A 54,388-nucleotide genomic window follows, 5' to 3' on the forward strand; every position below is an offset into this window, starting at 1 on the left:
CCGCCCGAGTACGTCCAGTACGCGGGCGGCCCTCCGCCTTGCGATGCACGGCACCAGACGCCGCAGGGCCCGCCCTTCGGGCGGCCGGCGCTACTTTGCGGACACCCCCTAGAAGTTCTCCGTCTCCTCCACCAGGAAGCGCAGTACGTCCGACAGGTCCGCGCGGCGGGCGAACGCCGCACGCTGCCGGGCGGCCCCCGATCCGTCGCGCAGCAGCCCGCCCAGGGTCTTCGCCGCGTGGTCCAGGTCGCCGGCGGCGGCCAGGTCCGGGGCGACCAGGTCGAGCAGCGCCTCCGCCAGGTCGGCCGCCGGAATCTCCGCGCCCGTGTACGGGTCCAGGCCGAAGCCCTCCAGCCCGTCGTGCGCCGCCCGCCAGCGCGCGAGACGCAGTACGTCGTCCCGTACGGGCGGATCCGGCTGCTGCTCGGCGATCGCCCGGAGCGCCGAGGCCACCAGCGCGCGCCCCAGCTCCGCCTGGAGCACGGCCGTGTCGATGTCCGGGGACATGTCGGGCGCCCGGATCTCGAGCGTCGGCCAGTTCCCGGAAGGCCGGAGGTCCCAGTAGACCATCTTGGTGTCCAGGGCCGCCCCGGAGCCGAGCAGGGTCTGCACCGCGCGCCGGAAGTGGGCCGTGGACGGGAAGTGCGGGGGCGGCCCCGCCGAGGGCCAGCCCGACCAGGCCATCGCCCGCCAGCTGGAGTGCCCGGTGTCCCGGCCGCCCCAGAAGGGGGAATTGGCCGCCAGCGCGATCAGCGTGGGCAGCCATGGTCTGACCCGGTTGGACACGGCCACCGCCGTGTCCACGTCGAGGGTGCCGATGTGGATGTGGCGGCCGCAGCTCACCAGGGTGTCCGTCAGCGCGCCGAACCGCCGGTGCTGCTCGCGCTGGCGCGGCTCGTCGTCGGTCAGGTGCAGGGGACCCTCCACCGCCACCACGGGCGAGGGGGCGGCCAGCAGCCGGCAGCCGTGTTCCCGCGCCGCCGCGGAGAGGGTGCGCCGCAGGACGGCGAGCTCCTCGCGCAGGGTCACCGCCGAATGCGCGACCGGAGTGGAGATCTCCACCTGGTACCGGGTCCCCTCGGGGTGCAGCTGCTGCGGGAGCCCCGCGGCGGTGGCGAGGACGAGCGGTGCGGCCGGTACCACCCGCAAGGTGGTGGCGTCGACGAGCAGGAACTCCTCCTCGACGCCGACCGTGAGCGGGGTGGGGACGCCGCTCACGGTGGTGCTCGTTGTGCTGTTGCCAGGTTCGATCACTACGCCTCCCTGGACATACGAGTCTTTTCATCATGAGCGGAACAGGAGGCCCGGAGGGTACGTCGATCCGGTCAAATGTCGGGTATCAGTGGCGGGTTAGCGGCAAGCCCGGCCCCGCCCTGGGGCGCCGGGTCCGGGTGGTGAGGGCGGTGCGCGTGGGTGCACGCGTCCCGTGCTCCAGGGCGGCCCCAGCCGGGTCCGGTTACCATCCCGTGTGACCGGTACCGCCTCCCCTCCCCGACCGAAACGGCGCATATTCGCCGACCTCACCCCCCTGCGCACCTCCGCCGACTATCGGCGGCTGTGGGTGGGCGGCACCATCTCCTGGATGGGCCAGGCCATGACGGCCCTGGCGATCTCGCTCCAGGTCTACGAGATCACCGGCTCCAGCTTCTCCGTCGGACTGGTCGGGCTCTTCTCGCTCGTCCCGCTCGTCGCCTTCGGCCTGTACGGCGGCGCCATCGCCGACACCGTCGACCGGCGCAAGCTCGGCCTCTACAGCCAGACCGGGCTCACCGTCCTGTCCGCCGGCCTGGCCGCCGCGGCCCTGCTCGGCTACCACCGGGTCTGGCTGCTCTACACCGTCGTCGCCCTCCAGGCCGTCTGCGGTGCCCTGAACGGGCCCGCCCGCTCCGCCATGATCCCCAAGCTGCTGCCGCCCGAGCAGCTGCCCGCCGCCAACGCGCTGGGCTCCGTCACCATGACCTCCGGGACGATGCTGGGCCCGGTGCTGGGCGGCCTGATCGTCGGCTGGTGGGGGTACCAGGCGGCGTACCTGATCGACGCGGTGACCTTCATCGCCGCCCTGTACGCGATGTGGCGCCTGCCCGCGATGCTGCCGGAGGGCCGCAAGGGGCGGGCCTCGGTCATGGACGGCCTCCGCTTCCTCGGGACCCGCCCCAACATCCGGATGACCTTCTTCTCCGACATGGCGGCCATGGTGCTGGCCCACCCGAGGGCCCTGTTCCCGGCCATCGCCGTGCTCTGGTACGGCGGCGACGCCAAGACCGTCGGCCTGCTGGTGGCCGCCCCCGCGGTGGGCGCGCTGCTGGGCGGGCTGTTCTCCGGCTGGCAGGGCCGGATCCGGCGGCACGGGCTGGCGATCCTGCTGTCGGTCGGGGCGTGGGGGGTGGCCATCGCCGTCTTCGGCCTGACGCGCAACCTCTGGCTGGGGCTGGTCTTCCTGGCGCTGGCCGGGTGCGCCGACACCATCTCGATGGTGTTCCGCAGCACGATGCTCCAGGCGGCGACGCCGGACGCGATGCGGGGGCGCCTGCAGGGCGTGTTCATCGTGGTCGTCGCGGGCGGCCCCCGGCTCGGGGACTTCCTCGCCGGGTCGGTCGCCGACCTGGTCTCGCCGGGGGCGGCGGTCACGGGGGGCGGGGTGGCATGCGTGCTGGTGCTCGCGCTGCTCGCACTGCGGTGGCGGGGCTTCGCCCGCTACGACGCCCGCTCACCACAGGCGTAGCCCGGACTCTTTCCGGGCGTCGCCCGGTGCGGCCGGGGCAGCGCGGCTACGCCTCGACCGGGGGGCGGGTGCGGGGGCCGGGCCGGGCGCCCGTGTTCGCGGTGCCCGCCGGTTCGAAGAGCAGGATCGCCGCCTCCTCCGCCGCCTCCGGGCAGTGTTCGACCCCGCGCGGGACCACGTACAGCTCGCCGGGGCCGAGCACCACGTCCCCGTCCCGCAGGTGGATCGTCAGCGTGCCGCTCACCACCAGGAACAGCTCGTCGGTCTCGTCGTGCGCGTGCCAGACGAACTCCCCCTGGACCTTGGCCACCTTCACCTCGTAGTCGTTGACCCGGGCGATCGTGCGCTGGGCCCACTGCTCGGTGAACCCGGCCAGCTTCTCCGCGATGTCGACCTTGGCTGTCTGTGTCATGGGGACAGCGTCACGCGTGCCCCGCCGGCCGGTCTTGTACGTTTCTGACATGTCCGCCGACCCCCGCCCGCGCAGCACCGTCTCCGCCTGGCGGCCGCCGGTCACCGGCATCGCCGAGGTCTTCCACGCCCGCTTCACGGACCACGCGTACCCCGTCCACGTGCACGACACCTGGGCCCTGATGATCCTGGACGGCGGGCGGGTGGACTTCGCCCTCGAACGCGAGCGGTACGGGGCCGGGGTCTCGGACAGCGTCGTCCTGCTTCCGCCCGGCGTGGCCCACGACGGCCGGACCGTGACCGAGACGGGCTTCCGCAAGCGGGTGCTGTACCTCGACACCTCGGTGCTGCCCGAGCACCTCACCGGCTCCGCCGTCGACGCCCCGCTGCTGGCCGACCCCGCGCTGCGCGGCCGCGTACACGGCCTGCACCGGGCCCTGCGGGATCCCGACCCCCTGGAGGCGCAGTCGCGGCTGGCCTTCGTGGGGGAGCGGCTGCGCTGGTGGCTGGGGGGAAGGAAGCCGATGCCGTACGAGGCGCCGCGCGCGCGGACCGCCGTACGGCTGCGCGAGCTGCTGGACGCGCGGGCCGCCGAGGGGGTCACCCTGGAAGAGGCCTCTGCGGCGCTGGGCGGCACGCACCCCACCCACCTCATCCGCAGCTTCCGCCAGGCCTACGGGCTGCCCCCGCACGCCTACCTGACGGGCCGCCGGGTGGAACGGGCCCGGGAGCTGCTGCTCGCGGGGATGCCGGCGGCCCGGGCGGCGACGGAGGCGGGCTTCTACGACCAGGCCCACCTGACGCGGCACTTCGCGCGCCACGTCGGGACCACCCCGGCGCGATTCGCCCGCCCGGCGGCCGGCAACCGCCTCGTGTGAACGGGAGTTGGCGAGTTCGTTGCCACCGCGCCGCCCGGCCTTCCCTTTTGTTCCGGTCAGGCATATGACAGTTCGGCAGGGTCCCCGTCCGGTCCCGGTGCCGTTCCCGATCCGAACCCCCGACCCGTCCAGGAGGAAGGCCGTCATGCGCCTTCGTACGCTCGTCACCACCGCGGTGGCCACGGCCGCACTCACCGGGGTCCTGCCCCCGACGGCCGCCGCCGCTCACGGGAACTGCTCCCCTTACATGTCCGTCGCCGGCTTCTCCGACTCGCTCGACAAGAGCCTGCTCGACGGGAAGCCCGTCGGCGGCATCTCCGGCCTCGCCCTCGACCGGGACGGCAGCGTCGCCGCCGTGTCCGACAAGTCGGCGCTCTACCGGCTCGAGGTGACCCGCGGGAACACCCCGGCCGCCCGGGCCACCGCGCGGCTCCCGCTCACGGACGGCGCCGGGAAGGTCACCGACTCCGAGGGCGTGGTCGTCGACCGGGACGGCACCTACCTGGTCACCGACGAGACCGCGCCGGCCGTCCGCCGCTACAGCCGGACCGGCCTGGTGCTGGCCACCCTGCCGATCCCGCCCGCCTTCGCCCTCGGGCCCCAGGGCCGGGCCACGGTGAACCAGACCTTCGAGTCGCTCACGCTCCTGCCCGGCGGGCACACCCTCGTCGCCGGCGTGGAGGGCCCGCTCGCGGGCGACGGCAAGGACTCCCGGGGCCGCACCCTCCAGCGGATCCAGACCTGGGAGCGGCGCGCGAACGGCGAGTTCGCCCTCGGCAGGCAGTACGCCTACCCCGTCGACCCGGGCCACGGCCTGGCCGAGCTCGCGCCGACCCGCGACGGGCGGCTGATCGTCCTGGAGCGCGGCTTCACCCGGGAGTTCGCGATCACGGCCAGGCTGTACCTCGCCGACCCGCTCGGGGCGAGCGACACCTCGACGACGCAAGCGCTGGCCGAGGGACCGGGGCTGCGGGCCGCCCGCAAGACGCCGCTCGGAGACTTCGACGACTGCCCGACGCTGGGCGCCCCCTCGAAGCTGCCGCAGAACCATCCGCTGGTGGACAACATCGAGGGCATGGTCGCCACCGGCCACGACGGCCACGGCCGTGTACGGCTGCTGCTGGCCAGCGACGACAACGAGTTCCCGCAGCAGATCACCCGGCTGTACACGGTCGACCTGCGGCTGCCGGCCCGCCGCTCCCGCTGAAGCGTCCGGCGGCGCGAAGCCGCGTTCGGTGGGTGAGGCCGGCGGGCGGGATCAGCGGGCGGGATCAGCGGGCGGGATCAGCGGGCGGGATCAGTGCGCCGGAGGAACGATTCCCCGGGCCACACCCAGGGCCACCAGGTCCTGCGGCCGGATGCGCAGCTGGTCCGCCGTGGCGGGGGCCTCCTCGGCGGGGCGCTTCAGGATGGCCGCCGCCAGTTCCGGGGCGATCACCGAGAAGTAGCTGTCCGGAGTGACCCAGGTGTTTCCCGGCGCGGCCAGCGCGAGCGCCCCGCCGGAGCCGCCCTCGCCGATCAGCAGGGTGGTCACCGGTACGGAGGCCTCCGCGAGCGCCGCGAAGGTGTCGGCGATGGCCGGGCCGGCGCCGGCGTGTTCGGCGGCGGCGTCGTTGGCCGCGCCGGGGGTGTCCACCAGGGTCAGCACCGGGATCCCGAGCCGGTCCGCCAGGCGGATGACCCGGGCCGCCGTACGGTAGCCCGCCGGGCGGGTCGCGGTGCCGCACTGGGCCGCGTACGCGACCGCCCGCCCCTCGCGGAGGCCGAACCCGCACAGCATCCCCGGGTCGGCCGCCCCGGCCCGGTCACCGCGCAGCGGCAGGCGCAGCTCGAAGTAGGCCTCCAGGTACGCCTCCGCACGCGGGCGGTCGGGGTGCCGGGCCTGCCGGACGGCGTCCCACCCGGTCTCCGGGGGCGATACGGCGGCCAGCGCGGCCGGGGGCTCGACGGCGGTGGCGGCGCGGGGCGCGGCCAGCACCCGCAGCCAGTCCGCGACGGCCGCCGGAAGCTCCGCGGCCGGAACGACGGCGTCGACGTGCCCGGCGGCGTACTGCCCCTCGGCGGTGTACGCCGCCGGATCCGCGTCCGCCGGCCGCACCCGGGACCCGGCGAAGCCGACCTGCGCCCCGGGCAGCGCCAGCACGACATCGGCCCCCGCCCCGAGGGTGGCCCAGCCGCCGCCGGTGGTGGGGTCGCGCAGCACCGCGATCTGCGGGAGCCCGGCGGCCCGGGTGAGCACGCACTGCCGCGCCACGCGCTGGAGCTGGGTCAGCGCCAGCATCCCCTCCTGCATCCGGGACCCGCCGGTGGCGATCAGGGAGACCAGCGGCAGGCGCTGCTCGCGGGCGTGACGGTACGCGGCCTCGAGCCGGTCCCCGGTGCGCCGGCCGAGGGATCCGCCGAGGAAGCCGAACTCGAAGCAGATCACGGTGGCCGGGCGGCCGCCGATGAGGGCGGTGCCCGTGACGACGGACTCCTGCTCGCCGGTCCGCGCGGTGGCGCGGGCGCGGGAGGCGTCGTAGCCGGTCCAGCCGATGGGACCGTCGTCGGGGTACTCCGCGCGGGGCGCGGGGAGTTCGGCGAAGGAGCCGGGGTCGGTGAGGGCGGCGATGGCGGCACGGGCCGAGATACGGGTCGTCACCGGGCCACCCTAGGTCGTCTCTTCCGGATCTTGCCGGTTAAGCCCGCGTTGTCCGGTGCCGTGCATCGCAAGGCGGAGAGGCTCCCGATTACTGGACGTCCTCGGGTGCCTCGACAACGCGGCGAGGTGCGGTGCCGGGCGACGCGGGTCTGGGGGCACCTCCCAGCGGTAGCTGGGGGAGCAGGATCCGGAAGAGACGGCCTAGGCGGTGGGTGCCCGGGGTGCGCTGCCGATGCCGTCCGGGAACGGCTCCTGCGGCGACTGGTGGGGATCGGGTCTCCGCGCGCCCACTACAGCGCCGACTCCCACACCACCGTCGTGCCCCGGGTGCCGGCCTCCGTGCGGCCGTCGTCGGCGACCGTCAGACGGACGCGGGAGGGGGTGGCGTCGACCTCCACCTCGATCGACGTGACCTCGCTGCGGCGGTGCGCCGCCGCCAGCGCGCCGCGCAGCGTCGACAGCAGTGCCGTCGTCACCGGGTCCGGGAGCAGCGCGTCCACCGCCCCCGCGAAGTGCACCGACGGCTGGAAGCCGAGGAGGACGGCGGCTCCGCCGGTTTCGCGCAGCACCCGCCCCCGGAAGGTCGTCGGGGCGTCGCTCGGCGGCTGCTGGAGGGCGAAGATGGCGGTGCGGACCTCCTGGATGGTGGAGTCCAGCTCGTCCACGGCCCGGCTCAGTTCCTCGCCGACGGTGTCCCCGGCCGCCGCGTTGGACGACCGCCGCCGTGTGCTCTCCAGCATCATCTCGGTGGCGAACAGCCGCTGGACCACCAGGTCGTGCAGGTCGCGCGCGATCCGGTCGCGGTCCTCGTAGACGGCCAGCTGCTCCCGGTCGTGCTGGGCGTCCGCGAGGACCAGGGCCAGCGCGGCCTGGGAGGCGAACTGGGAGGCCAGCAGCCGGTCCACCGCGTCGTACGGTAGCCCGCCCCGGGCCCGCGGCAGGGCGAGGGTGCCGATCAGCTGGCCGCCGCTCTGCAACGGGAGCATCATGCTCGGGCCGAAGCGCTCCCGCACGTGCGTGGTCATCCGGGGATCGGTGGCGGAGTCCTCTATGAAGACCGGTTCGCCGCCCAGCAGTTGCTCCAGTACCGGGGAGCCGGGGGCGATGGCGGTGCCGACGAGGTCGCCGGGGTCCCCGTGCGTGGAGGCGGCCACGATCTCCATGCCGCCCTCCGGCGTGGGCTGGAGCACCACGCCCGCCGCGGCGTCCGCGAGCAGCCGGGCGCGTTCGGCCACGCACATCAGGGCGTCCGCGGCCGGGCGTCCCGCCAGCAGGGTGGTGGTCACGGCGGCGGCGCCCTCGATCCAGCGCTCGCGGCGGCGCGCGGTCTCGTACAGGCGGGCGTTGCCGATCGCTATGCCGGCCTGCGAGGCCAGGACGCGCATCAGCGCGAGGTCCTCGTCCGTGAAGGGGCCGCCGCCGCGCTTCTCGGTGAGGTAGAGGTTCCCGAAGACTTCGGTGTGGACGCGGATGGGCACGCCCAGGAAGCTGCGCATGGCCGGGTGGCCGGGCGGGAAGCCCGCCGAGCGGGGGTCCTTCGTCAGGTCGTCCAGCAGCAGCGGCCGGGGGTCGCTGATCAGGGCGCCGAGCAGGCCGGTGCGGCCGTCCGGCAGCCGGGGGATCGCGCCCCGTTCGGCCCCGGTCATCCCGGCGGTGAACAGCTGGGTCAGGCGGGCGCGCTCGGGGTCGACGACCCCGAGCGCTCCGTACCGGGCCCCGCACAGTTCGGTGGCGGAGTCCACGACGTGCTGGAGGGTGGTGTGCAGTTCCAGTTCGGAGCCGACGCTGAGGACCGCCTCCAGCAGCACCGGGAGGCTCGAGGGCGCGCCGGCGCCGCCGGGTTCGTCCAGGGTCATCCGGCCAGCGGGTTGAGGACCATGGGGGCGATCTTCCCTTCCAGCATCGCGCCGAGTCCCAGCACGGCGCAGACGTCGGGCCGTTCGGCGATGGCGACGGGCATTCCGGTGGAGTCCCGCAGCATCTGGTCGAGGCCGGGCAGCCGGGCGCTGCCACCCACCATCATGATCCCCCGGTCCGTGAGGTCCGCGACCAGGTCGGGCGGGCAGTCCCGCAGCACCTTGCCGATGCCGTCGAGGACGGCCGTCAGCGGGGTGTGGATGGCGTCCCGTACGGCCGCGGTGTCCACGTGGACGGAGCGGGCGAGTCCGGTGGCCACGTCGCGGCCGTGGATCAGGGTGGAGGCCGGGCCGTCGGGGGTGATGCCGTTGCCGTGGAGGGCCAGCTGGAGGGGGCGTACGGCCTGGCTCGGCAGCATCAGTTCGTGCGCGTGCCGCAGGTGCTGGACCACGGCGTGGTCGATGGCCTCGCCGCCGACGGGGATCCGTTCGGCGGTGACGATCGAGCCGAGGGATAGCACCGCGATCTGGGTGGCCGCCGCCCCGCACACCATGATCATCGTCGCGGTCGGCTGCTCCACGGGCAGGCCGCAGCCGACGGCCGCCGCGATCAGGGTGTCGACCAGTTCGACGCGCCGGGCGCCGAGCCCGACCATGGTCTCCACGGCCGCCCGCTGGGCGAGCGGGTCGGCGTCGTGCGGGGTGCAGGCGGCGGCGCGCAGCCGGGGCTTGCGGCGCAGGGCACGGCGCAGCTTCTCGCCGAGCAGGTGGCGCAGCATGCGCTGGGCCATCTCGATGTCCACGACGGTGCCGCCGGAGACGGGGCGCACGACGCGGATGTAGTCGGGTGTGCGGCCGGTCATGCGTTCGGCGAAGGTGCCGACGGCGATGAGGGCGCCGGTGCGGGTGTTGACCGCGGCGGCGCTGGGCTCGTCGACGACGAGTCCGGCCCCCTTGACGTAGACGCGGGTCCTGGCGGCTCCCAGGTCGACGGCGACGTGGCAGCGACGCAACTGCTCCAGACTGACGGTCACGGCAGATCCTCCCGAGAGCGCTGACGCAGGATGAGACCGGCGGCCGCCGATCGCTTTTCACATCTTGTCGGATAAATGGGTCGTATCGCCCGTTGGAATGCTCCGGCCGTGGTGTGTCGTACGGGTGAGGCGTGCTGCACGGGGGTGGATTTCTGTACCGACAGGCAGCAGCATGCGCGCACCACCCGCGCTACCCGTGCGTAACAAGGTAAAGGGGACCCGATGCTGACGCCCCGCCAGAAACTCCTGGCGCTCCTGACCCTCTGCCTCACCCTCCTGGCACCCCTGCCGGCCCAGGCCGCCGACCGGGCGGCGCCCGAGGCCCCCCACCGGGCGGCCGCCGCCCACAATCCGGTGGTCTTCGTGCACGGCTACAACGCGGACCCGGGGGTCTGGGGATCCCTGCGCGAGGACCTGAGGGCGGACGGGTACACGGACGCGGAGCTGTTCTCCTGGGGCTACGACACCCACCAGTCCGTCAACGAGGTGCTCTCCGGCAGGCTCGCCGGCTACGTCGACCAGGTCCTGCGGGAGACCGGCGCCGCCCGCGTGGACCTCGTGGGGCACTCATTCGGCTCGCTCGTCGGCCGCTGGTACGTCAAGTTCGGCGGCGGCACCGCGACGGTGGACCACTGGGTCTCCCTGGCGGGCCCCAACCACGGCACGTCCACCGCCTGGGCCTGCGCCCTGTGGGACCAGGCGTGCCGGGACATGACCCCGGGCTCGTACGTGGCGAAGAACCTGGCCTCGGGCGACGAGACCCCGGGCGCCGTGAAGTACGCGACCTTCTGGTCGGAGTGCGACGAGGTGGTCAACCCCGACAGCAGCGTCCCGCTCTCCGGCGCCCTCAACACCCCGGCCGGCTGCCTGAAGCACAACGACCTCCTCGGCGACGACGCCACCTCGGCCGGCGTCCGCGCCTTCCTGCGCAGCTAGACCGGGTCGTCACACTCCCTCCTGGCCGGTGGGGCCCGGCACGCACGCTGCTCATCCCGGGCCCTCCTGGCCGGTGGGGCCCGGCACGCACGCTGCTCATCCCGGGCCCTCCTGCACCCGCTGGAGCAGCCCGTACGTGAACTCCGCCACCAGGGGCCGGTCCGACGCGGTGAACGCCAGCCGCCAGCGCGTCGGGGCCGTGCCCTCCATCGGCCGGGCCGGCGCGAAGGCCCGGGCCACCTCGTCCACCGTCGCCGACCAGGGCCGCAGGTCCCCGGCCGTCTCCAGTACGGGGCCCCGCACGCCCGGGGCCCGCACCAGCCACTCGTTCCACACCGCCCCGTCCGGCGCGGCCAGCACCTCGAACCGCAGCTCCGGCCACAGCGGCACCGGCCACAGCAGGGCCTCGCACTCCAGGTCGCCGATGCTGCGCCGCTCCGCGGACTCCGGCGGCCCGAGCACCGACCGGTAGCGCGCGAGGGCCCCGCGGGACCGGGGCGAGCGGACCATCGCCTGCCAGCGCCGGTTGGCCTCCCGCTGCTCGGCGAGCGTGGCGCCCAGCCGCAGCCGGGCCTCTTCGGCGAGGCCGGGCTGGAAGTCCGCCATCCTGCGCAGCAGCACCAGCTGGAAGGCGGCCGGCCCGAAGGCCCCCGGACGCCCCGGATTCCGCGTCGCTGTCATGGACGTAACGATTCCACACAGGATCCTTACGTTCCCGGAATGCTTATGTTGCCGGGGACCGCATAGCCTGCGGGCGCCATGAACTACTGCCCCGCCTGTCAGAGGCATCTCAACGGAGCACTCGCGTGCGCCGGCTGCGGCACCCCGGCCCAGTACCTGGCCGCGGCCGGACCGGCCGCCGCGACGCCCGCCCACGAGCCGCAGCCCGCGCTGGCCGAGGTGTTCGCGGATTCACTCGTCGTGCTGTCCGGCCCCCACGAGGGTCGCGCGGGCAGCCGCAAGCGCGCGGCCAGCCGCCGCAGACGCGGCCGGGGCGTGCTCGCGCTCGGGCTGGGGCTGGTGCTGGCGACCGGGGGCTCGATAGCCGTGGCCCGGATCGTGACGGACGACGAGGGCGCCGACCGGGCCGACAAGGTGGTGCTGACCGACTCCGGTCCGGAGCAGCCGGACGCGCTGCCCAGCGGGCCCGCCGCGCCGGCGGCACTGCCGTCCGGCAAGGGATCCGGGGGCGCGGGGAAGTCGGCCCGGCCCAGCGGTAGCCCGAGCGGGACCGCGCAGCCCTCGGCGAGCGGGAGCGCCTCCGCCTCCGGGTCGGGGGAGCCGTCGCAGGGCGGTACCGGCGGCGGGACATCCGTAAAGCCGACGAAGCCGGCGCAGCCCGCGCCGGGCCCCACCGGCACGGCGCAGCCCCCTCAGCCGTCCCCGACGAAGCCGAAGCCGACGAAGCCGAAGCCGACGCCCACCGAGACCTGCGTGCTCTGGGTCTTCTGCTGACGACGGGCCCGCTCAGGCCAGCATGCGCCTGAGCAGGTCCCGCAGCGCCGTGCGCTCCTCCGCGGAGAGGCCGGCCAGCGGCTCGCGCGCGAAGTCCAGCGTCTCGCGCAGCCGCTCCGCGGTCTCGACGCCCCCCTCGGTCGGCGCGGCCAGCTTGACCCGGCGGTCGGCCGGGTCCGGGCGGCGTTCGACCAGGCCGCGGGTCTCCAGCCGGTCGATGATGCCGGTCACGTTCGAGGGCTCGCAGCGCAGCTTCTGCGCGATGCGCCGCATGGGCAGCGGCTCCAGGGACAGCATGTTCAGCACCTTGGCCTGGGCGCCGGTGAGCTGGTGGCGGGCGGCCGCTTCCTCGTACTCCATGTGGTAGCGGGCCACGACATCGCCGATGAGCTCGACGACCTCGAGGGTGACTGGGTCTGCGCGACGACTGGGCATGGCTCCAGGGTACCCGTTTACTTGACAACATGAAATATCCAGGCGCATGGTTGTTTCACGTCCTGAAGTAATCTTCGTTCTCCCAGGAGTCCCTCATGTCTCAGATCCCCGCCGTCAGCCGCGAGTGGCACCTCGTCCGCCGCCCGCAGGGCTGGCCCGTGGCCGAGGACTTCGCCCTGCGCGAGGTACCCGTCTCCGCCGAGCCCGCCGCCGGCCGGATCCTGGTCCGCAACCTCCACATGTCCGTGGACCCCTACATGCGCGGCCGGATGAACGACACCAAGTCCTACATCCCGCCCTTCCAGCTGGACGAGCCGATGCAGGGCGGCGCGGTCGGCGAGGTCGTCGCCTCCAACGCCGAGGGCTTCGAGGTCGGCGACCACGTCCTGCACCACCTGGGCTGGCGCGAGTACGCCGAGGTGGACGCGCAGCACGCCGCCAAGGTCGACGCCTCCCTCGCCCCGCTCTCCGCCTACCTCGGCGTGCTCGGCATGCCGGGTCTGACCGCCTACGCGGGCCTCTTCGAGGTCGCCTCCTTCAAGGAGGGCGACTCCGTCTTCGTCTCCGGCGCGGCCGGTGCGGTCGGCAGCCTCGTCGGCCAGTTCGCGCGGATCAAGGGCGCTTCCCGGGTGATCGGCTCCGCCGGCTCGGACGAGAAGGTGACGCTGCTCACGGAGAAGTACGGCTTCGACGCCGCCTTCAACTACAAGAACGCCCCGGTCGCCGAGCAGCTGCCCGCGGCCGCTCCCGAGGGCGTCGACGTCTACTTCGACAACGTCGGCGGCGACCACCTCGAGGCCGCCATCACCAGCATGAACGTCCACGGCCGCGCCACCCTCTGCGGTGCCATCGCCGGCTACAACGACACCGAGGCCGCCCCCGGCCCGCGCAACCTCATGATGGTCATCGGCAAGCGCCTGCGCCTCCAGGGCATCCTCGTCGGCGACCACTACGGAATGCAGCAGCAGTTCGTCAAGGACGTGGCCGGCTGGCTGGCCTCCGGCGAGCTCCGCTACGACGAGACGGTCGTCGAGGGCGTCGAGAACGCCACCGACGCCTTCCTCGGAATGCTGCGCGGAGAGAACACCGGAAAGATGATCGTTTCCTTCACGGGTTAGGCTCACTCCACGACCGTCGCGATCGTGGGCGCGCATCGCGGCGATTCATCTGGAGGAAGTTCTTCATGTCCATCACGCAGACCGACGTCGCGTACACGGCCGTCGCCACCGCCGAGAACGGCCGTGACGGCCGCGTCGCCACCAACGACGGCCAGCTCGACGTCGTCGTGAACCCGCCGAAGGAGCTCGGCGGCAGCGGCGCCGGCACCAACCCGGAGCAGCTGTTCGCCGCCGGCTACAGCGCCTGCTTCCAGGGTGCCCTCAGCGTCGCCGCCCGCAACGAGAACGTCGACGTCACCGGCTCCACGGTGACGGCCGAGGTCGGCATCGGCAAGAACGACGACGGCTTCGGCATCATCGTCAAGCTCACGGCCTCGATCCCGACCGTGGACGCCGCCACGGCCAAGGACCTGGTCGAGAAGGCCGACCAGATCTGCCCGTACTCCAAGGCCACCCGCGGCAACATCACGGTCGAGCTGAACGTCGCCTGACCGCGTCGCACGCCTCGCGAAGGCCGCACCCCCCCAGGGGGTGCGGCCTCCGCCGTTCCCGGCCCATAAACTGGCCCCATGCGTGATCTTGCGGGGGGCTTCCGGTACTTGCTGGCCGGTCAGAGATGGGTGCTGCGGAACGGCCGCTGGCTGGGCTTCGGCCTGCTGCCGGGCCTGGTGTCGCTGGTGCTGTACGCCGCCGCGCTGGTCGGCCTCTTCTACGGTGCCGACGACCTCGTCGACTGGGCCACGCCCTTCGCCTCCGACTGGTCCTCGCCCTGGATCGGGCTCTTCCGCGGCTTCCTGACCGCCGTGGTCGCCTCCCTCGGGCTCTTCCTCTCGGTGATCACCTTCACCGCCGTGACCCTGCTGGTCGGCCAGCCCTTCTACGAGTCCCTCTCGGAGCAGGTCGACCGCACCGAGGGCGGCGAGGTCCCCGAGTCCGGGCGCTCGTTCTGGGAGGACCTGTGGATCTCCGGCCGGGACAGCGTGCGGCTGCTAGGCCGGGTGGTGCTGTACGGGATCCTGCTGTTCGCCCTCGGGTTCATCCCGGTGATCGGGCAGACCGTGGTGCCGGCGATCGGCTTCTGCGTCTCCGGCTTCTTCCTCACCCAGGAGCTCACCTCCGTCGCCCTCCAGCGGCGCCGGGTGGACCTGGCCGAGCAGCTGGTCCTGCTGCGCGGGCGGCGGGCGCAGGCGCTGGGCTTCGGCGTGCCGCTGGTGCTGGCGTTCCTGGTCCCGCTGGTCGCGGTGTTCCTGATGCCGGGGGCGGTGGCGGGGGCGACCCTGATGGCGCGGGACCTGGTGGGCGCCGACTCCGCCGACGGGGACGGGGACGCGGACGGGGACGCGGGGGACGGCGACCCGCGGCAGCCCGGTTCCGAGCCCGGCGCGCAGGGCCCGTACGGGCATCAGTACGGCCAGGGCCCCTACGGCCAGGGCCCCGGCCAGGGCGGTGCGGGCCCCCACGGCCGCACCCCCAACCCCTACAGCCAGGGCTGACCCCGGCCGGGCCGCGGACCGGGGCTCCTGGTCAGCGAGTGGTGGTGACGTCCGCGTGACGGGCCACGGTGAACCGCAGTTCCGGCCGCGCCCACGTCACCTTGGGCGGGGAGGCGGGAACCGTTCCCACCGGTTCGGCTCCCATGCGCCGGTAGAACTGCTCGGCGGGCGGGTTCGACACCACTCGGACATGGGTCAAGCCCGCCCTTCCGGCTTGGTCGAGCATGTGCTCCATGAGGAGGCGGCCGATGCCCGTCCCCTGCGCCTCGTCCGACACGAAGGCCAGGTCCAGCTCGGCGGGGTCGAGCACCAGCGTGTAGAAGCCCAGCGGTCGGCCCGTCGAGCCCCTCGTGCCTCTTACCTTCAGCCGGGGAGTCCGGCTTTCGCAGGCAGCCCCTGGCGCCGCAGCAGGGTGAGCGCCCCGACGGTGTCCTCGCCCGCGTGGGCCGCCGGGTCGGCCTCCAGCCGCTCGCGCATCAGGTCCAGGTACGGCTTGATCAGCTCGGGGCTGACCCCCTGGCCCGCGGCGGTGCGCAGCAGCGTGCCGCTGGAGGCGACCTGCATCGCCAGGTTGGACACCACCCCGCCGGTGAAGTCCCGCGAGCTCAGCCGCTCGGCGGCGTTGCCGACGAAGAAGCCCATCGCGCCGAGCCACTCGGACAGCAGCGGCGCCAGGTCTCCGGGGGCGATGCCCTCGCCCTCGATCAGCGCGTAGGCGTGCGAGACGCCCGCGAACATCCCGTACATCGCGCTGAGCAGCGCCACGTCGTGCAGCGCCGCGTGGCCCGGGTCCTCCCCGACGAAGCGGGCGCCGGCCGGGACCTCCAGGGCGGCGCGGTGGGTGTCGAAGAGGGCGCGCGAGCCGCTGTAGAAGACGTACGCCCCGGAACCGGGGGCGCCGATCATGTCCGGCGTCGCCATGATCCCGGCGTCCACGAACCGGGCTCCGCGCTCCTCGGCCCACGCGGCCCGCGCCCGGCCCTCGGCGGGGGTGCCGGTGGTGAGGTTGACGATGTCCTTGCCGGTCAGGTCGATACCCTCCAGGGCGGCTCCGATGCTGGCGTCGTCCAGCAGGCAGAGCACGACGAGGGTGTGCGCGGCGACGGCCTCGGCCGGGCCCGCGGCGACGGCCGCGCCCTCGGGGGCCAGGGCGGCGGCCTTGGCGGCGGTACGGTTCCAGACGGTCAGGGGGTGCCCGGCGGCGAGCCAGGTGCGGGCGAGGGCGGTGCCCATGTCACCGGTGCCGAGGAGGGTGAGCGGACGCTTCGTCACGTGTGTGTCGGTCATGCCGTTTAGCCTGGTGGCGGGCGTTGCGGCGTTCAAGTACGCACTTCGGGGTGGGTGGTTACCCCGAAGTGAGCGAGCAGGTGGGAGGGGAGTGCGCGATGGCGGTCACAGGACGACCGGGGGCGGACCACTGCGGGATCGCCGCGGCGATGGCGGTGATCGAGGGCAAGTGGAAGGTCTCGCTGCTGTGGGAGCTGGAGCGCTGTCCGCGCATCCGCTTCGGCGAGCTGCGCCGACTCGTCCCGGGCGTGTCGGAGAAGGTCCTCGCGGCCCAGCTGCGCGAGCTGGAGAACGACGGCATAGTCCACCGCGAGGTCTACGACGAGGTCCCGCCGCGCGTGGAGTACTCCCTGACCCCGCTCGGCGAGGAGCTGAACGGGGTCCTGGAGCCCCTGGGGGAGTGGGGAACCAAGCACCTGCTGCCGGACTCCGCCTGAACGGTGCCGGGCCCGGCCCTCAGGCGGGGATCTCCACCGTGACGACGTCCGGCCCGAGGTCGTCGGCCTCGGCCAGCAGCGTGCCGTCCGGGGCCCACACGGCCGCGCCGCCGCAGCCCGTCCACGGGCCCGCCGGGCCGACGTGGTTGGCGAGGACCACGTACAGGCCGTGCTCCTTCGCGATCCCGGGGTGGACGCCCGCCCGCTCGGCCCGCCCGCCGCCCGTGCCGTAGAGGGAGCTGGCCAGGTGCACCGTGCAGCCGTCGGCCGCGCTGCGGGCGGCCAGCTCCGGGAAGTGGTTGTCGAAGCAGACGCCCAGCGAGAAGCGCAGGCCGCCCAGTGCGAAGCGGCCGTCGGTGCGGCCCGCGGCGAAGGCACCCTGCTCGTGCCGGTAGAGGTGCTGTTTGGCGTACGTCGTCACGTGCGCCCCGTCCGCGTCGTACACCAGCGTCGCGATGGCGGGCAGCGGCCCGCCGGTGCGCAGGGCGGCGTTGACGGCCACAGCGGTGCCGGCGGAGCGCAGCCCGTCCAGGCGGGGGTCCTCGGCGTCGGCCAGCCACAGGCCGGGGTCCCCGGCGAGGGCCTCCAGCTCGTACCCGGTGAGCGTGAACTCGGGGAACACCACGAGCTCCGCGCCCTGCCCCCGGGCCCGGGCGGCGAGGGCGGCGGCGGACGCGGCGTTGGCGGTGACGTCGGCGGGGACGCAGGTCAGCTGGGCGGCGGCGATCTTCACGGCCTCAGGATGCCAGCCCTTCCCGGAGCTGCGGCTCCCGGGCGCGGCTACGCGCCGGGGCCCCTCAGCAGGGTGAGGAAGGAGCGGAACGCGGCGGGCATGTCCACCGATTCCGGGGCGAGCAGCCACTGGTACTGGAGGCCGTCCATCACCGCCGTCAGCAGCGGAGCGGCCTGCTCCGGGGTGAGGCCGGAGGGGAGGCGCTCGCCGAACTCGGCGCGCAGCAGCGTGGCCATCTCCGCGCGCACCTGCGCGTACCGGTCGGTGAAGAACGCGCGGGCGGGGTGGCCGTCGGTGACGCTCTCGCCGAGCAGCGCCGAGAAGGTCTGCACGATGCCCGGGCGCATGGCGTTGTACTCCACCAGCGACTCCAGCAGGTCCAGGCGCCAGGCGTCGGCGGCGGTGCGCGAGCCGCCGCCGGTGTCCCAGCGGTCGCGCTCCTCCAGGACCGCGACCAGCAGGGCCTCCTTGGTCGGGAAGTAGTGCAGGAGCCCCTGCTGGGTCAGCCCCACGCGTTCGGCGACGGAGCCCAGGGAGGCACCCCGGTAGCCGCGCTCGGCGATCACCTCGACCGCCGCGCGGACGATCTCGCCGCGCCGCTCCTCGCTCTTCGCCCTGGCCATCGCCGGACCACCCCTTCCGCTCACACCTGCCAGCAGGACCGTACGGCATGCTCACATCACGAGATGATAACAACACCTACCGCTCTACAGGTATCGGGGCCACGATGGGGCCGTTCGCACCGCACCGCACCGCACTCGACGAGGAGGCACGGCCGTGACCGATGCCGATCAGGTACACGACGAGGACCAGGACCGCGACGACCGGGCCCGCGAGGACGCCGTCGAAGCGGCACTGGGCAAGCTGGACCTCGACACCAAGGCCCGCCTGCTGGCCGGTCGGGACATGTGGTCCCTGCCCGCCCTGCCCGGGATCGGGCTCGGCTCCCTGGTGATGTCCGACGGGCCGATCGGCGTCCGGGGGGTGCGCTGGACCGCCGACGACCCCTCCATCGCGCTGCCCTCCCCGACCGCGCTGGCCGCCGCCTGGGACCCCGCCCTCGCCCGCCGCGCGGGCCGGCTGCTCGCCCAGGAAGCCCGCCGCAAGGGCGTGCACGTCCTCCTCGCCCCCACCGTCAACCTGCACCGCTCCCCGCTGGGCGGCCGCCACTTCGAGTGCTACTCCGAGGACCCCTGCCTCACCGGCGCCATCGGCACCGGCTACGTCAGGGGCGTGCAGGACGGCGGGGTCGCCACCACCGTCAAGCACTTCGTCGGCAACGACGCCGAGACCGAGCGCTTCACCGTCGACAACGTCATCGCCGAGCGCACGCTGCGCGAGCTGTACCTCGCCCCCTTCGAGGCGATCGTCACGGGCGCCCGCCCCTGGGGCGTCATGACCGCCTACAACCGGGTCAACGGCACGACCATGACCGAGCACCGGCACCTGGTGAACGAGGTGCTGCGCGGCGAGTGGGGCTTCGACGGCTGCAACGTCTCCGACTGGATGGCCGCCCGCTCCACCACCGGGGGCATCCTCGGGGGCCTCGACGTGGCCATGCCCGGCCCGCAGACCGTGTACGGGCCCGCGCTGGCCGAAGCCGTGCGCGCCGGGGAGGTCCCCGAGTCCGCCGTCGACGGGGCCGTGCGCAACGTCCTGCGGCTCGCCGCGCGCGTGGGCCTGCTGGAGGGCGCCCCCGCCGTCGTCGCCGAACCGCCCGCGCCGGTCGACGGGCAGGCGCTGGCCCGCGAGCTGGCCGCCCGCGGGTGCGTCCTCGTACGCAACGACGCCGGCGCCCTGCCGCTGGACGCGGGCCCCGGCCGCACCGTCGCCCTGATCGGGGCGGCCGCCCGCGACGCCCGCGTCCTCGGCGGCGGGTCGGCGACCGTCTTCCCCGAGCGGGTGGTGTCACCGCTGGAGGGACTCGCCGCCGCGCTCCCCGAAGGCGCGCTGACCTACGCGGTCGGCGCCGACCCGAGCGGGGAACTCGTGCCCGCCGGCCAGGGCTTCGACCTGCGCGCCGTCTGCCGGGACGCCTCCGGAGCCGTCATCGGCGAGGGCAGCCTGCCGAGCGGGCAGGTGCAGTGGATCGGCGACGACCTGCCCGCGGGGGCCGCGTACGAGACGATGGCCACCATCGAGGTCACCGGTACGTACGTGCCGCGCGAGAGCGGCGAGCACGCCTTCGGCACCCGCGGCCTCGGCGCGTTCACCCTCGCCGTCGGCGGCCGCACCCTCTGGGAGGGCGTCCAGGAGACGGGGGACGAGGCCGACCCCTTCGAGGCGTTCTTCGGAGCGCCCAGCGAGCGCGCCCGGACCGTCCTCACCGAGGGCGAGCCGGTCGGGGTGTCGCTCACGTACCGGGTCCCCGACATGAGCGCGCTGCCGCTGCGGGCGGTGATGTTCTCCCTGCTCCACCTCGGGCCGCGGCGCGACGCCGACGAGCTGATCGCCGAAGCGGTCGGGGCCGCCCGCGCCGCCGACACGGCCGTCGTGGTGGTCGCCACCACCGAGCGGGTGGAGTCCGAGGGCTTCGACCGGCGGGACCTCGCACTGCCCGGCCGCCAGGACGACCTGGTGCGCGCCGTCGCCGCCGCCAACCCGAACACCGTGGTCGTCGTCAACGCGGGCTCCCCGGTGGAACTCTCCTGGCGCGAGGACGTCGCCGCCGTGCTGCTGACCTGGTTCCCCGGACAGGAGGGCGGGGCCGCGCTGGCCGACGTACTCCTCGGGAAGGCGGAGCCCGGCGGGCGGCTGCCCACCACCTGGCCCGCCTCCCTCGCCGACGCACCCGTCACCGAGGTCGTCCCCGCCGACGGGCGGCTGGAGTACCGCGAGGGGCTCTTCATCGGCTACCGGGCGTACGAGGCGCGGGGCGTGGCCCCCGCCTACCCCTTCGGGCACGGCCTCGGCTACACGGACTGGGCGTACGAGTCCCTGGAGGCGGGCCCCGACACGGTCCGGGTCCGCCTCACCAACACCGGGAGCCGGCCCGGCCGGGAGGTGGTCCAGGTCTACCTGGCGCCCGTGGCGGACCGGGCCGGGCGCCCGGCGAGCTGGCTGGCCGGGTTCGCGGGCGCCGAGGCCGGCCCCGGCGAGAGCGTGGAGGTGGAGATCGCGCTGCCCGCCCGGGCCTTCGAGGTCTGGGACGAGGAGGAGCGCGGCTGGCGGCGGATCGGCGGCACCTACGAGGTCCGCGCGAGCCGCTCGCACGCCGACACCCGGCTGACGGCGACCCTCGACCTGTGACGGCCGGGCGGCGCGACACGCCGTAGCGTGAAATTGGCCGGAATCAACCCGTGTACCGGGCCGGGAGCGGACCCTGACACCGCTCCCGGCCCCCCGCGCGTCAACCAGGCGGCGCGGCCGCCGTCACCTGTCGGTGCGCCAGTTCCGCGAGCCGCGCCTGGCCGTCCCGGCCCGGGTGGAACCAGTCCCAGCGGCTCAGCTGTTCCTCGCCGAAGGGGTACTGGAAGACGGCGCCGCCGTCGTAGCGGCACAGCGCGTCGGCCGCGCAGACCTCGCGCAGCACCTCGTTGTACTCGACCACCCGCGCCCGTACCTTCTCGCGGCGCGCGGTCGCCACGGCCTCCGCCGACAGCGGGTCGGCCAGCATGGACTGACAGATCCCCAGCTTCCAGACCTGCCGCACGACCGGGATGTCCTTGCCCTGCTCCCACAGCCGCTGGAGGTCGGGCACGGAGGACACGTACACCTGCGACGCGGGCGACGCTGTCCGCAGGTCCTTCAGGGCCCGGACGAAGTCGGCGCGGAACTGCTCCACCGGCGTCATCGACGAAGCCGTCGGCCGGCAGGCGTCGTTGGAGCCCACCATGACCGTGACCAGGCCGGGCTTGTGCTGGGCCGCCGAGGCCATCTGCCCCGGGAGGTCCGCCATGCGCGAGCCGGTGACCGCGTAGTTCCAGCTGCGCGCCGGCACCTCGGCCTCGCCGAGCAGCCGGGCGGCCAGGGAGCGCACGGCGGGATCGCTGCCGGTCGCCCAGGAGACCTCCGGGCAGTCGGCCAGCACCGAACAGGCGTCGAAGCCGCGGGTGATGGAGTCGCCCACCGCGGCGACCGACGCGGGCGAGGTGTTCCAGCGGGGCGCGGAGTGGCCTCCCCGCTCGTTCCCGGCCGACGGCCCGGCGGAGTCACACCCCGTGACCGTCGCGGCGAGGAGGGCCGCCGCCACGCCCGCGCCCGCGGACGTCCGGCGCGCGAGACGGCGGGCGGCGGTGGTGCGCATGGGGTGGTCCTCCCTCGTCGCCCCGCGTCCTTCCGGGGGCGTCCTGCTGAGTGAATGCTCGGTGTTTACGGGCCTCGGAGCGACCGTACGTCACACCATGCCCCCTGGCGCACGGTAGCTTTTTCCCGTGGCGTTTCGGCCGCCGGTGCCGCAACGCAATGTCAAATAATTTCCGTTACATTACATCACGTCACATACTGTCCGTTTTCTGGAGTTTATTCCCGACCTCGTCCCACACTGGAGGTCCCGGTGACGACACGTGGAGTTCTGTACGTGCATTCCGCACCGCGCGCGCTCTGCCCGCACGTGGAATGGGCTGTTGCGGGGGTGCTCGGGGTGCGGGTGAACCTCGACTGGATCAGACAGCCCGCCTCCCCCGGCACCTGGAGAGCCGAGTTCTCCTGGCAGGCAGAGGCGGGAACCGCCTCGAAACTCGCCTCCGCCCTGCGCGGATGGCACCTGCTGCGCTTCGAGGTGACCGCCGAACCCTGCCCGACCGCCGAGGGCGAGCGCTACAGCTCCACCCCGGAGCTCGGCATCTTCCACGCCGTCACCGGCATGCACGGGGACATCCTGATCCCCGAGGACCGGCTGCGCGCCGCGCTGGCCCGCTCCGCGCGCGGCGAGACCGACCTGGAGGCGGAGATCGCCAAGCTGCTGGGCAAGCCCTGGGACGACGAGCTGGAGCCCTTCCGCTACGCCGGCGAGGGCGCCCCGGTCCGCTGGCTCCACCAGGTGGTCTGAAACCCGTAAGAGGATGGCCCCCCCGGCACTGCCGGGCGGGGGCCATCCTCTTACGGTCTCTGCCTTCAGACGGTGCGGAAGGCGAGGGAGACGTTGTGGCCGCCGAAGCCGAAGGAGTTGTTGATCGCGGAGATCGGGCCGTCGACCGGCAGCTTGCGGGGCTCGCCGCGCACGATGTCCGCGTCGATGTCCTCGTCCAGCTCGTCGACGTTGATGGTCGGCGGGGCGATCCGGTGGTACAGCGCCAGCACGGTCGCGACGGTCTCGATACCGCCCGCGCCGCCCAGCAGGTGGCCGGTCATCGACTTCGTCGCGGAGATCGCGATGTGGTCCAGGTCGTCGCCCAGGACCTTGCGCAGGGCCTTCAGCTCCGCCGTGTCACCCTGCGGGGTGGACGTGGCGTGCGCGTTCACGTGGACCAGCTCGGACGGGTCCAGCTGCGTGTTGTCGAGCAGGTTCTGCACGGCGGCCGCGACACCGCGGCCCGTCGGCTCCGGCTGCGCGATGTGGTGGCTGTCCGCCGACAGGCCCTGGCCCAGCACCTCGCAGTAGACCCGGGCACCGCGCGCGGCGGCGTGCTCGGCGGACTCCAGCACCACGACACCGGCGCCCTCGCCGAGGACGAAGCCGTCGCGGGCCTTGTCGTACGGGCGGGAGGCCGTGGTGGGGCTCTCGTTGTTCTTGGACATCGCCATCATGTTGGCGAACGCCGCGATGGGCAGCGGGTGGATCGCCGCCTCGGTACCACCGGCGACGACCACGTCGGCGCGGCCGGTACGGATCATCTCGACCGCGTACCCGATGGCCTCGGCGCCCGACGCGCACGCGCTGACCGGGGTGTGCACACCGGCGCGGGCGTTGACCTCGAGACCGACGTTGGCCGAGGGGCCGTTCGGCATGAGCATGGGAACGGTGTGCGGGGAGACCCGGCGCACACCCTTCTCCTTCAGTACGTCGTACTGGTCGAGCAGGGTGGTGACACCGCCGATGCCGGAGGCGATCACGGTGCCCAGACGCTCGGGGACGACGGTCGGGCCCTCGCTGTCCGCGGCACCGGCCGGGGCGGTGTAACCCGCGTCGGCCCAGGCCTCGCGGGCCGCGATGAGGGCGAACTGCGCCGAGCGGTCGAGCTTGCGGGCCAGCGGGCGGGGCAGTACCTCGCCCGGGTCCACGGCGGCCTGGGCGGCGATGCGGACCGGCAGTTCGGCGAAGCGCTCGCCCTCCAGGGGCGAGACGCCGGACCGGCCGGCGAGCAGACCTTCCCAGGTCGAAGCGCTGTCGCCACCCAGCGGAGTGGTTGCGCCGATACCGGTGACGACCACGGTGCGATTGGTCGGGCTCACAGGAATTCTTTCTCCACGTCTCAGGGGGTGCTGAATTGTCACGGCGCCACCGCCGGGTGGCGACAAACGCTCGTCAGGCTCAGGCGGCCTGGTGCTTCAGGATGTAGTCAGCGGCGTCGCCGACCGTCTTGAGGTTCTTGACGTCCTCGTCCGGGATCTTGACGTCGAAGCGCTCTTCGGCGGCGACGACGACCTCGACCATGGAGAGCGAGTCGACGTCCAGGTCGTCGGTGAAGGACTTGCCGATCTCGACGTCCTCGACCGGGATGCCCGCGATCTCGTTGACGATCTCCGCGAGACCCTCGACGATTTCGTCCTGCGTGGCGGCCATGTGGCGCTCCTTCTGTAGCTAACTGGTGGATCAGGGCGGGAAGTGATCCCGGCCCTAGGGGAGGGTAACGACCGTCGCGGCGTAGACGAGCCCCGCCCCGAAGCCGATGACGAGCGCGGTGTCGCCGCTCTTCGCCGCTCCGGTCGCCAGGAGCCGCTCCATGGCGAGCGGGATCGAGGCGGCCGACGTGTTGCCGGTGGTTTCCACGTCACGGGCGACCGTGACGTGCTCCGGCAGCTTGAGAGTCTTCACCATCGAGTCGATGATCCGCATGTTGGCCTGGTGCGGAATGAAGACGTCCAGGTCATCCGGGGTGATCCCGGCGGCGTCGAGCGCCTGCTGGGCCACCTTGGCCATCTCGAAGACGGCCCAGCGGAAGACCGCCTGGCCCTCCTGCGTGATGGCCGGGAACTTCTCGCCGCCGTCCTTGCCGAGGTACTCGTCCCACGGCACGGTCTGCTTGATGGTCTCGGACTTGTCGCCCTCCGAGCCCCACACCGTGGGGCCGATGGCCGGCTCGTCCGAGGGGCCGACGACCACGGCGCCGGCGCCGTCGCCGAACAGGAAGGCCGTCGCGCGGTCCTCCAGGTCGGTCAGGTCCGAGAGCCGCTCGACGCCGATGACGAGCACGTACTCGGCGGAACCTTCCACCACCATGCCCTTGGCGAGCGTCAGGCCGTAGCCGAAGCCGGCACAGCCCGCGGAGATGTCGAAGGCCGCGGGCTTGCCCGCGCCGATCCGGTGCGCGATGTCGGTCGCGACGGCCGGGGTCTGCTTGAAGTGCGAGACCGTCGAGACGATCACCGCGCCGATCTGCTCGGGGGAGACCCCGGCGTCGGCGAGCGCCTTGCCGGAAGCCTCCACCGACATCGCGGAGACCGTCTCCTCGGGCGAGGCCCAGTGCCGGGACGCGATGCCGGAGCGGGAGCGGATCCACTCGTCGGACGAGTCGATCGTCTCGAGGATGACCTCGTTGGGCACCACACGGGTCGGACGGTAGCCGCCGACTCCGAGGATGCGGGCGTACGGGGAGCCCTTGGCCGGCTTGATCTTGGACATGCTGTGTGGGCTCCTTCTCTCAGGCCGACTGCTCGGCGATGAGCGCCGCGGCCTTGTCGAGATCGTCCGGCGTCTTCAGTGCCACGCTCGGCACGCCCTTGAGCGCGCGCTTGGCCAGACCGGTGAGGGTCCCGCCCGGGGACAGTTCGACGATCCCGGTGACGCCGAGCTCGGCGAACGTCTCCATGCACAGGTCCCAGCGGACCGGGTTGGCGACCTGGCCGACCAGGCGGGCGACGACGTCGGCGCCCGAGGTGACGACGAGGCCGTCCTTGTTCGAAACGTACGCCATCGCCGGGTCGGCCGGGGAGAGGGCCTCGGCGGCCTTCTCCAGCGTGGTGACCGCGGGGGCCATGTGGTGCGTGTGGAAGGCGCCCGCGACCTGGAGGGTCACGACCTTCATGGAGCCCTCGGGCTTCTCGGCGACCAGGGCCTCGATCTGCTCCTTGGTGCCGGCGGCCACGATCTGGCCCGCGCCGTTGATGTTGGCCGGGGTCAGGCCCAGCTTCTCCAGGTGCGCGACGACCACGTCGCGGTCGCCGCCGAGCACCGCGGCCATGCCCGTCTCGGTGACCGCGGCGGCCTCGGCCATGCCGAGACCGCGGGTGCGTACGAAGGACAGCGCGTCGCCCTCGCTCAGCACACCGGCGACGGCGGCAGCGGTGATCTCACCGACGCTGTGGCCGGCGACGGCACCGAAGGCCGCCGGCGAACCGAGCGCGGAGGCGGACAGCAGGCCGGCCGCGACCAGCAGCGGCTGGGCCACGGCCGTGTCGCGGATCTCGTCCGCGTCGGCGTTCGTGCCGTAGTGGGCGAGGTCGAGCCCGATGGCGTCGGACCACCCCGCCACGCGCTCGGCGGCGCCGGGGAGTTCGAGCCAGGGAGTCAGGAAGCCGGGCGTCTGAGCGCCTTGGCCTGGAGCGACGAGTACGAGCACCCTCACACTCTCTCTTGTGGATGGTCTCCGCCGCCCGTGGGGACAGGGACGAAGAACGGTCGGGGTAATTGTCGATGTCCGACAAAAGTCTAGGACTGAGGATCTCCGTCGGCCAGACGCCCCAGGATCAGGGCGATCCGCAGCGTGAACGCCGACCGGACATCCGACGGTGACCAGCCGGTGACGTCGGTCACACGTCGGAGCCGGTAGCGCACCGTGTTGGGGTGCACGAAGAGCATCCGCGCCGCCCCCTCCAGACTGCTGGCCTGCTCCAGATAGACGCTCAGCGTCTCCAGCAGCGCCGAGCCCGCTTCCTCCAGCGGTCTGTAGATCTCCTCCACCAGCTGTTCCCTGGCCGAGGGATCCGAGGCGATCGCGCGCTCCGGCAGCAGATCGTCCGCCAGCACGGGACGCGGCGCGTCCTGCCAGGCCGTGCAGGCCTTCAGGCCCGCCGCCGCGGCCTGCGCGGACTTCGTCGCGTTCAACAGGTCGGGGACCACCGGCCCCGCCACCACCGGACCCGCCGCGAACGGCCCGATCAGGGACTTCGCCACCTGCATCGGGTTGTCGCTGCCGCCCGCGATCACCACCAGGCGGTCGCCGAGCACCCCGGTGAGCACCTGGAGCTTGTGGTGGCGGGCCGCACGGCGGATCGCCTCCACCGTCAGCTCGCTGTCCCCCTCCGGGGCGGTGCCCAGGACCACGCACACGTGCTCCGGCGAGTTCCAGCCGAGCGCCGCCGCCCGCGACAGCGCGCCCTCGTCGGCCTCGCCCGACAGCACCGCGTTCACGACCAGGGACTCCAGCCGGGCGTCCCACGCGCCGCGTGCCTCGGCGGCCTGGGCGTAGACCTGGGCGGTCGCGAAGGCGATCTCCCGGGCGTACACCAGCAGTGCCTCGCGCAGGATCGACTCGTCGCCGGGGGCCGCCACCTCGTCGATCGCGGCCTCCATGACCTCGATCGTCGTACGGACCATCTCGACGGTCTGGCGCAGCGTGATCGCCCGGGTCAGCTCGCGCGGGGCCGTCCCGAAGACATCGGTGGAGATGGCCTGCGGGGTCTCCGGGTGCCGGAACCACTCCGTGAAGGCCGCGATGCCGGCCTGCGCGACCAGGCCGATCCACGACCGGTTCTCCGGAGGCATCGCCCGGTACCAGGGCAGGTTCTCGTCCATCCGCGCGATGGCGTTGGCGGCGAGCCGCCCGGCGGACTTCTCCAGCCGGCGCAGCGTCGCGGTGTGCGGGTGGACCGGATGCACGGGACGGCTGTCGGGGGACTGCTCACGTTCGGGTTGGGGCACGGGACAAGACTGCCTTATCGGCGCACCGGCGCGGACTCGGGTCCGCGTGCCGGGCTCCCGGCTGCGGATACGGTGGCCCCCATGATCGATGTACGCCGCGCCGCCGACCGGTACGCGGGAGGGGATCCGGCCGCCGGGATCACCACCCGCCACGCGTTCTCCTTCGGGTCCTTCTACGACCCCGACAACATCCGCTTCGGTCCGGTGCTGGCCTGCAACGAGGAGAGCCTGGCCCCGGGCGCCGGCTTCGACGAGCACCCGCACAGCCACACCGAGATCGTCACCTGGGTGGTGGAGGGCGAGCTCACCCACGAGGACAGCACCGGCGCGCACACCGGTACCGTCCGGCCCGGCGACGTCCAGCGGCTGGGCGCCGGATCCGGGGCGCGGCACGTGGAGCGCAACGACGCCGGGGTGCCGCTGCGGTTCGTGCAGACGTGGCTCGCACCGCTGACGGCCGGAGGGGAGCCCGCGTACGAGGTCGTACGCGACCTCGCGGACGGCACCCCGTACGAGGTCCCGGCGGCGGGCGCCGTGCTGCACGTCCGGCGGCCGGGCGCGGGCGAGCGGGTCCCCGTACCGCCGGCGGAACGGGTCTACCTGCACGTGGTGCGCGGGGACCTGCGGCTCGACGGGCAGGAACTGGGCCCGGGGGACTCGGCGCGGATCACCGGCGAGAAGGACCTGGAGATCACCGCCGGGTCCCCGGGCGAGCTGCTGATCTGGGAGCTGCCGGCCTAGCTAGGCTGCGCGCAGTTCGGCGAGGACCGCGTCGGTGAACGGGGTCCAGGCCTCGACGGCCCAGGGGCCGAAGGCGCGGTCGGTCAGCGCCACGCAGGCGGCGCGGACGTCGGGGTCCACCCACAGGAAGGTGCCGGACTGGCCGAAGTGGCCGAAGGTGCGCGGGGAGGACGTCAGGCCCGTCCAGTGCGGGGACTTGCCGTCACGGATCTCCAGGCCCAGGCCCCAGTCGTTGGGCGACTGGTGCCCGTAGCCCGGCAGGACGCCCTTGAGGCCGGGGTGGACCACGGAGGTGGCCTCGGCGACGGTACGGACGTCGAGCAGCCGTGGCGCCTGGAGTTCGGCGGCGAAGCGGGCGAGGTCGGCGACGGTGGAGACGCCGTCCTTGGCGGGGGAGCCCTCCAGGCTGGAGGAGGCCATGCCGAGCGGCTCGAAGACGGCCTGGTGCAGGTACTCCGCGAAGGGGATGCCGGTGGCCTTCGCGAGGTGGTCGCCGAGCACCTCGAAACCGGCGTTCGAGTACAGCCGGCGCTGCCCGGGCGGGGCCGCGGCACGGTGCTCGTCGAAGGCCAGGCCGCTGGTGTGCGCGAGGAGGTGACGGACCGTCGACCCCTCCGGTCCGGCCGGCTCGTCCAGTTCGAGCGCCCCCTCCTCGTACGCGACGAGGACGGCGTACGCGGCGAGCGGCTTGGTGACCGAGGCCAGCGGGAAGCGGCGGGCCGTGTCACCGTGGGAGCCGGCCAGGCTCCCGTCGGCGCGTACGACGGCCGCCGCGGCGGACGGTACCGGCCAGGTGTCGATGGCCCGCAGGCTCTCCATGCTCTCCATGCGGCCGAGCCTACTTGCTTGGAGTGCACTCCAGGGTTTTAGCGTAGGGCCATGAGCCTGACGCAGACGCGGTACACGATCAGCGAGGTCGAGGCCCGGACCGGTCTGACCCAGCACACCCTGCGCTGGTACGAGCGGATCGGCCTGATGCCGCACGTGGACCGCTCCCATTCGGGACAGCGGCGGTTCAGCGACAAGGACCTCGGCTGGCTGGCGTTCGTGGGCAAGCTGCGCGCCACCGGGATGTCGGTGGCGGACATGGTGCGCTACGCCGAACTCGTCCGCGAGGGGGAGCACACCGTGGACGAGCGCCGGGAGCTGCTGGAGCGCACGCGCCGCGAGGTCCGGGCGCGGCTCGCGGAGCTGACGGACGCGCTCGGCGTCCTCGACCTGAAGATCAGCATGTACGCGCTGAACGGGACGTGCACGGACACGGCGGGCCGGCGCTCGGGGGACGCGGCCGCGCGGACGGCCCAGGCGTGACGGAGCGCCGTCCGCGCCCCCGGTAGGCGCTCAGGCTCCCGCGGCGAAGCGGTCGCGCAGCGCCGCGTACTCGGCGTCCGTCAGCAGCCCCGTGCTGTGCAGCTCGCTCAGGTGGGTCAGCCGGTCGTCGGACGTCCGGGCGCGCGGCACCGCGCCCACCGGCGCCCGCTCCCGCAGCGCGGCGAGGACGGCGGCCGCGAACGGCAGGGACTCGTGCACCGCCCCGTACCCGGCCCCGAACACCGCGGCCGTCAGGTCGTGGTCCGGCGGCGCGGGGTCCCCGGCGGCGTCGCGGGGCCGCAGCCGCAGGTAGCCGCCGCCCGGGCGGTCCGGGGAGGCCCACTCGACGCCGGACAGGCCGGCCAGCGCGAACCGCTGGTCGCCCGCCCGCCACTTGGCGCTGCTGGCCCCGGTACGGGACCACTGGAAGGTGACCGCGGAGCCGTCGAAGCCCACCCGGGCGTCGTACGCCTTCAGCTGGAGCGGCGGCCGCGCCACCCCGACGAGGAAGCGGTCGGCGGGCTCGGCGGCACGGGGCCCCAGCCGCCCGCGCACCGCGTCGGCGAAGGCCGCGGCCTGCGGCGCCCGGTCCGCGGGCAGCACCAGCCGGTACGGATCGCAGCCCTCCTTCAGCTGCCCGGCGGCAGCCTCCATCAGCGGATCGGCGCCCGCGCGCGGTACGGCGCGCAGCACGACCGTGTCCCGCCGGCCCATCGCCCCGGCGGCGGCGCTCACATCGATCCCGGACAGCGCTTCCAGGGGGATCCGGCGCTCGCCCAGTGCGTGCCAGAGGCGTGGAGTTCGCATCCCCCGTGCGAAGCGGATGAGCACCGAGTCCGAGTCGAACTCCCAGACGGCATGATTTCCGGCCAGTACGTCACCCATGCGGCACATCGTAAAGGGACACGCCCCCGCGCGTCCCCCTCGTCATCCGGCCCGGTTTTTTCGGCTTGCTACGGGTGCGGGGCGGGGGGTGTCCCCGTCAGTCACCCTGCGTGCCGGAAATTCCGAGCCGGCAGTCGTCGGTTCCGTTCGCGCACGCGACGGAACCGAAGGCGCCGGTTCCGATCTTGGCGAAGTTGCCCAGGGAGGCCGTACCTGGCTCGAAATAGCCGGTGTGGCTCCGGGCGCCCTCGGAGGACAGCAGCCGCGCGCCGAAGGCGGGGGACACCGGGTCCGCGCCGTGGCCCACCCCGCCGACCTCCAGGTGCGGCACGCCGGAGATCCAGTCGCCCTCGTCGCGCATCGCCCAGACGCGCGCGGTGGTGTGCAGGCCGGCGGCGTTGTCGGTCCGCATGCCGGGGCTGCCCGCGACCACCAGGTCGGTCACCCGGGCCGGCAGCCGGTGCGCGGCCACCCCGCACACGACCGACCCGTAGCTGTGGCAGAACAGGGCCACGCTCGCGTCCCCGGGCAGGGCCGCGGCCAGGGATTCCAGCCGTACGGCGCCCTGGACGGCGAGCCGGCCGGTGGCGGCGTCCACGCCGACCCCGGTGGGGGCGGTGTAGCCGGCCCAGGCGATGACGGCGGTGCGGCCGGCCGGCGCGGCCGCGCGCTCGGCCTCGTACAGGGACCGCCCCATGCCGGCGGGGGCGGTGAGGCGGCGCTGGCTGCGCTCGAAGGTGACGGCGTCGGTGTCGACGCCGGGGACGACCACCGAGACCCGGCGGGCGGACGCGAGGTCGCCGAAGACCTCGGCCACGAGGCCGCCGCCGGTGGGGTCGAAGACGAGGATCTGCCGGCCGGGCTCGGCGAGGGACTCGAAGCGGTGGGCGCGCCGGACGGCCGTGGCGCGGTCGGCGGGGGTCAGGGCGACGTCCCGGCCGCGGGACTCCTCCGCCCGCGCGGCCCGCGCCAGGGAGTGGCGGTTGGCCCGGTAGCGGGTCTCGGCGGGGGCCCCGTCGAGGTTGCCGACCACGAGCGGGTAGCCGTCGGCGAGGCGGGCGCGCTGGGCGCCGTCGAGCCCGGCGAAGAAGCGGGCCACCGTCCGTACGGGGGCGTCGGCGGGCGGCACGGCCCGGCCGTCGATCCGGGCCGCGGCCCACGCGGTGAGCTCGGCGGCCCGCGCCTGGATCCCGGTGTCGGGGCGGTGCACGGCGGTCCAGCCGGTCGTCGCCAGCATCAGGAACACGACCGCGAGCGCGAGCAGGGCGCGCAGGGCGGCGGGACGCGCGGGGGCGTCCGGGAAAGTGGGGGCGGGGCGGCCGGGCAGTTTCACTGGAGCCAGACTAAAAGACCGCTGGAGGCCGTGGCGTGCCGGGTGACCGGGCTCACGGCCGGTCGTGGGACACATCTCCCGGCCGGTCACGCTCCGTTGCGCCGGACGGCCTCCGGGCCGGATGGGCGCGGGCGCCGCGACGGCCGTCGGCGCCACTCCTAGGCCGTGTCCTTCGGCTCGTTCCGGACGGCGACCGGCGGGCGGCGCCAGTCCGCCGCGAGGGCCGGGCCGATCTGGTCGAGGTAGGCCTCGGTCATCCGCCGGATCGCGGCCACGCTGGTGTCCTCGCCCTGGCCCCAGAGCCGGCCGGTGACCCGCATGACCCCGCAGAACGCGGCGACCGCCACCCGGGGCCGCGGGTCGGTGTCCAGGTCGGCCCCCTCGCGGGCGGCGATCAGCCGGGCGATCTCCTCCTCCAGCTCGGTCGAGCGCCGCAGGTGGACGGCGAGCAGGGCCGGGGTGGACTCGATCAGCTGGTAGCCCCGCATGTAGAGGTCGATGGGCACGACGTCGGAGATGGCCTCCTCGACGGTGTCCCAGGCGGCCAGCACCGCGTTGCGCATGGCCTCCAGCGGGGCCTCGTCCGCCGGCCGGGCCCGCAGGGCGGCCAGGAAGTGGGACTCGACCAGGTCCTGGACGGCGAACGCGACCTCCTCCTTGTTGGCGAAGTAGCGGAAGAAGGTGCGCTGGGACACCTCCACGGTGTCGGTGATCTCGTCGACCGTGGTCCGTTCGTAGCCCTGCGAGATGAACAGGAGCAGCGCGGCGCGCAGCAGCGCGTCCCGGGTGCGCCGTTTCTTGCGCTCGCGCAGTCCGGCCACCGGCACGGGCCGCTCGTCGGTCATCACCGCGGGGGTCCTCTCTGATCCCGAGCGCACGGGCTCGATCTGACGCTGAGTAAGCGGTCAGGGTACCTGTGACGGACCTGACAGCCGCTGCCGCGTTGAGCCGTCTGTGAAGTGTCAGTCGCTGTCATTAGCCTGTTCGTATGACTGATCAGATCACCCTCGCCAAGGACTCAGGCCCTGCCCCGGCGCGCGCCGGACTGCGCGGCCACCCGTGGTTGACGCTGTTCGCCGTGGCGATCGGGGTCATGATGGTCACCCTCGACGGCACGATCGTCGCCGTCGCCAACCCCGCGATCCAGAAGGACCTCGGCGCCAGCCTCGCCGAAGTGCAGTGGATCACCAATGGCTACCTGCTGGCCCTCGCGGTCTCCCTGATCACCGCCGGCAAGCTCGGCGACCGCTTCGGGCACCGCCAGACCTTCCTCATCGGCATCGCCGGCTTCGCGCTCTCCTCGGCCGCGATCGGCCTGTCCACCGGGGTCGGGCTCGTCATCGGCTTTCGCGTCGCCCAAGGCCTCTTCGGCGCCCTGCTGATGCCGGCCGCCCTCGGCCTGCTGCGCGCCACGTTCCCCGCCGAGAAGCTCAACATGGCCATCGGCATCTGGGGCATGGTCATCGGCGCCTCGACCGCCGCCGGGCCCATCGTCGGCGGCCTGCTCGTCGAGCACGTCAGCTGGCAGTCCGTCTTCTTCATCAACGTGCCGGTCGGTGTGATCGCGCTGCTGTTCGGCCTGTTCATCCTGCTCGACCACCGCGCCGAGAACGCCCCGCGCTCCTTCGACCTGCCGGGCATCGCGCTCCTGTCGGCCGCGATGTTCTCCCTGATCTGGGCGCTCATAAAGGCCGCCGAGTGGGGCTGGGGCGACACCAGGACCCTGCTCTTCCTCGGCGGGTCCGTGGTGTGCTTCGTGCTCTTCGCGCTCTGGGAGACCAAGGTCTCCGAGCCGCTGATCCCGCTCGGCATGTTCCGCTCGCTGCCGCTGTCCGCCGGCACCGTGCTGATGGTCCTGATGGCCTTCGCCTTCATGGGCGGCCTGTTCTTCGTCACCTTCTACCTGCAGAACGTGCACGGCATGAGCCCGGTCGACAGCGGCCTGCACCTGCTGCCGCTCACCGGCATGATGATCATCGGCTCGCCGCTGGCCGGCGCCGCCATCACCAAGGTCGGCCCGCGCGTGCCGCTCGTCGCCGGCATGGCCGCCACCGCCGCCGCCTGCTTCGGGATGGCCCGGCTCACCCCGGACACCGGCACCCTCACCATGTCGCTCTGGTTCGCCCTGCTCGGCCTCGGCCTCGCCCCCGTCATGGTCGGCGCCACCGAGGTCATCGTCGGCAACGCCCCGCTCGAACTGTCCGGCGTGGCCGGCGGCCTCCAGCAGGCCGCCATGCAGGTCGGCGGCAGCCTCGGCACCGCCGTCCTCGGCGCGGTCATGGCCGCCGAGGTCAGTGACACTTTCGGGGACAACTGGCAGCGGGCGAACCTGCCCCCGCTCACCCCGGAGCAGCTCGAACTCGCCGAGAAGGGAGTCCAGGTCGGCATCGCCCCCGTCCCGCCCGGCCTCCCCGAGCCGGTCGCCCAGGCCATCTCCACCGTCGCCCACGACACCTTCGTGTCCGGCATGAGCACGGCCTTCACGTGCGCCGGAGCCGTCGCCGTCCTCGCCGCGATCGTCGCCTGCTTCACCAAGCGCGGGCAGAACGCCGAGGCCGGCGCGGGCGGTGCGGCCCACATCTGAGCAGCTCCGACCGGCGTTACGGGCCCGTCAACCCCGCGCCCGCCACAGCCCCGCCGGACGGTTCCGGCGGGGCTGTCGCCTATCAGGATGGACCCGTCCCGAGCCCCTTCCGCCCGGCCGTCGACGCAGGTCAGCGTGGTGTCGACGGAGCGCCGGAAACGGTCCGGGGCCCGTCCGTCAAGGAGGAGCTGACCCCGTCATGCGTACGTGGAGCACCGCACGCGTCATCACCGTCGCCGCCGCCCTGCTGGCCGCCGCCACCCTGATCCCGGGCACGGCCGCCGACGCCCACGCCGCCGGCCCGCCCTGCGCCACCGGGCAGCTGTGCCTGTGGCTGAAACCGGACTTCAAGGGCACCAAGCAGACCTACGACCTGAGCACCCTCGACATCAACAGCTGCACCGCGCTCCCCCCGGGGCCCGCCGGGGCCGCCTACCAGTCGCTCGTCAACCGGACCGGGCGCCCGGTGACCACGTACCAGTCGGACGTGTGCGCGGAGACCGGGGAGTTCCAGACCTACCCGGGCGACGGCATCTGGCTGCCCCAGTCCGCCTACCAGATCAAGGCGTTCAAGATCTGGGAGCGGTAGCCCCCGCCTGCTCGCCGGCGGCGGCGGTCTGCGCGGGCATCGCGCCCTGGCCGCCGCCGCCCAGCAGGGACACCTCCGCACGCAGCGCCCGTACCTCCGCCTGGAGTTCCCGGATGGCCTCCAGCTGGAGCCGCTCCACCTGGTCGTCCCGTTCGAAGCGGGCGATGAACCAGGCGGCGATGTTGGCGGTCACCACACCGAGCAGGGCGATCCCCGACAGCATCAGCCCGACCGCCAGCACCCGGCCCAGACCGGTGGTGGGGGAGTGGTCCCCGTACCCGACCGTGGTCATCGTCGTGAAGGACCACCACACCGCGTCGCCGAGGTTCCTGATGTTGCCCTCGGGGGCGTCCCGCTCCACGCTCAGCACCGCCAGCGAGCCGAACATCAGCAGCCCCACCACGGCACCGGCCACATAGGTGGTCAGCCGGACCTGCGGAGCCATCCGGGCCCGCCGCCCCACCAGCAGCAACGTCGCCACCAGCCGCAGCAGCCGCAGCGGCTGTACCAGCGGCAGCACCACCGCGGCCAGGTCCAGCCAGTGCGTGCGCACGAAGTGCCCGCGGTCCCGCGTGAGGCCCAGCCGTACGAGGTAGTCGACGGCGAAGGCGCCCCACACCACCCACTCCGCGTACGTGCACGCGCGGTGCACGGACGCCTCCGCTTCCGGGGCGACGATCGGCACCGCGTACGCGACGGCGAAGGCGACGGCGAGGACGAGCAGCGGGGTCTGGCTCCGCCGCTCCCACAGCAGCTGGCGGGAGGTTTCCTTCATGCGCAGCATCGTAAGGAACGGGTAAAGCGAAGGCGCCCCGGCGGAGCCGGGGGCACCCGGCCGGGGTACGCGCGGGCCCCCGCCCGGCATCCGGACGGGGGCCATCGCGGGCCGGTACCGGCCGGCCCGCCGCAGGCGTCAGGCGTCGCCGCCCGCCGGACCCGGGTCCGCGGCCGCCACGTCCAGCAGCTGGTAGCGGTCGACCGCCTGCTTGAGCACCGAGCGGTCGACCTTCCCCTCCCGGGCCAGCTCGGTCAGCGTCGCCAGCACCACCGACTGGGCGTCGATGTGGAAGAAGCGCCGCGCCGCGCCCCGCGTGTCGGCGAAGCCGAAGCCGTCCGCGCCCAGGGAGGTGTACGTACCGGGCACCCAGCGCGAGATCTGGTCCGGCACCGCGCGCATCCAGTCCGAGACCGCCACGAACGGCCCCTCCGCACCCGACAGCTTCTGCGTCACGTACGGGACGCGCTGCTCCTCCTCCGGATGGAGCAGGTTGTGCTCCTCCACCGCGACGGCGTCGCGGCGCAGCTCGTTCCAGGAGGTCGCCGACCAGACGTCCGCCCGCACGTTCCACTCGTCCGCCAGGATCCGCTGGGCCTCCAGCGCCCACGGCACGGCCACGCCCGAAGCGAGGATCTGCGCCCCGACGGCGCCCGAGGTGCCCTGCGACACCCGGTGGATGCCCTTGAGGATGCCGTCCACGTCGACGTCCGCCGGCTCGGCCGGGTGCTGGATCGGCTCGTTGTAGACGGTCAGGTAGTAGAAGACGTCCTCGCCCGGCTCGTTCTCCGCGGTCGGCCCGTACATCCGCCGCAGACCGTCCTTGACGATGTGGGCGATCTCGTAGCCGTAGGCCGGGTCGTACGCGACGCAGGCCGGGTTGGTCGACGCCAGCAGCTGGGAGTGACCGTCGGCGTGCTGGAGACCTTCACCCGTCAGGGTGGTCCGGCCGGCGGTCGCGCCCAGCACGAAACCGCGCGCCAGCTGGTCGGCCATCTGCCAGAACTGGTCACCGGTGCGCTGGAAACCGAACATCGAGTAGAAGACGTAGACCGGGATCAGCGGCTCGCCGTGCGTCGCGTACGCCGAACCCGCGGCGATCAGCGAGGCCGTGCAGCCCGCCTCGGAGATGCCGTCGTGCAGCATCTGGCCGGTCGGGGACTCCTTGTAGGCGAGCAGCAGGTCGCGGTCGACCGCCTCGTACTGCTGGCCGAGCGGGTTGTAGATCTTGGCGCTCGGGAAGAAGGCGTCCATGCCGAAGGTGCGGTACTCGTCGGGCGCGATCAGCACGAAGCGCTTGCCGATCTCCTTGTCCCGCATCAGGTCCTTCAGGATGCGGACGAAGGCCATCGTGGTGGCGATCGACTGCTGCCCCGAACCCTTCTTCGCCGCCGCGTAGGCCTTCTCGTCCGGCAGCTCCAGCGGCTTCGCGCGCACCACGCGCGTCGGCACGTAGCCGCCGTGGGCGCTGCGCTGGTCGTGCATGTACTGGATCTCGGGCGAGTTGCGGCCCGGGTGGTAGTACGGCGGTGCGCCGCTCTCCAGCTGCGCGTCCGTGATCGGGATGTGCAGGCGGTCGCGGAAGCGCTTGAGGTCGTCGACCGTCAGCTTCTTCATCTGGTGCGTGGCGTTGCGGCCCTCGAAGTTCGGTCCGAGCGTCCAGCCCTTGACCGTCTGCGCCAGGATCACCGTCGGCTGACCCTTGTGGGCCTTGGCCGCCGCGTACGCCGCGTAGACCTTCTTGTGGTCGTGGCCGCCGCGGCCCAGGTGCTGGATCTGGTAGTCGGTCATGTTCTCGACCATGGCGCGCAGCCGCTGGTCGCCGCCGAAGAAGTGCTCGCGGATGTACGCGCCGGACTCGGTGGCGTACGTCTGGAACTGCCCGTCCGGGGTGGAGTTCATCTTGTTGACCAGGATGCCGTCGCGGTCCTGGGCCAGCAGCGGGTCCCAGGAGCGGTCCCAGATCAGCTTGATGACGTTCCAGCCGGCGCCCCGGAAGATCGACTCCAGCTCCTGGATGATCTTGCCGTTGCCGCGGACGGGACCGTCGAGGCGCTGGAGGTTGCAGTTGACGACGAAGGTCAGGTTGTCCAGACCCTCGCGTGCGGCGATGGACAGCTGGCCGAGCGACTCCGGCTCGTCCATCTCGCCGTCACCGAGGTACGCCCAGACGTGGGACCTGGAGGTGTCCGCGATGCCGCGCGCCTCCATGTACCGGTTCATCCGGGCCTGGTAGATGGCGCCGAGCGGGCCGAGGCCCATCGAGACCGTCGGGAACTCCCAGAAGTCCGGCATCAGCCGCGGGTGCGGGTAGCTGGACAGACCGTAGGGCGCCTTCGACTTCTCCTGCCGGAACGCGTCGAGCTGCTGCTCGGAGAGCCGGTCCAGGAGGTAGGCGCGGGCGTAGATGCCCGGGGAGGCGTGGCCCTGGAAGAAGATCTGGTCGCCGCCGTCGCCCTCGTCCTTGCCCCGGAAGAAGTGGTTGAAGCCCACGTCGTAGAGGGAGGCGGAGGAGGCGAACGTGGCGATGTGGCCGCCGACGCCGATCCCGGGGCGCTGGGCGCGCGAGACCATCACGGCGGCGTTCCAGCGGGTGGCGTTGAGGACCTTGCGCTCGATCTCCTCGTTGCCGGGGAAGAACGGCTCGTCCTTGGTGGCGATGGTGTTGACGTAGTCCGTGCTGCGCATCTCCGGCACGGCCACGCGCTTCTCGCGGGCCCGCTCGATCAGCCGCAGCATCAGGTAGCGGGCGCGCTCACGGCCCCGCTCGTCGACGGCGGCGTCCAGGGAGTCGAGCCATTCCTGCGTCTCCTCCGGATCGAAGTCCGGGACCTGGCTCGGAAGGCCGCCAATGATGATCGGGTTGCGATCGGATGCGGAAGCCACGCTGTTCCTTCGCTGTCGGGGGAGTCGTGCCTTGGGTCGCCGCCTCCCATGGTCTTACGCCCGGCCGGAATCTTCACCTCTACCAATGGGTAACACCTGGAGCGGCGAAGGAGCGCCGGCAAGTCGTGCCGCTGCCGCCCGGGGGGCCGGGCAGAACCGCAACCCTACGCCCAAGTCGATCAGCGGGTTCGTAAGCACGTTCGTCCCTCAAACAGGTGGGAAAGTCCTCTTGCGATGCCGAATGCGCTGGAATGGTGTGGGATGAATCACCGGAGGTGCGCCGGGGAAGCCTCAAAGATGCGGCGAGACGGCCGCAATCGTCACCGTTTCGACGGTCTCGGCGGCCGGGTACTTGCGCGATCCGCCGCGCCCGTGTGGACTACGCCCAATGCTGCGCGTACGCGCGCCGCCGAAAGACATTCACCGAACATGAGCAGGAGGCACCCCGTGAGCGCGACCGCGGACCACGCGGAGAGCCTGGCCGCCCGGCTGGGTTTCCAGTCCGAACAGGTGGTCCAGGAGATCGGCTACGACGACGACGTCGATCAGGATTTCCGTGACGCCGTCGAGAGTCTCGTCAGCGAGCTCGCCGACGAGGACTACGACGACGTCGCCGACGCGGTGCTGTTGTGGTTCCGCGACGAGGACGGCGACCTGACGGACGCCCTGGTCGACGCGACCGAGCTGGTCGAGGACGGCGCACTGATCCTGCTGCTGACCCCCAAGACGGGCCGTGACGGTTACGTCGAGGCCAGCGACATCAGCGAGGCCGCCGAGACGGCGGGCCTCTCGCTTGCCAAGGGCGGGCCCGTCGGCAAGGAGTGGACCTCCACCAAGCTGGTGACGCCGAAGGCCGCCAAGGCCAAGCGCTGAGCCGCGCCCCGCAGCCAAGCGGAAGAGCACACCCCGCCGACCGGGTCAGCCCCCGGCCGGCGGGGTGTGTGCGTTCGGCGCACCGCTCCGGCCCGCTCCGCGAGGACACCCCCTAGGGTGGGACTCACCCGAACGGCCCCGTGCGGGGACGCAGGAAACGAAGGGATGCGAGAGATGGCGATCGAGGTCGGACACAAGGCCCCGGACTTCGAGCTCAAGGACAACCACGGCGCCACCGTGCGGCTCTCCGACTTCCGGGGCGAGAAGGCCGTGGTGCTGCTCTTCTACCCCTTCGCCTTCACCGGCGTCTGCACGGGCGAGCTGTGCGAGCTGCGCGACCAGCTGCCGCGCTTCCAGAACGACGACGTGCAGCTGCTCGCCGTCTCCAACGACTCGGTCCCGACCCTGCGGGTCTTCGCGGAGCAGGAGGGCCTGGAGTACCCGCTGCTGTCCGACTTCTGGCCGCACGGCGAGACCTCCCGCGCCTACGGCGTCTTCGACGAGGACAAGGGCTGCGCGGTCCGCGGCACCTTCATCATCGACAAGGACGGCGTCGTGCGCTGGACCGTCGTCAACGGGCTGCCCGACGCGCGTGACCTGAACGAGTACATCAAGGCCCTCGACAGCCTGTGACGACACCCGCGCCGGGCCGTGCGGAACCCGCCGCCGGCCCCGGCGGCGGGTTCCGCACGAAAACCGCCTGCGGGCGGGAACCCGTCACTAGGATCGGCACGTTGATCCGGTAGAACGCACGACGGGGCCCCGCCCCACACACATACCAATGGAGGACCCGTGGGAGTCAGCCTCAGCAAGGGCGGCAACGTCTCGCTGACCAAGGCCGCGCCCAACCTGACGGCGGTCATCGTCGGTCTTGGCTGGGACGCTCGCACCACCACCGGAGTCGACTTCGACCTCGACGCCAGCGCGATCCTGACCAACGACCAGGGCAAGGTCGCCAACGACTCGAACTTCGTGTTCTTCAACAACCTGAAGAGCCCGGACGGCTCGGTGGAGCACACGGGCGACAACACCACCGGTGAGGGCGAGGGCGACGACGAGGCCATCAAGGTCAACCTCGCCGGCGTCCCCGCCGATGTCGCCAAGATCGTCTTCCCCGTCTCGATCTACGAGGCCGAGAGCCGCCAGCAGAGCTTCGGCCAGGTCCGCAACGCCTACATCCGCGTCGTGAACCAGGCCGACAACAGCGAGCTCGCCCGCTACGACCTCTCCGAGGACGCCTCGACCGAGACCGCCATGGTCTTCGGCGAGCTGTACCGCAACGGCGCCGAGTGGAAGTTCCGCGCCATCGGCCAGGGCTACGCCTCCGGTCTGCGCGGCATCGCGCAGGACTTCGGCGTCAACGTCTGAGCCGACACCGAGAGCAGTTCGTCCGTCCGGCGCCGTGCACCCCTGTGTACGGCGCCGGACCGGCTTTGCCACCATGAGCGGGTGGCTCGGCCACCACCACCACGTCGTCGGGGAGGACACATCATGGGCGTCACACTCGCCAAGGGGGGCAACGTCTCCCTGTCCAAGGCCGCACCGAACCTCACCCGGGTTCTGGTCGGTCTCGGATGGGACGCGCGTTCCACCACGGGGGCCGACTTCGACCTCGACGCCAGCGCACTGCTGTGCAACAGCGGCCGGGTGCTGGGAGACGAGTATTTCGTCTTCTACAACAACCTCAAGAGCCCCGAGGGCTCCGTCGAACACACCGGGGACAACCTCACCGGTGAGGGTGAAGGCGACGACGAGTCGATCATCATCGACCTGACGAAGGTCCCCGCCCAGGTCGACAAGATCGTCTTCCCGGTCTCGATCCATGAGGCGGATTCCCGCCGGCAGAGCTTCGGCCAGGTGAGCAACGCCTTCATCCGCGTGGTGAACATGGCCGACGACCAGGAACTGGCCCGCTACGACCTCACCGAGGACGCCTCCAGCGAAACCGCGATGATCTTCGGCGAGGTCTACCGGTACGGCGGCGAATGGAAGTTCCGGGCGGTAGGACAGGGGTACGCGTCCGGGCTGCGGGGCATCGCTCTAGACTTCGGGGTCAACGTTTCGTAAAGCCGTACAAGACGATGGGGTGCCAGTGGTTCTCAAAACCTTCGGCTGGTCGTTCGCAGTCACTGCGCTCGGTCTGGTCGCAGCGGTGTTCTACGGGGGGTGGACCGCTTTTGGGATCGTGGCGATCCTGTCGATCCTCGAGATCTCGCTTTCCTTCGACAACGCGGTGGTCAACGCCGGAATCCTGAAGAAGATGAATGCCTTCTGGCAGAAGATCTTCCTCACCGTCGGCGTCCTCATCGCCGTCTTCGGCATGCGCCTGGTCTTCCCTGTCGTCATCGTGGCGATCAGCGCCAAGATCGGGCCCATCGAGGCCGTCGATCTGGCGATGACCAACAAGGACATGTACAAGCAGCTGGTCACGGACGCCCACCCGTCCATCGCCGCCTTCGGCGGCATGTTCCTGCTGATGATCTTCCTCGACTTCATCTTCGAGGACCGCGACATCAAGTGGCTCGCCTGGCTCGAGCGCCCGCTCGCCAAGCTCGGCAAGATCGACATGCTGTCCGCGTGCATCGCGCTGATCGTCCTGGTCATCACCTCGATGACCTTCGCCGCCCACGCCCACCAGCACGGCGGCACCCACGTGGACAAGGCGCAGACCGTCCTGATCTCCGGCATCCTCGGCCTGATCACCTACATGATCGTCGGTGGTCTCTCCGGCTACTTCGAGAACAAGCTCGAGGAAGAGGAGGAAGCCGAGCACGAGGCCGAGGAAGCGGCCAAGAAGAGCGGCAAGCCGGTCTCGGCCGTCGCCATGGCCGGCAAGGCCGCGTTCTTCATGTTCCTCTACCTCGAGGTCCTCGACGCGTCCTTCTCCTTCGACGGCGTCATCGGCGCCTTCGCCATCACCAACGACATCGTGCTCATGGCCCTGGGCCTCGGCATCGGTGCCATGTACGTCCGGTCGCTCACGGTCTACCTGGTCCGCCAGGGCACCCTCGACGACTACGTCTACCTGGAGCACGGCGCGCACTACGCGATCGGCGCCCTCGCCGTGATCCTGCTCGTCACCATCCAGTACGAGATCAACGAGGTCATCACCGGCCTCGTCGGCGTCGTGCTCATCGCCTGGTCGTTCTGGTCCTCCGTGCGCCGCAACAAGCGGATCGCGGCCGAGGGCGGCGAGAGCCCCGCCGAGGTCGGAGCCGGGGTGTGACCCGGCCCTGATTGCGGAACGCTTCCAGTAACGACGGGGCGGCCGCGCGGATCCACTGGACCGCGCGGCCGCCCCGCCGCATTCTCCGCTGCACGCACCGACCTGGGGGGTTGGGACATGGGGTTCTTCGACGGGATCAGGGGCGCTCGCGCCATGGGCTTCGACTCGGGCAACGCCTCGTCGAACGCCATCGAGCTGACGAAACGGCATCCGACGGTGTCGCTCACCAAACAGCAGGCGGTCCACGGCAACCTGCGCGTGAACCTCTCCTGGCGGATGCGCACCTCCGACTTCGGCGGCCGCTCCGGCCAGAGCGGCCAGCTCTTCCGGCACCCGTTCAAGCTCTTCAAGCCCGACATCGTGCAGGCCCACACCCAGGGCATGGTCAACGTCGACCTGGACATGGGCTGCCTCTACGAGCTGACCGACGGCACCCGGGGAGCCGTCCAGCCCCTGGGCAACCTGCTGGGCGACCTCAACGACCCGCCGTACGTGAAGCTCAGCGGCGACGACCGGTTCGGCTCGGGCTCGGGGGAGACCCTCTACGTCAACCTGGACCATGCCGAGGAGATCAAGCGGCTGCTGGTCTTCGTCTACATCTACGACCAGACGCCGGCCTTCGACCGGACGCATGCGCTGGTCACCCTCTACCCGACCGCCGGACCCCGGATCGAGATCCCGCTGGACGAACGGCACCCGCAGGCCCGCTCCTGCGCCGTCCTCTCCCTGGAGACCGTCAGGGGCGAGCTGATCGTTCGCCGCGAGGTGAAGTTCGTGTACGGGTTCCAGGCCGAGCTGGACCGGCTGTACGGCTGGGGGCTCCAGTGGGGCCGGGGCTACAAGAGCACCAAGGCCTGAACCGGGCGCCGGCGCGGTGCCCGGCCCCGGCGCGGGCCTCGGCGCCGGTCAGCGGCGCGGCCCCCCGGCCCCGGTCAGCGGTGGATGAACTGCGGGCCCTGCACCGGCAGCCGGAACGCCGGGTCGCCGCCCGGAGCCGGAACCGGGGCCGGCGACACCGACTGCGGGTAGCCGTACGCGGGCGGTACGGCCGGCGGGGCCTGGGTGGCGGGGGCGGGCGCCGGCGGGCGCATGGCGGCGGTCTGCTCGGCGCCCTGCCCGGCCGCCGGGGTGCGCGCGGCTCCGGGGGCCGCCTCCGACCCGGACCCGGCCGCGGCCTCGGCGGCGTTCTCGTCGACGGAGATCCCGTGGTCGGTGGCCAGCCCCACCAGGCCGTCGGAGTAGCCCTCGCCCAGCGCGCGGAACTTCCAGCCCTCGCCCCGGCGGTACAGCTCACCGCAGATCAGGGCCGTCTCGGCGCCCGTCTCGGGCCGGACGTCGAAGTGGGCCACCGGCTCGGGGGCGCCGCCCGGACCGGCGTCGTACAGCTGGATCCGCAGGTCCCGCACCTGCTCGAAGGGCACGTCTTCGGCGGAGGCCACCACCAGCACCCGGTCCACGGCGGCCGGCACGGCCCGCAGGTCCGCCTGGACCGCGTCGGTGACGGCCTCGCCCAGCTGCTTCTTTCCCAGCCGCCAGACGGACCCCGAGGGGTGGCGGGGCTGGTTGTAGAACACGAAGTCCTCGTCCGAGCGCACGCGCCCGTCCGCGCCCACGAGCAGTGCCGAGGCGTCCACGTCCGGCACCTCGGGCCCGGTGGTCCAGCGCAGCACCGCCCGGACCGCCGTGGCGGTCACCGGGATGTTGGAGCCCTTCTGCATCGCGTGCGTCATGCCCGTCATCCTGCCCTCCCGGGCCCGACCGGGACAATGCGGCCCCCCGAAGGGCCTTGTACCGGGGGCAAGACCTGGGCATGGTGCAAGAGGGTTACCTGAACTTCATGTGCTTGAGGAACTCTTGACTCACGTTCGTACGTACTATTACCGGCCACGCCAGTTGGGCCGCCGAGGCAGTACGGGGGAAGCACATGCGTCACTTCGGGCACATATCGCCCACTGTCCGCAAGGACCTCTTCCACCAGGAGCCGGCCGAGTTCACCCTGGCCTCCCCGGCCCGCATCCTGGCCGCCGCGCTCGGAGCGACCCTCTACAGCCCGGCCACCCGGCCCAGGCTGGCGGACGACATCCGCAAGCAGGCCGGCCGGGGAGTCGTCTCCATGGTCCTCTGCCTGGAGGATTCCATCAGCGACGCCGATGTCGTGGACGGCGAGGAGAACCTCGTCCGGCAGTTCGCGGCGCTCCACGCCGAGGGGGAGGACCCGGACGGGCTCCCGCTCCTCTTCATCCGCGTCCGCACCCCCGAGCAGATCCCCGACCTCGTCCGCCGGCTCGGCGGCTCGGTGCGCAACCTGGCCGGATTCGTACTTCCGAAGTTCACCGAGAGCCGCGGAACGGCCTTCCTGGACGCCGTCGCCCACGCCGAGGCCGCCGCCGGACTGCCCCGGCTGTATGCCATGCCGGTCCTGGAGACCCCCGACCTCCTCCACCTGGAGACCCGCGTCCCCGCCCTCGCCGGCATCTCGCGCACCGTCAACCGCTACCGCGAACGGGTCCTCGCCCTGCGCCTCGGCGTCACCGACTTCTGCTCCCTGTACGGACTGCGCCGCACCCCCGACATGACCGCGTACGACGTCCAGATCGTGGCCGGGGTCATCGCCGACGTGGTCAACGTCCTCAGCCGTGCCGACGGCACCGGCTTCACCGTCACCGGCCCCGTCTGGGAGTACTTCCGCAGCCAGCAGCGCCTCTTCAAACCGCAGCTGCGCCGCAGCCCCTTCCTGGAGGAGGGCGTGGAGGAGCTGCGCACCGCGCTGATCGAACACGACCTGGACGGGCTGCTGCGCGAGATCGAGCTCGACCGCGCGAACGGGCTCCTGGGCAAGACCTGCATCCACCCCGCCCACGTCACGCCGGTGCACGCGCTGTCGGTGGTCTCCCACGAGGAATTCAGCGACGCCCAGGACATCCTGCGCCCCGAGCGCGGCGGCGGCGGCGTGCTGCGCTCCGCTTATACGAACAAGATGAACGAGGTGAAGCCCCACCGGGCCTGGGCCGAGCGCACCATGCTGCGCGCCGAGGTCTTCGGTGTGGCGAGGGAGGAGGTCGGCTTCGTCGACCTCCTGACGGCCGGGCTCCAGGTGTGAGCCGGCCGGCCATGACGAGGAAGGGCAAGACGATCGACACGGTGTGGTCGGGAACCTGGGTCGCCGAGCGGCTGGGCGTGGAGCTGGGCCAAGGCGCCGATGAGGGCGCGCCGCGGCTGGAGGAGCTGCTCGGGCTGGCCCTGCGGCGCAATCCGAAGCGGGCCCACCTGCTGGTCTCCCAGCTGCTGGGCAAGCACGTCCCGCAGTCGCCCGAAGCCGTGTACGCGGCCGGACACGGGCTCGGCCTACGTGTGCGCGAGCTGCTCGGGGACACCGCCGCCTCCGCGGTGGTCCTCGGCTACGCCGAAACCGCCACCGGCCTCGGACACTGCGTCGCCGACGGCCTCGGACCGGCCCCCTACCTGCACTCCACGCGCCGCCCGGTGGCGGGCGTGCGGCCCGCCGGCGGGTTCGAGGAGGCCCACTCGCACGCCACCTCGCACCTCCTGCTGCCCGAGGACCCCGAGCTGCTGGCGGGCGACGGGCCGCTGGTCCTCGTGGACGACGAGTTCTCCACCGGCAACACGGTCCTCAACACCATCCGCGACCTGCACGCCCGCCACCCGCGCGGGCACTACGTGGTCGTCGCCCTGGTGGACATGCGCTCGGCCGCCGACCGCGACCGGCTCACCGCCTTCGCCGCCGAGCTGGGCGCGCGCGTGGACCTGATCGCCCTGGCCTCCGGTACGGTCACCCTCCCGGATGGGGTCCTGGCCCGCGGGCGGGCACTGGTGGAGGAGTACGAAGCCGCGTACGCGCGGCAGCCGGAGGCCGGCGCCGCGGATCCCGCGGGTGCCGGTGAGGGCACCGCGCCGGACGGCGTTCCGGCCCGGGCGGCGGATCCCGGCGCCGCGGCCGTACCCCCCGGCCCCCGCCCCGTCACCCGGGTGCGGCTCGGCTGGCCCGCCGGGCTGCCCGACGGCGGCCGCCACGGCTTCACCCCCGCGCACCGCGAGGCGCTGGAGGCCGCCCTGCCCGCCATGGCCGGCCGGCTCACCGCCGCGCTCGGCGAGCGACCCGGGCGGGTCCTCGTACTCGGCAACGAGGAGCTGATGTACGCGCCGCTGCGCCTCGCGCGGGCCCTGGAGGCATCCGGGGCCGCCTGCGAGGTGCGGTTCTCCAGCACCACCCGCTCCCCGGTGCTCGCCGTGGACGACCCGGGCTACGCCATCCGCACCCGGCTCGTCTTCCCCGCCCACGACGCCCCCGCCGACGGGCCCGGCGACCGCTACGCCTACAACGTCGCCGGCGCCGGCTTCGACACCGTCGTCGCCGTCGTCGACTCCGCCGGGGACACGCCCGAACTGCACGCCGGGCTGCTCGCCCGGCTGGCGCCGCACACCGGCCGGGTCGTGCTGGCCGTCGTCCCGTCCTACGCCCCCGACCGCCAGGAGCCGACCGTGACCGAGCCGCAGCTGCCCGAACCGCTGCGGGGGCCGGCCTTCTCCTCGTACGCCCCCGAGGACGTCGGCTGGCTCCTCCAGGACCTGTCCGGCGTACGGCTGGAGGCCCCGACCGAGGAGCGGGAGGAGGCCATCCAGGCGGGCGGCGCGCACTACGCCGAGTCCCTGCCCGTCGAGTACCAGCCCTCGCCGCAGTACCAGGAGCTCTACCGCAGCGCGCTGAGCGCCTCGGCGGCCCGCATCGCCCGGGCCGTCGGCACCGTCACCGAGACCGTGCTCGCGGAGCGCTCCCCGCGTCCCGTGCTGGTGTCCCTGGCCCGCGCCGGCACGCCCGTCGGCGTGCTGATGCGCCGCTGGGCCCGCGCCCGGCACGGCCTGGACCTGCCGCACTACGCCGTCTCCATCGTGCGCGGCCGCGGCATCGACGCCAACGCCCTGCGCTGGCTCGCCGCCCACCACGACCCGGCCGACGTCGTGTTCGTCGACGGCTGGACCGGCAAGGGCGCCATCACCCGCGAGCTGCGGGAGGCCCTGACCGGCTTCGAGGGCTTCGACCCGGAGATCGTCGTCCTCGCCGACCCCGGCTCCTGCGTGAAGACGTACGGGACCCGCGAGGACTTCCTGATCCCCTCCGCGTGCCTGAATTCCACCGTTTCCGGACTGGTCTCGCGTACGGTGCTCAGGGCCGACCTGGTCGGCCCGGACGACTTCCACGGAGCGAAGTTCTACCGGGAGCTGGCCGCGGCCGACGTCTCCGCCGCCTTCGTCGACACGGTGGCCGCCCGCTTCGACGAAGTCGCCGACGCCGTCGCCGCCGAGGTCAAGGAGCTGCTCGCCGCCGACCGCACCCCGACCTGGGTGGGCTGGGCGGCGGTGGAGCGGATCAGCGAGGAGTACGGCATCCACGACGTGAACCTCGTAAAGCCGGGCGTCGGTGAGACCACGCGGGTGCTGCTGCGCCGCGTGCCGTGGAAGATCCTGGCCCAGCGCGGGGCCGGCCCCGACCTCGACCACGTACGCCTGCTCGCCGAGCAGCGCGGGGTGCCGGTCGAGGAGGTCGACGATCTGCCCTACACGTGCGTGGGACTCATCCACCCGCGCTTCACGCGCGGCGCCACGGGCGCCGACGGAAAGGCTGTGTCCTCCCAGTGACCGTCCTCGTAGCGAGCGACCTCGACCGTACGCTGATCTACTCGGCGGCCGCCCTCGGCCTGACCATGCCCGACCCGGAGGCCCCCCGGCTGCTGTGCGTCGAGGTCCACGAGGGCCGGCCGCTGTCCTACATGACGGAGACGGCGGCGGCGCTGCTGACGGCGCTGGCCGCCGACCCGGCCGCGGTCTTCGTCCCGACCACCACCCGCACCCGCAAGCAGTACCAGCGCATCCGCTTCCCCGGGCCCCCGGCCCGGTACGCGATCTGCGCCAACGGCGGCCAGCTGCTGGTGGACGGGGTGCCGGACCGGGACTGGCGGCGCGCGGTGGCCGGACGCCTCACGGCGGAGTGCGCCCCGCTGGAACAGGTGCACCAGCACCTGCTCGCCGTGTCCGACCCGGCGTGGCTGCGCAAGGCGCGCGTGGCGGAGGACCTCTTCGCGTACCTGGTCGTCGAGCGGGAGCTGGTCCCCGACGAGTGGCTCAAGGCCCTGGCGGAGTGGGCCGAGGCCCGCGGCTGGACGGTCTCCCTCCAGGGCCGCAAGATCTACGCCGTCCCGCGCCCGCTGACGAAGAGCGCCGCGATGTACGAGGTCGCCCGCCGGACGGGGGCGGCCACCACCCTCGCGGCGGGTGACTCGCTGCTGGACGCCGACCTGCTGCTGGCGGCCGACCGCGGCTGGCGGCCGGGGCACGGGGAGCTGGCGGACGCGGGCTGGACGGCCCCCACGGTGACGGCCCTGGGCGTGGCCGGAGTGCTGGCGGGGGAGGAGATCGTCCGGGAATTCGGCCGGGCGGTCGGCACACTGAGGGCATGACGCCGGGCTGAGGGCACGATGCCGTGCGGACGGCATGACGCCGTGCCGTCGGCACACTGACGGCATCACGGCGCGCTGTGGGCACGTCGACGGCATGACGCCGGGCCGTTGGCACACTGACGGCATGACCAAGGGCAACAGCACCAAGATCACCGACGAGCTCTACCAGTACGTCCTGGCGCACAACCCCCCGCTGGACGAGGTCCAGCGGGGGCTGGTGCGCACCACCTGGGAGAAGTTCCCCGACTCGGCCGGCATGCAGTCCGCGGAGGAACAGGGACCGCTGCTGGCCTTCCTCGTCCGGCTGACCGGCGCGCGGCACGTCGTGGAGGTGGGCACCTTCACCGGCTTCTCGGCCCTGTCCATGGCCCAGGCCCTCCCGGCCGACGGCCGCCTGATCACCTGTGACGTGTCGCAGGAGTGGACGGCGTACGCCCGCGAGGCCTGGGCGGCGGCGGGCGTCGCGGACCGGATCGACCTGCGCCTCGCCCCCGCCCTGGAGACCCTGCGCGCCATGCCGGCGGACCCGCACATCGACATGGCGTACGTCGACGCGGACAAGGAGAACCAGATCCTCTACTGGGAGGAGCTCGTCCCGCGGATGCGCCCCGGTGCGCTCGTCGTCACCGACAACACCCTGTTCCACGGGACGGTGCTCGACGAGTCGCCCACCGGCCGGGGCGCGAGCGTCCGCGCGTTCAACGAGCACGCCATGGCGGACACCCGGATGGACTCCGTCCTGCTGGCGATCTCGGACGGCCTGACCCTCTCGCGCAAGCGCTGAGGCCCCGCCGGGAACCTCAGCCGCAACCGCCCCCGCCACAGCAGCCCCCGCCCCCGCCGGCGGGGGCGGGGGCGGCACTGGTGCCGCCGACGGCGACGGCGGAGAGCAGCTTGACGGTGTCCGCGTGCCCCGCGGGGCAGTCGGCGGGGGCGGACGACTCGGCCATCGGACGGCTCACCTCGAAGGTGTCGTCGCAGGTCCGGCAGCGGTATTCGTAACGAGGCATGCGCCCAGGCTACGCAGTGGGGCCGCTGTACCGGAATCCCTCGCGGATCCGCGTCTCGCGCGCCGCCTGCTCGGGGTGGCGGGCGCGCCAGTACGGATTGTCGTGCGGCAGGGCGCTGCCGACCCGCCCGTACATCCCGAACCACATCAGCATCACGCCGACGACGAAGCTGAACAGCACGTTCTGGATCCGGAACGCCAGGAAGTTCAGGCCGGAGTCCAGCAGGGCGAGGTTGACGAACCCGCTCGCGATGAACGCCAGCCCCAGCACGATGTTCAGGGTGGAGGCGAACGTCCCGCCGATCACCATCCCGGCGAACAGCAGCCCGCCGATGCAGATCGACAGGACGCTCAGCGCGCCGTTGGTGTTCAGGGCCAGCACCGTGTCGCCCCCGGTGTCGAAGAACCCGATCCGGTCGATCAGCCCGAGGATCCCGAAGGCGATCAGCAGCAGGCCGGTCAGACCGGCGCCGACCCGGTAGACCTTGCTGAGCTTGTGGTCGGCGGGCAGGTGCTCGTCCAGCCGGGCGTTGACGGGATGCAGGACGCGCTGCACCAGCCGGGGGCCCTGCGGCTCGGGGGGAGGACCGTACGGCTCGTGGGGCACGTAGGGCGCGTAGTGCTCATGGGGCTCGGTGCACCCGAACGCCGCGTGCGGCTCGTAGGACGTGTGGGGGGCCGGGGGTGCGGGGGGCGAGCGGCGCGCGCGGGTCCGTGTCCGTGTCCGGTGGAAAACGTGGACGGCCATGGCGCCCTCCTCTACTCCGTAGCGGGCCCCTCCAGCATCCGCCGCCCCCCACCCCCGGACAACTCCACCCCGCCCCCGACGACGCCCCGGCCCCGGACACCGGGCACTCCGCCGCTACCCGGCTGCGCGCTGGTCCCGGATGTCCGCCACGACCCGGCCCACCGCCGCCCGGACCTCCCCCATCTCCTGGAGGAAGTGCCAGTAGTCCGGATGGCGTTCCTCCAAGCCGGCCAGGGCCCGCTCCATCCGCGCCACCGCCTCGTCCAGCGGCCGCGCGTGCCGCGGATCCGGCACGCTCCGGCCGGCCATCGCCAGCCGCTGCGCATCCCGGATCGCGAAGCGGGTCCGCTCCGATTCCGCCTTGGGATCCCGTGCGACCGCCTCCAGCCGCGTGAGCCGGTCCTGCGCGGCCGACACCGCCTCGTCGGTGGCGTCCAGCGCGGTCCGTACCGCCTCGACCAGTGCCGATACGTCGGCCCAGCGCTGCTCCTCCCGCGCCCGGCCGGCCTCCCCGAGCCGGTCCTCCGCCCGCGCGACGTCCCGCAGCGCCTGCTCGGGAACGTGCTGGAGGTCCTGCCAGCAGGCCGCACTGAACCGGCGCCTCAGCTCGCTGAGCACCGGATCCACCCGGTCCGCCCGGTTGCGCAGCGCCTGCGCCCGGGTCCGCAGGCTCACCAGCCGCCGGTCGATCTCCGCGGCCCGCTCGGGCAGCCGCGCCGCCTCGGCCCGTATGGCCTCCGCGTCCCGCAGGATCCGGTCGGCACGCTGCACCGTCTCCTGGACGCCGTGCTGGGCCGCGCCCTGGTTCAGCTTCGTCAGCTCGGGACCCAGTGCCGCAAGCCGCGCAGCCAGGTCGTCGGCCCGCATCCCCTGCGCCCGTACCGCGTCCAGCGCGTCACTCGCCGCCAGCAGCGCCGCCTTCGCCCGCTCCCGGGCCGGCGCGACCCGCGCCAGCTGCGTCTCCGCCTTGTCCAGCAGCGGCTGCAGCCCCTGGGCGAACCGCTCGAGCTCCCCCTTGACCCGCACCAGCTCGTCACGCGCCCGCGTCAGCTGCTCCCGCGCCTGCGCGGCGACGGAGCCCTCCAGATCGACCCGGTCCAGGTCGTGCGCGTCGACGGCCTCGATGTACGCGTGGCTGACTTCGTCGATGCGCCGCCCGAGCGCCGCGAACCCCTCGGTGGCCTGCCGCCCCGCGGGCGACCCGTCGGCCGCCGCGATGGTCTCGATCGAGATCCGCAGGTCCCGCTGCGCGGTGTCCAGCTCGTAGAACGCGGCCGCCGCGGCATCCTTCGCCGCCTGCGCATCCGCCCGCCGACTCTCGTCCCGCCCGCCGAACCACCGCCGGGATGCCGTCGTCACAATCCCTCTCCCGTGCCGCGTCCGCCCATGCCCCGCTCCATTCTCCCCCACGAGAACGGGATTGCGTGGGGGGTCGGCCCTGCATGTAGGCTGTCCACTCGTCCACGGGTGTGTAGCTCAGGGGTAGAGCGCTGCTCTTACAAAGCAGATGTCGGCGGTTCGAAACCGTCCACGCCCACCAGCACGAAGGCCCCCAACCGATCATGGTTGGGGGCCTTCTGCATCTAAATCTGACATCAACGCCGACGATCAGGGACGGTCGTGCCGCCGCCTGAGCAGCCGGTCCATGTGCCCGATGGCCTCGCGCTGGGTGTCCTGGACGACGTGGGTGTACACGTTCATCGTGACGGCGATCTGCGAGTGCCCGAGGATCTCCATCACGACCCGGGGCGGCACGCCGGCGGCGGTCAGCAGCGTGGCGGTCCCGTGCCGTGCGTCATGGAGCCGAATCACTCGGAGCCCGGCGTCCTTCGCCACGCGGGTGAAGGACCGGTAGACGTTCCGCGGCTCTATCGGCCGCCCGGTCCGGGTGGTGAAGACGTACCCGGTCTCCTGCCAGGCGTCGCCCGCCTTCTCTCGCTGGGCAGCCTGCCTCATCCGCTGCCAGCGCAGGGGAGCGACACAGATCCCGGGCAGGGGCAGCGTCTGCCGGCGCCGACGTCCCTTGGGGTCGTCCTCGTACGCCTCTCCGCCAACGCGTTGCCGCTGGGTCCGCACCCGGATCTCACGCTTGTCGAGATCGACGTTCTCCCATCGCAGCCCGACGATCTCGCCGCGCCGGAAGCCGAGGGCGATGGCGATGACGAAGGCCGGGTACAGCGGGTCGGTCCGGGCGGCCGCCAGGAAGTCCAGCGTTTCCTGGAGCGTCCAGGGGTCCATCTCCCGCGAGTCGACTTTGGGCGGCTCCACGAGCGTGGCCACGTTCCGGCTCACCAGCTCTTCCCGGCAGGCAGCGGTGAGGGCGGTCCGCAGAACCCGGTGCGACTCCTTGGCCGTTGCCGCGCTGGTCTTCCTCTGCAACTGCCCCAGCGCCCGACGGACATCGGCCACGCTCATCGACTCCAGGCGCTTCGAGCCGAGCATCGGGACGAGGTAGAGCCGCACGTGGATCTCGTACTTGGCGAAGGTGGTGCGCTTGCGGTGCGGCTTCACGATGTTGTCGAGCCAGTACGGCAGCCACTCGGAGAGCTTGGCCGACCGGGTGGGGACGGGGACGCCCTGGTCCACCTTGGCGAGCAGCTCCCGGCGCTTCACGTCGCATTCGGCCCAGGTCTTGCCGTAGGCCGCAGCGGCAGGGACGGCCGGCGGGGCGGTTGTGGACCGGGCCGAAGGACGGGGCGGTGAGGGTGGCGAAGACGCGGGGGTGTTCGCGGACGGTGGCGGGGATCTCGCGGCGGTCGTCTCCGGCGAGCCCGGCACGGATCAGGTGGTACGTGTCGCCGGAGTAGGTCCAGGCGCAGGCGGGGCAGCGGGAGGCGCGGCGGTTGCCGCAGGCGATGCGGAGGCGGGCGCCGGGTTCGTTCTCGGTGGAGTAGCGGTGCAGGATCTCGCCGCTGGTCTTGTCCTTGGCGACGGTCCAGCCGGTGATGTGGATGGGGTCGGAGCAGCCGCCGGTGCGGCGGATCTGGTCCTCCCAGCGGGCGTAACCGGGGGCCCCGGCCACCTTCAGCATGTCGCCGAGGAGGCCGGGATCCAGGTCCGCGTTCGTCGCGGAGTAGGTCACGCGGTCACCGCCACGGAGACCGGGGCGAAGACCGTGAAGACCTTCAGAGTGATCCGGCCGAGCGGCGCGGTGAAGCGGAGTTGGCAGTCGCCCTTGAGGTCGGCGAGCTGCACGTCGTCAGCGTCGGTGTGCGTGGCCAGACGCCAGGCTTCCAGGTCGGCCAGGCTGTCGAGAAGGATGGAGACCTCGGCGGGTGTGATCTGGCTGGTGGTGATGTAGGCGCCGGGCAGGTTCGGGTGGAGTTCGGCCAGCTGGGCGAGGGCCGTGAACACGGCGCTCTGCGCGGTCAGCGGGTTGTTCATGTCGGTGTCGGTCGCCATGGCGGTCACCGTCCGGCCGAGGTCACGCTGATGCGGCGGGCGAACCGCTTGCCGGTGCCGTGGCAGGAGGGGCAGTGGGCGGTGATGGTGCGCAGGGTGCCGGTGCGGTCGCGACCGCCGAGGGTGATGACCACGGCGGGGAAGCCGTCGCAGTTC

The 54,388-nt window shown here is 72.8% G+C and carries 53 protein-coding genes, 1 tRNA gene and 3 pseudogenes (1 of these 57 cut by a window edge); 26 read left to right on the forward strand and 31 right to left on the reverse strand.

Annotated features, from left to right (window positions below):
• Positions 1–108: 108 nt before the first annotated feature.
• Positions 109–1,254, reverse strand: a complete 1,146-nt coding sequence (locus AB0D45_RS17880; protein WP_362459868.1) for a glutamate--cysteine ligase — start codon at positions 1,252–1,254, stop codon at positions 109–111.
• Between the two features lie 214 nt (positions 1,255–1,468).
• On the opposite strand from AB0D45_RS17880, the gene AB0D45_RS17885 reads away from it, so the two are divergent.
• Positions 1,469–2,722, forward strand: a complete 1,254-nt coding sequence (locus tag AB0D45_RS17885; RefSeq protein ID WP_362459871.1) for an MFS transporter — start codon at positions 1,469–1,471, stop codon at positions 2,720–2,722.
• A gap of 46 nt (positions 2,723–2,768) precedes the next feature.
• On the opposite strand, the gene AB0D45_RS17890 is transcribed toward AB0D45_RS17885, so the two are convergent.
• Complete coding sequence (locus tag AB0D45_RS17890; protein WP_361601174.1) at positions 2,769–3,134, reverse strand: cupin domain-containing protein; 366 nt, start codon at positions 3,132–3,134, stop codon at positions 2,769–2,771.
• A 49-nt stretch (positions 3,135–3,183) separates the two neighbouring features.
• Between AB0D45_RS17890 and AB0D45_RS17895 the strand changes: the two genes are divergently transcribed.
• Together AB0D45_RS17895 and AB0D45_RS17900 are read left to right on the forward strand one after the other, a co-directional pair.
• Positions 3,184–4,011, forward strand: coding sequence for an AraC family transcriptional regulator (locus tag AB0D45_RS17895; protein WP_362459874.1), 828 nt, complete (start codon positions 3,184–3,186; stop codon positions 4,009–4,011).
• A 145-nt stretch (positions 4,012–4,156) separates the two neighbouring features.
• Complete coding sequence (locus tag AB0D45_RS17900; RefSeq protein WP_362459877.1) at positions 4,157–5,218, forward strand: esterase-like activity of phytase family protein; 1,062 nt, start codon at positions 4,157–4,159, stop codon at positions 5,216–5,218.
• Between the two features lie 90 nt (positions 5,219–5,308).
• Here the strand turns inward: AB0D45_RS17900 and AB0D45_RS17905 are convergent, their stop codons facing one another.
• From AB0D45_RS17905 to AB0D45_RS17915, 3 genes are all read right to left on the reverse strand, one after another.
• The gene (locus tag AB0D45_RS17905) at positions 5,309–6,652 is read right to left on the reverse strand and encodes a carboxyl transferase domain-containing protein (protein WP_362459880.1); all 1,344 of its coding nucleotides are present in this window, start codon (positions 6,650–6,652) and stop codon (positions 5,309–5,311) included.
• Positions 6,653–6,942: 290 nt separating this feature from the next.
• Positions 6,943–8,508 carry a GAF domain-containing protein gene (locus tag AB0D45_RS17910; protein ID WP_362459883.1) on the reverse strand — a complete coding sequence of 522 codons (1,566 nt, stop codon included), beginning with the start codon at positions 8,506–8,508 and terminating at the stop codon, positions 6,943–6,945.
• Entirely contained in the window at positions 8,505–9,542 is a 1,038-nt protein-coding gene (locus AB0D45_RS17915) for a rod shape-determining protein (RefSeq protein WP_361601162.1), read from the reverse strand. Before AB0D45_RS17915 ends, AB0D45_RS17910 begins: the two co-directional genes overlap by 4 nt.
• A 222-nt stretch (positions 9,543–9,764) precedes the next feature.
• Here AB0D45_RS17915 and AB0D45_RS17920 point away from each other — a divergent pair, with 222 nt between their 5' ends.
• A complete protein-coding gene (locus tag AB0D45_RS17920) occupies positions 9,765–10,478 on the forward strand; it encodes a triacylglycerol lipase (protein ID WP_362459886.1) in 714 nt (237 codons plus the stop codon).
• Between the two features lie 96 nt (positions 10,479–10,574).
• Here the strand turns inward: AB0D45_RS17920 and AB0D45_RS17925 are convergent, their stop codons facing one another.
• The gene (locus tag AB0D45_RS17925) at positions 10,575–11,159 is read right to left on the reverse strand and encodes a hypothetical protein (RefSeq protein WP_362459889.1); all 585 of its coding nucleotides are present in this window, start codon (positions 11,157–11,159) and stop codon (positions 10,575–10,577) included.
• 78 nt (positions 11,160–11,237) lie between these two features.
• Between AB0D45_RS17925 and AB0D45_RS17930 the strand changes: the two genes are divergently transcribed.
• Positions 11,238–11,933 (forward strand): hypothetical protein, encoded by a 696-nt coding sequence (locus AB0D45_RS17930; RefSeq protein ID WP_362459891.1) that lies wholly within the window; start codon positions 11,238–11,240, stop codon positions 11,931–11,933.
• A gap of 12 nt (positions 11,934–11,945) precedes the next feature.
• On the opposite strand, the gene AB0D45_RS17935 is transcribed toward AB0D45_RS17930, so the two are convergent.
• Positions 11,946–12,368, reverse strand: a complete 423-nt coding sequence (locus tag AB0D45_RS17935) for a MarR family transcriptional regulator (protein WP_362459893.1) — start codon at positions 12,366–12,368, stop codon at positions 11,946–11,948.
• Positions 12,369–12,463: 95 nt separating this feature from the next.
• On the opposite strand from AB0D45_RS17935, the gene AB0D45_RS17940 reads away from it, so the two are divergent.
• The 3 genes from AB0D45_RS17940 to AB0D45_RS17950 all read left to right on the forward strand — a co-directional run bounded on the left by AB0D45_RS17940 (position 12,464) and on the right by AB0D45_RS17950 (position 14,979).
• On the forward strand, positions 12,464–13,486 hold the full coding sequence (locus tag AB0D45_RS17940; RefSeq protein WP_361601148.1) for an NADP-dependent oxidoreductase: 1,023 nt from the start codon (positions 12,464–12,466) through the stop codon (positions 13,484–13,486).
• A gap of 65 nt (positions 13,487–13,551) precedes the next feature.
• Positions 13,552–13,977: an organic hydroperoxide resistance protein gene (locus AB0D45_RS17945; protein ID WP_361601145.1), complete on the forward strand. Its 426-nt coding sequence runs from the start codon at positions 13,552–13,554 to the stop codon at positions 13,975–13,977.
• Between the two features lie 78 nt (positions 13,978–14,055).
• Positions 14,056–14,979: an EI24 domain-containing protein gene (locus AB0D45_RS17950; protein ID WP_362459897.1), complete on the forward strand. Its 924-nt coding sequence runs from the start codon at positions 14,056–14,058 to the stop codon at positions 14,977–14,979.
• Between the two features lie 31 nt (positions 14,980–15,010).
• Here AB0D45_RS17950 and AB0D45_RS17955 read toward each other — a convergent pair.
• A pseudogene (locus AB0D45_RS17955) lies at positions 15,011–15,316 on the reverse strand (GNAT family N-acetyltransferase); the annotation flags it as partial.
• Between the two features lie 26 nt (positions 15,317–15,342).
• A complete protein-coding gene (locus AB0D45_RS17960; protein ID WP_362459900.1) occupies positions 15,343–16,266 on the reverse strand; it encodes an NAD(P)-binding domain-containing protein in 924 nt (307 codons plus the stop codon).
• A gap of 98 nt (positions 16,267–16,364) precedes the next feature.
• Here AB0D45_RS17960 and AB0D45_RS17965 point away from each other — a divergent pair, with 98 nt between their 5' ends.
• Complete coding sequence (locus tag AB0D45_RS17965; RefSeq protein WP_362459903.1) at positions 16,365–16,703, forward strand: helix-turn-helix domain-containing protein; 339 nt, start codon at positions 16,365–16,367, stop codon at positions 16,701–16,703.
• Positions 16,704–16,722: 19 nt separating this feature from the next.
• Here AB0D45_RS17965 and AB0D45_RS17970 read toward each other — a convergent pair whose 3' ends face one another.
• Together AB0D45_RS17970 and AB0D45_RS17975 are read right to left on the reverse strand one after the other, a co-directional pair.
• Positions 16,723–17,436, reverse strand: a complete 714-nt coding sequence (locus AB0D45_RS17970; RefSeq protein WP_362459905.1) for a carbon-nitrogen hydrolase family protein — start codon at positions 17,434–17,436, stop codon at positions 16,723–16,725.
• Between the two features lie 47 nt (positions 17,437–17,483).
• A complete protein-coding gene (locus tag AB0D45_RS17975; protein ID WP_361601127.1) occupies positions 17,484–18,059 on the reverse strand; it encodes a TetR/AcrR family transcriptional regulator in 576 nt (191 codons plus the stop codon).
• 154 nt (positions 18,060–18,213) lie between these two features.
• Here AB0D45_RS17975 and AB0D45_RS17980 point away from each other — a divergent pair, with 154 nt between their 5' ends.
• Complete coding sequence (locus AB0D45_RS17980) at positions 18,214–20,685, forward strand: glycoside hydrolase family 3 C-terminal domain-containing protein (protein ID WP_362459908.1); 2,472 nt, start codon at positions 18,214–18,216, stop codon at positions 20,683–20,685.
• A gap of 100 nt (positions 20,686–20,785) precedes the next feature.
• On the opposite strand, the gene AB0D45_RS17985 is transcribed toward AB0D45_RS17980, so the two are convergent.
• Positions 20,786–21,682 (reverse strand): SGNH/GDSL hydrolase family protein, encoded by an 897-nt coding sequence (locus AB0D45_RS17985; RefSeq protein ID WP_362459911.1) that lies wholly within the window; start codon positions 21,680–21,682, stop codon positions 20,786–20,788.
• A gap of 249 nt (positions 21,683–21,931) precedes the next feature.
• On the opposite strand from AB0D45_RS17985, the gene AB0D45_RS17990 reads away from it, so the two are divergent.
• Positions 21,932–22,426 carry a DUF3145 domain-containing protein gene (locus AB0D45_RS17990; RefSeq protein ID WP_030160508.1) on the forward strand — a complete coding sequence of 165 codons (495 nt, stop codon included), beginning with the start codon at positions 21,932–21,934 and terminating at the stop codon, positions 22,424–22,426.
• A gap of 65 nt (positions 22,427–22,491) precedes the next feature.
• On the opposite strand, the gene fabF is transcribed toward AB0D45_RS17990, so the two are convergent.
• The 5 genes from fabF to AB0D45_RS18015 all read right to left on the reverse strand — a co-directional run bounded on the left by fabF (position 22,492) and on the right by AB0D45_RS18015 (position 27,397).
• Positions 22,492–23,769, reverse strand: a complete 1,278-nt coding sequence (gene fabF, locus AB0D45_RS17995) for a beta-ketoacyl-ACP synthase II (protein WP_362459914.1) — start codon at positions 23,767–23,769, stop codon at positions 22,492–22,494.
• 79 nt (positions 23,770–23,848) lie between these two features.
• Positions 23,849–24,100 (reverse strand): acyl carrier protein, encoded by a 252-nt coding sequence (locus AB0D45_RS18000; RefSeq protein WP_361604153.1) that lies wholly within the window; start codon positions 24,098–24,100, stop codon positions 23,849–23,851.
• 54 nt (positions 24,101–24,154) lie between these two features.
• On the reverse strand, positions 24,155–25,159 hold the full coding sequence (locus tag AB0D45_RS18005; protein ID WP_362459917.1) for a ketoacyl-ACP synthase III: 1,005 nt from the start codon (positions 25,157–25,159) through the stop codon (positions 24,155–24,157).
• A 19-nt stretch (positions 25,160–25,178) separates the two neighbouring features.
• Entirely contained in the window at positions 25,179–26,096 is a 918-nt protein-coding gene (locus AB0D45_RS18010) for an ACP S-malonyltransferase (RefSeq protein WP_361604159.1), read from the reverse strand.
• A gap of 89 nt (positions 26,097–26,185) precedes the next feature.
• Positions 26,186–27,397 (reverse strand): helix-turn-helix domain-containing protein, encoded by a 1,212-nt coding sequence (locus AB0D45_RS18015; RefSeq protein ID WP_361604162.1) that lies wholly within the window; start codon positions 27,395–27,397, stop codon positions 26,186–26,188.
• A gap of 81 nt (positions 27,398–27,478) precedes the next feature.
• Between AB0D45_RS18015 and AB0D45_RS18020 the strand changes: the two genes are divergently transcribed.
• Positions 27,479–28,138, forward strand: a complete 660-nt coding sequence (locus AB0D45_RS18020) for a pirin family protein (RefSeq protein ID WP_361604165.1) — start codon at positions 27,479–27,481, stop codon at positions 28,136–28,138.
• On the opposite strand, the gene AB0D45_RS18025 is transcribed toward AB0D45_RS18020, so the two are convergent.
• Positions 28,139–28,957, reverse strand: a complete 819-nt coding sequence (locus AB0D45_RS18025) for a serine hydrolase domain-containing protein (RefSeq protein ID WP_362460031.1) — start codon at positions 28,955–28,957, stop codon at positions 28,139–28,141.
• A gap of 60 nt (positions 28,958–29,017) precedes the next feature.
• Here AB0D45_RS18025 and AB0D45_RS18030 point away from each other — a divergent pair, with 60 nt between their 5' ends.
• A complete protein-coding gene (locus tag AB0D45_RS18030) occupies positions 29,018–29,449 on the forward strand; it encodes a MerR family transcriptional regulator (RefSeq protein WP_362459922.1) in 432 nt (143 codons plus the stop codon).
• A gap of 30 nt (positions 29,450–29,479) precedes the next feature.
• Here AB0D45_RS18030 and AB0D45_RS18035 read toward each other — a convergent pair whose 3' ends face one another.
• The 3 genes from AB0D45_RS18035 to AB0D45_RS18045 all read right to left on the reverse strand — a co-directional run bounded on the left by AB0D45_RS18035 (position 29,480) and on the right by AB0D45_RS18045 (position 32,512).
• The gene (locus AB0D45_RS18035) at positions 29,480–30,334 is read right to left on the reverse strand and encodes a DUF4429 domain-containing protein (protein ID WP_362459925.1); all 855 of its coding nucleotides are present in this window, start codon (positions 30,332–30,334) and stop codon (positions 29,480–29,482) included.
• A 97-nt stretch (positions 30,335–30,431) separates the two neighbouring features.
• Positions 30,432–31,571: an alpha/beta hydrolase gene (locus AB0D45_RS18040; protein WP_362460034.1), complete on the reverse strand. Its 1,140-nt coding sequence runs from the start codon at positions 31,569–31,571 to the stop codon at positions 30,432–30,434.
• Between the two features lie 254 nt (positions 31,572–31,825).
• Positions 31,826–32,512, reverse strand: a complete 687-nt coding sequence (locus AB0D45_RS18045; protein WP_362459928.1) for a TetR family transcriptional regulator — start codon at positions 32,510–32,512, stop codon at positions 31,826–31,828.
• A 143-nt stretch (positions 32,513–32,655) separates the two neighbouring features.
• Here AB0D45_RS18045 and AB0D45_RS18050 point away from each other — a divergent pair, with 143 nt between their 5' ends.
• The gene (locus AB0D45_RS18050) at positions 32,656–34,251 is read left to right on the forward strand and encodes an MFS transporter (protein ID WP_362459931.1); all 1,596 of its coding nucleotides are present in this window, start codon (positions 32,656–32,658) and stop codon (positions 34,249–34,251) included.
• 199 nt (positions 34,252–34,450) lie between these two features.
• Positions 34,451–34,840 carry a peptidase inhibitor family I36 protein gene (locus AB0D45_RS18055; protein WP_361604179.1) on the forward strand — a complete coding sequence of 130 codons (390 nt, stop codon included), beginning with the start codon at positions 34,451–34,453 and terminating at the stop codon, positions 34,838–34,840.
• Here AB0D45_RS18055 and AB0D45_RS18060 read toward each other — a convergent pair.
• Both AB0D45_RS18060 and aceE read right to left on the reverse strand, forming a co-directional pair.
• A complete protein-coding gene (locus AB0D45_RS18060) occupies positions 34,821–35,615 on the reverse strand; it encodes a potassium channel family protein (protein WP_362459934.1) in 795 nt (264 codons plus the stop codon). The two genes, AB0D45_RS18055 and AB0D45_RS18060, sit on opposite strands and share 20 nt — an antisense overlap.
• A gap of 138 nt (positions 35,616–35,753) precedes the next feature.
• Positions 35,754–38,501 carry a pyruvate dehydrogenase (acetyl-transferring), homodimeric type gene (gene aceE / locus AB0D45_RS18065; protein WP_362459937.1) on the reverse strand — a complete coding sequence of 916 codons (2,748 nt, stop codon included), beginning with the start codon at positions 38,499–38,501 and terminating at the stop codon, positions 35,754–35,756.
• Between the two features lie 447 nt (positions 38,502–38,948).
• On the opposite strand from aceE, the gene AB0D45_RS18070 reads away from it, so the two are divergent.
• From AB0D45_RS18070 to AB0D45_RS18095, 6 genes are all read left to right on the forward strand, one after another.
• The gene (locus AB0D45_RS18070) at positions 38,949–39,374 is read left to right on the forward strand and encodes a DUF3052 domain-containing protein (protein WP_361604189.1); all 426 of its coding nucleotides are present in this window, start codon (positions 38,949–38,951) and stop codon (positions 39,372–39,374) included.
• 174 nt (positions 39,375–39,548) lie between these two features.
• Positions 39,549–40,007, forward strand: a complete 459-nt coding sequence (locus tag AB0D45_RS18075; RefSeq protein WP_361604212.1) for a peroxiredoxin — start codon at positions 39,549–39,551, stop codon at positions 40,005–40,007.
• 159 nt (positions 40,008–40,166) lie between these two features.
• Positions 40,167–40,742: a TerD family protein gene (locus AB0D45_RS18080; RefSeq protein ID WP_030160471.1), complete on the forward strand. Its 576-nt coding sequence runs from the start codon at positions 40,167–40,169 to the stop codon at positions 40,740–40,742.
• Positions 40,743–40,865: 123 nt separating this feature from the next.
• The gene (locus AB0D45_RS18085; RefSeq protein WP_007263892.1) at positions 40,866–41,441 is read left to right on the forward strand and encodes a TerD family protein; all 576 of its coding nucleotides are present in this window, start codon (positions 40,866–40,868) and stop codon (positions 41,439–41,441) included.
• A gap of 25 nt (positions 41,442–41,466) precedes the next feature.
• Positions 41,467–42,600 carry a DUF475 domain-containing protein gene (locus tag AB0D45_RS18090; RefSeq protein WP_361604194.1) on the forward strand — a complete coding sequence of 378 codons (1,134 nt, stop codon included), beginning with the start codon at positions 41,467–41,469 and terminating at the stop codon, positions 42,598–42,600.
• A 117-nt stretch (positions 42,601–42,717) separates the two neighbouring features.
• The gene (locus AB0D45_RS18095) at positions 42,718–43,458 is read left to right on the forward strand and encodes a Tellurium resistance (protein ID WP_361604197.1); all 741 of its coding nucleotides are present in this window, start codon (positions 42,718–42,720) and stop codon (positions 43,456–43,458) included.
• 74 nt (positions 43,459–43,532) lie between these two features.
• On the opposite strand, the gene AB0D45_RS18100 is transcribed toward AB0D45_RS18095, so the two are convergent.
• Positions 43,533–44,330: a TerD family protein gene (locus AB0D45_RS18100; protein WP_362460037.1), complete on the reverse strand. Its 798-nt coding sequence runs from the start codon at positions 44,328–44,330 to the stop codon at positions 43,533–43,535.
• A 194-nt stretch (positions 44,331–44,524) separates the two neighbouring features.
• Between AB0D45_RS18100 and AB0D45_RS18105 the strand changes: the two genes are divergently transcribed.
• From AB0D45_RS18105 to AB0D45_RS18120, 4 genes are all read left to right on the forward strand, one after another.
• Complete coding sequence (locus AB0D45_RS18105) at positions 44,525–45,700, forward strand: HpcH/HpaI aldolase/citrate lyase family protein (protein WP_362459942.1); 1,176 nt, start codon at positions 44,525–44,527, stop codon at positions 45,698–45,700.
• Positions 45,701–45,711: 11 nt separating this feature from the next.
• A complete protein-coding gene (locus AB0D45_RS18110) occupies positions 45,712–48,255 on the forward strand; it encodes a phosphoribosyltransferase (RefSeq protein WP_362459945.1) in 2,544 nt (847 codons plus the stop codon).
• Entirely contained in the window at positions 48,252–49,073 is an 822-nt protein-coding gene (locus tag AB0D45_RS18115; RefSeq protein WP_362459948.1) for an HAD family hydrolase, read from the forward strand. The genes AB0D45_RS18110 and AB0D45_RS18115 overlap by 4 nt, the downstream gene beginning before the upstream one ends.
• Before the next feature lie 124 nt (positions 49,074–49,197).
• The gene (locus AB0D45_RS18120) at positions 49,198–49,857 is read left to right on the forward strand and encodes an O-methyltransferase (RefSeq protein ID WP_361611164.1); all 660 of its coding nucleotides are present in this window, start codon (positions 49,198–49,200) and stop codon (positions 49,855–49,857) included.
• A gap of 16 nt (positions 49,858–49,873) precedes the next feature.
• On the opposite strand, the gene AB0D45_RS18125 is transcribed toward AB0D45_RS18120, so the two are convergent.
• The 3 genes from AB0D45_RS18125 to AB0D45_RS18135 all read right to left on the reverse strand — a co-directional run bounded on the left by AB0D45_RS18125 (position 49,874) and on the right by AB0D45_RS18135 (position 52,189).
• Complete coding sequence (locus AB0D45_RS18125) at positions 49,874–50,083, reverse strand: zinc ribbon domain-containing protein (RefSeq protein WP_362459951.1); 210 nt, start codon at positions 50,081–50,083, stop codon at positions 49,874–49,876.
• A gap of 9 nt (positions 50,084–50,092) precedes the next feature.
• Complete coding sequence (locus tag AB0D45_RS18130; RefSeq protein ID WP_362459954.1) at positions 50,093–50,830, reverse strand: DUF4383 domain-containing protein; 738 nt, start codon at positions 50,828–50,830, stop codon at positions 50,093–50,095.
• A 114-nt stretch (positions 50,831–50,944) separates the two neighbouring features.
• Positions 50,945–52,189, reverse strand: a complete 1,245-nt coding sequence (locus AB0D45_RS18135) for a hypothetical protein (protein WP_362459957.1) — start codon at positions 52,187–52,189, stop codon at positions 50,945–50,947.
• 106 nt (positions 52,190–52,295) lie between these two features.
• Between AB0D45_RS18135 and AB0D45_RS18140 the strand changes: the two genes are divergently transcribed.
• Positions 52,296–52,370: transfer RNA gene (locus AB0D45_RS18140), tRNA-Val, on the forward strand.
• 68 nt (positions 52,371–52,438) lie between these two features.
• Here AB0D45_RS18140 and AB0D45_RS18145 read toward each other — a convergent pair.
• From AB0D45_RS18145 to AB0D45_RS18160, 4 genes and pseudogenes are all read right to left on the reverse strand, one after another.
• Positions 52,439–53,473, reverse strand: a pseudogene (locus AB0D45_RS18145) (site-specific integrase); the annotation flags it as partial.
• Positions 53,460–53,861 (reverse strand): annotated as a pseudogene (locus tag AB0D45_RS18150) (replication initiator); the annotation flags it as partial. The pseudogenes AB0D45_RS18150 and AB0D45_RS18145, both read right to left, overlap by 14 nt.
• A gap of 47 nt (positions 53,862–53,908) precedes the next feature.
• Positions 53,909–54,232 carry a hypothetical protein gene (locus AB0D45_RS18155; protein ID WP_362459959.1) on the reverse strand — a complete coding sequence of 108 codons (324 nt, stop codon included), beginning with the start codon at positions 54,230–54,232 and terminating at the stop codon, positions 53,909–53,911.
• 5 nt (positions 54,233–54,237) lie between these two features.
• Positions 54,238–54,388, reverse strand: partial view of a hypothetical protein gene (locus AB0D45_RS18160; protein ID WP_362459961.1) — the 3' portion only. 38 nt of this gene lie beyond the right edge of the window; 151 of the gene's 189 nt are visible here — the last part of the coding sequence; its start codon lies off the right edge, out of view — the gene reads right to left on this strand; the stop codon is at positions 54,238–54,240.

It is taken from the genome of Streptomyces sp. NPDC048352, from assembly GCF_040651895.1.
In the GTDB taxonomy this organism is placed as follows: domain Bacteria; phylum Actinomycetota; class Actinomycetes; order Streptomycetales; family Streptomycetaceae; genus Streptomyces.

What these genes read in the sequence shown, in the direction of transcription:
- AB0D45_RS17890 (WP_361601174.1), bottom strand. Translation starts at nt 3,134, where the DNA reads ATGACACAGACAGCCAAGGTCGACATCGCGGAGAAGCTGGCCGGGTTC.
- AB0D45_RS17895 (WP_362459874.1), top strand. Translation starts at nt 3,184, where the DNA reads ATGTCCGCCGACCCCCGCCCGCGCAGCACCGTCTCCGCCTGGCGGCCG.
- AB0D45_RS17900 (WP_362459877.1), top strand. Translation starts at nt 4,157, where the DNA reads ATGCGCCTTCGTACGCTCGTCACCACCGCGGTGGCCACGGCCGCACTC.
- AB0D45_RS17910 (WP_362459883.1), bottom strand. Translation starts at nt 8,508, where the DNA reads ATGACCCTGGACGAACCCGGCGGCGCCGGCGCGCCCTCGAGCCTCCCG.
- AB0D45_RS17920 (WP_362459886.1), top strand. Translation starts at nt 9,765, where the DNA reads ATGCTGACGCCCCGCCAGAAACTCCTGGCGCTCCTGACCCTCTGCCTC.
- AB0D45_RS17925 (WP_362459889.1), bottom strand. Translation starts at nt 11,159, where the DNA reads ATGACAGCGACGCGGAATCCGGGGCGTCCGGGGGCCTTCGGGCCGGCC.
- AB0D45_RS17930 (WP_362459891.1), top strand. Translation starts at nt 11,238, where the DNA reads ATGAACTACTGCCCCGCCTGTCAGAGGCATCTCAACGGAGCACTCGCG.
- AB0D45_RS17935 (WP_362459893.1), bottom strand. Translation starts at nt 12,368, where the DNA reads ATGCCCAGTCGTCGCGCAGACCCAGTCACCCTCGAGGTCGTCGAGCTC.
- AB0D45_RS17940 (WP_361601148.1), top strand. Translation starts at nt 12,464, where the DNA reads ATGTCTCAGATCCCCGCCGTCAGCCGCGAGTGGCACCTCGTCCGCCGC.
- AB0D45_RS17945 (WP_361601145.1), top strand. Translation starts at nt 13,552, where the DNA reads ATGTCCATCACGCAGACCGACGTCGCGTACACGGCCGTCGCCACCGCC.
- AB0D45_RS17950 (WP_362459897.1), top strand. Translation starts at nt 14,056, where the DNA reads ATGCGTGATCTTGCGGGGGGCTTCCGGTACTTGCTGGCCGGTCAGAGA.
- AB0D45_RS17960 (WP_362459900.1), bottom strand. Translation starts at nt 16,266, where the DNA reads ATGACCGACACACACGTGACGAAGCGTCCGCTCACCCTCCTCGGCACC.
- AB0D45_RS17965 (WP_362459903.1), top strand. Translation starts at nt 16,365, where the DNA reads ATGGCGGTCACAGGACGACCGGGGGCGGACCACTGCGGGATCGCCGCG.
- AB0D45_RS17975 (WP_361601127.1), bottom strand. Translation starts at nt 18,059, where the DNA reads ATGGCCAGGGCGAAGAGCGAGGAGCGGCGCGGCGAGATCGTCCGCGCG.
- AB0D45_RS17985 (WP_362459911.1), bottom strand. Translation starts at nt 21,682, where the DNA reads ATGCGCACCACCGCCGCCCGCCGTCTCGCGCGCCGGACGTCCGCGGGC.
- AB0D45_RS18000 (WP_361604153.1), bottom strand. Translation starts at nt 24,100, where the DNA reads ATGGCCGCCACGCAGGACGAAATCGTCGAGGGTCTCGCGGAGATCGTC.
- AB0D45_RS18005 (WP_362459917.1), bottom strand. Translation starts at nt 25,159, where the DNA reads ATGTCCAAGATCAAGCCGGCCAAGGGCTCCCCGTACGCCCGCATCCTC.
- AB0D45_RS18020 (WP_361604165.1), top strand. Translation starts at nt 27,479, where the DNA reads ATGATCGATGTACGCCGCGCCGCCGACCGGTACGCGGGAGGGGATCCG.
- AB0D45_RS18025 (WP_362460031.1), bottom strand. Translation starts at nt 28,957, where the DNA reads ATGGAGAGCCTGCGGGCCATCGACACCTGGCCGGTACCGTCCGCCGCG.
- AB0D45_RS18030 (WP_362459922.1), top strand. Translation starts at nt 29,018, where the DNA reads ATGAGCCTGACGCAGACGCGGTACACGATCAGCGAGGTCGAGGCCCGG.
- AB0D45_RS18035 (WP_362459925.1), bottom strand. Translation starts at nt 30,334, where the DNA reads ATGGGTGACGTACTGGCCGGAAATCATGCCGTCTGGGAGTTCGACTCG.
- AB0D45_RS18040 (WP_362460034.1), bottom strand. Translation starts at nt 31,571, where the DNA reads ATGCTGGCGACGACCGGCTGGACCGCCGTGCACCGCCCCGACACCGGG.
- AB0D45_RS18045 (WP_362459928.1), bottom strand. Translation starts at nt 32,512, where the DNA reads ATGACCGACGAGCGGCCCGTGCCGGTGGCCGGACTGCGCGAGCGCAAG.
- AB0D45_RS18050 (WP_362459931.1), top strand. Translation starts at nt 32,656, where the DNA reads ATGACTGATCAGATCACCCTCGCCAAGGACTCAGGCCCTGCCCCGGCG.
- AB0D45_RS18055 (WP_361604179.1), top strand. Translation starts at nt 34,451, where the DNA reads ATGCGTACGTGGAGCACCGCACGCGTCATCACCGTCGCCGCCGCCCTG.
- AB0D45_RS18060 (WP_362459934.1), bottom strand. Translation starts at nt 35,615, where the DNA reads ATGAAGGAAACCTCCCGCCAGCTGCTGTGGGAGCGGCGGAGCCAGACC.
- AB0D45_RS18075 (WP_361604212.1), top strand. Translation starts at nt 39,549, where the DNA reads ATGGCGATCGAGGTCGGACACAAGGCCCCGGACTTCGAGCTCAAGGAC.
- AB0D45_RS18085 (WP_007263892.1), top strand. Translation starts at nt 40,866, where the DNA reads ATGGGCGTCACACTCGCCAAGGGGGGCAACGTCTCCCTGTCCAAGGCC.
- AB0D45_RS18095 (WP_361604197.1), top strand. Translation starts at nt 42,718, where the DNA reads ATGGGGTTCTTCGACGGGATCAGGGGCGCTCGCGCCATGGGCTTCGAC.
- AB0D45_RS18100 (WP_362460037.1), bottom strand. Translation starts at nt 44,330, where the DNA reads ATGACGCACGCGATGCAGAAGGGCTCCAACATCCCGGTGACCGCCACG.
- AB0D45_RS18105 (WP_362459942.1), top strand. Translation starts at nt 44,525, where the DNA reads ATGCGTCACTTCGGGCACATATCGCCCACTGTCCGCAAGGACCTCTTC.
- AB0D45_RS18110 (WP_362459945.1), top strand. Translation starts at nt 45,712, where the DNA reads ATGACGAGGAAGGGCAAGACGATCGACACGGTGTGGTCGGGAACCTGG.
- AB0D45_RS18120 (WP_361611164.1), top strand. Translation starts at nt 49,198, where the DNA reads ATGACCAAGGGCAACAGCACCAAGATCACCGACGAGCTCTACCAGTAC.
- AB0D45_RS18125 (WP_362459951.1), bottom strand. Translation starts at nt 50,083, where the DNA reads ATGCCTCGTTACGAATACCGCTGCCGGACCTGCGACGACACCTTCGAG.
- AB0D45_RS18130 (WP_362459954.1), bottom strand. Translation starts at nt 50,830, where the DNA reads ATGGCCGTCCACGTTTTCCACCGGACACGGACACGGACCCGCGCGCGC.
- AB0D45_RS18155 (WP_362459959.1), bottom strand. Translation starts at nt 54,232, where the DNA reads ATGGCGACCGACACCGACATGAACAACCCGCTGACCGCGCAGAGCGCC.